Genomic DNA, 54253 nt, shown 5'->3' on the forward strand with positions numbered 1-54253 from the left:
GGATTGTAGATGGACGAACGATGATGGGAATGATGGCTGCGGCGCTGCACGATGCGCCGATCAGCGCCGCGGATATTCTGATCTGGGCGCGGGTCGAGCAGGCCTTGGCGGGCAAGAATGCCGCCCTCGCGGCGCTGGTCAATGCCCGTGCATGCGGTCGCAGCATGGCCTCCGCCGCCGATGTCGAGATTGCCTCCGAACTGGCGCGGATGGAAGATGCGCATCTGATAAGGCTGTGGCTGGGCGCCGACGATCCCGAACATCCGACCCGCCGGGAAATGCTGGCGCTCGATCGCCTGGCGCTGATCGACGCCGATTTCTGATCGTCGAGGAAAGCCGCCTGGTGCGGACGATGGGACTTGAACCCATATTCCCAGGGGGAGGCGGATTTTAAGTCCGCTGCGTCTACCGATTTCGCCACGTCCGCGCTGCGCCTTCCCCTGAAGGCTCAGGCGCGGCAGGTCAAGGGGCTGATCAGTCGGCGGCCTTGCCGTTCAGCCGTTCGCGCATTTCCTTGCCCGGCTTGAAATAGGGCACGCGCTTGGCCGAGACCGGCACCTGTTCGCCGGTGCGGGGATTGCGGCCGGTGCGCGCGTCGCGGGCGCGGGTGGTGAAGGCGCCGAAGCCGCGCAGTTCGACCCGGCCGCCGCCCGACAGGCGATCAACAATTTCCCGGAAGAAGAGGTCGACGATCTTCTCAACCTCTTGCAGGCTGAGGCCCGGATTTTCTTCGCCGAGTTTCTGGATCAGTTCAGAACGGATCATAGGTCCTCCAGCACCCCAAATTTCCCCTCACGACATTTATAAACAATTGGAAAGCTGTTGACAATCGGGGAGCAACGAAATCGTTTCGATCGGGCAAGGAAGTGACGAACGGGCATGAAAAAGCCCGCCGGAACCTGGGTTCCGGCGGGCTCTTCTTTGCCTGTTGGCAGGAAGGAAGGGATTAGCCTTCGTTCTTGGCCTTGAGCGCTTCGCCCAGGATGTCGCCCAGCGACGCGCCGCTGTCCGACGAGCCATACTGCGCAACAGCCTGCTTTTCTTCGGCGATCTGCATCGCCTTGACCGAGAAGGTCGGCTTCTTGGCGCGGTCGAAACCGGTCACCATGGCGTCGAACTTCTGACCGATCTGGAAGCGTTCCGAACGCTGTTCGTCGCGGTCGCGGCCCAGGTCGCTGCGCTTGATGAAGCCGGTGGCGCCATCTTCGCCAGCCTGGACTTCCAGGCCGCCGTCGCGAACTTCCAGAACGGTCACGGTGACGATCGCGTTCTTGTTCAGGCCAGCAGCAGCAGCGGTGGTGCCGCCAGCGGCCGGACCGCCACGCTCAAGCTGCTTCATGCCGAGGCTGATGCGCTCCTTCTCGACGTCGATGTCGAGAACGACGGCCTGAACCGTCTCGCCCTTGCGGTGCAGCGCCAGCGCGTCTTCGCCCGAAATGCCCCAGGCGATGTCCGACATGTGGACCATGCCGTCGACGTCGCCGTCCAGGCCGATGAACAGGCCGAATTCGGTCGCGTTCTTGACTTCGCCTTCGACGGTCGAGCCGATCGGGTGACGTTCTGCGAACGAATCCCACGGGTTCGACTGGGCCTGCTTGAGGCCGAGCGAGATGCGGCGCTTCTCGGGATCGACTTCGAGAACGATGACTTCCACTTCCTGGCTCGTCGAAACGATCTTGCCGGGGTGAACGTTCTTCTTGGTCCAGGACATTTCCGAAACGTGGACCAGGCCTTCGATGCCCGGCTCCAGCTCGACGAACGCACCATATTCGGTGATGTTCGTGACACGGCCCGACAGCTTCGCACCGACCGGGTACTTGGCGGCTGCGCCTTCCCACGGATCGCTTTCCAGCTGCTTCATGCCGAGGCTGATGCGCTGGGTTTCGCGGTTGATGCGGATGATCTGGACACGGACGGTGTCGCCGATGTTGATCATCTCGTTCGGGTGGTTGATGCGCTTGTACGACAGGTCGGTGACGTGCAGCAGGCCATCGATGCCGCCCAGGTCAACGAACGCACCATAGTCGGTGATGTTCTTGACGACGCCTTCGATGATCTGGCCTTCGGCCAGGGTCTGGATCAGGCCCGAGCGCTGTTCGGCGCGGGTTTCTTCCAGGATGGCGCGACGCGACACGACGATGTTGCCACGACGGCGATCCATCTTGAGGATCTGGAAGGGCTGCGGGATGTCCATGAGCGGGGTGACGTCGCGGACGGGGCGAATGTCGACCTGCGAGCCGGGCAGGAAGGCGACGGCGCCATCGAGGTCGACGGTGAAGCCACCCTTGACGCGGCCGAAGATGACGCCTTCGACGCGGGCGCTTTCGGTGAACTCGGCTTCGAGCTTGTCCCAGGCGGCTTCGCGGCGGGCGCGGTCGCGCGACAGCATGGCTTCGCCATGGGCGTTCTCGACGCGGTCGACATAGACTTCGACTTCGTCGCCGACCTTGAGGTCAGCCTTCTGGCCGGGAGCGGCGAATTCGCGCAGCGGCACGCGGCCTTCCGACTTCAGGCCGACGTCGATCAGCGCCATGTCGTTTTCGATGCCGGTAACGGTGCCCTTTACGACGCGGCCTTCAAAGCCGCCGTCTTCGCCACCGAGAGAATCATTGAGAAGCGCGGCGAAATCGTCGCGCGAGGGGAATGCCGTAGAGGCCATGGTTGGTCCTTCACTCATCATTGCTGGCCAATCGGTTGTGTCCGATGGTCTTTGGCCAAACCACGCAAACGGCCGAATACCGCCTGCGTATCCAAGGGGTTGGGCGTTGGAACGCCAAGCCTGGAAAAGCGAAAAGGGCGCCCGGAATTTCCGCGCGCCTTATCGGGTCACACGCCTACGGGCGACCTTCAAGCTGGGCGTCCACAAGCGCGATGGCCCGCTGGACGGCGGCGTCTATAGTCAAATTGCTGGTATCTAGCAAGTCGGCGCCGTCCGCCACCTTGAGCGGGGCATGATCGCGGCTCATGTCGCGGGTATCGCGCGCCTGGATGTCGGCGATCAGGCTGTCCATGTCGGGTTCGCCGCCATGGGCCTGGGCATCCTTGAAGCGGCGTTCGGCGCGGACATGGACGCTGGCGGTGACGAAGATCTTGGCATCGGCGTCCGGCGCGATGACCGTGCCGATGTCGCGTCCGTCAAGGATGGCGCCGCCCGGCTGGGTGGCGAAGTCGCGCTGGCGCTGGACCAGGGCGTCGCGCACGCTCTGATGCACCGACACGCGCGAGGCGAGGCTGCCAACCGCTTCGCTGCGCAGCGCCGGATCGGCCAGGATGGCGTCGTCAAAGCCGCAGGCGGCCAGCGCGTCGGCCTGATGATCCGGGTCGCCGCCCTTTTTCAGAACGGACAAGCCGACCGCGCGGTAGAGCAGGCCGGTGTCGAGCACCGGCAGGCCATAATGGTGCCCCAGCGCCTTGGCGATCGTGCCCTTGCCCGATGCGGCGGGGCCATCGACGGCGATGATCATGCGATCGCTCCCAGCGTCTGGAGCAGGGTGGTGAAGGTCGGGAAGCTGGTCGCGACCGGGCGCATGTCGTCGATGGTGACGCCATCGCGCGAGACCAGGCCGGCGACCGCGAAGCTCATGGCGATGCGGTGATCGAGCCTGGTGGCGATCGGGCCGCCGCCGGGCATGGGCTGGCCGCCGCTGCCCTCGATGATGATGCCGTCCTCCAGTTCCTCGACCGTGACGCCGATCGCACGCAAGCCGGTGGCCATGGTGGCGATGCGGTCCGATTCCTTGACGCGCAGTTCGTCGAGGCCGCGGAAGATGCTGCGGCCATGCGCAAAGGCTGCCGCGACGAAGGCGACGGGATATTCGTCGATCATGCTGGGCGCGCGGGCGGGATCGGGCTCGACACCGTTCAGGGCAGAGGCGGTGACGACCAGGTCGCCGACCGGCTCGCCGCCGACTTCGCGGGCATTGATGATCTCGATCGATCCGCCCATTTCGCGCAGCAGGTCGATCAGGCCGGCGCGGGTGGCATTGAGGCCGACATTGGCGATCGTCACCTGCGATCCCGGCACCAGCAGCGCCGCGACCATCGGGAAGGCGGCCGACGAGGGGTCGCCGGGCACGACGATATTCTGCGGCTTGAGTTCGGCCTCGCCCTTGAGCGTGATGATGCGGGTGCCGTCGGCCTGGACCTCGACCTCAAGGTCGGCGCCGAAGCCCTTGAGCATGCGTTCGCTATGGTCGCGGGTCGGGATCGGCTCGACCACGCGGGTGATGCCGGGGGTGTTGAGGCCGGCGAGCAGGATCGCCGACTTCACCTGGGCCGAGGCGACCGGCAGGGTGTAGTCGAGCGGCACGGCCGGGCAGGCGCCGGTCATGGTCAGCGGCAGGCGATCGCCGGGGCTGGTGGTGAAGCTGGCGCCGACGCGGGAGAGCGGTTCGGTGACGCGCGCCATCGGGCGCTTGCTGAGGGACGCGTCGCCCACGAAGGTGGCGGTGATGCCATGGCTGGCGACCAGGCCCATCAGCAGGCGGGTCGAGGTGCCGCTATTGCCCATGTCGAGCGCTTCCTGCGGCTGGAGCAGGCCGCCGACGCCGACGCCATGAATATGCCAGATGCCGTCATCGTTACGGCGGATGTCGGCGCCCATGGCGCGCATCGCGGCCGCGGTGGCCAGCACATCCTCGCCCTCCAGCAGGCCTTCGACCCGGCTTTCGCCCACGGCCAGGGCGGACAGCATCAGCGAACGGTGAGAAATGCTCTTGTCGCCCGGAACCGCGACGCTGCCGGACAGGGCAGGGGCGGCGGTGAAGGTCATCGGGCTGGGTTGGTCATTATGGCTGGTCACGGGGTATCCATCATCTTGGAACCGAAAAAATGCGCCCGGCTTTTGACAGCGCGGTTTCGCTATGGCAAGGCGCCCGACGTTTCGTGGCCGACTTCCGTCGTGCCGCGTGATTTCTGTTTGAGCATCGAAGAAGGAACAGGCCGGACATGGTGAAGGCTGAATGGGGCACGAAGCGGACCTGCCCGAAATGCGCGACTCGCTTCTACGACCTGGGCAAGGATGACCCGGTGACCTGCATCAACTGCGGCGCCGCCTGGGAGCCCGAACCGGTGCTGAAGTCGAAGCAGCCGCTGCCCTATGAAGAGGCCGCGCCCAAGAAGGTTGTCGAGACCGCTGATGGCGAGCTGGAGACGGCGGACGATGATCTGGACATCGATCTGGACGTCGATGACGACGGCGATTCGCCGGACAATGACGTCGATCTGGGCGGCGACGACGATCTGGGCGTCGATGCCGGCAATGATGACGGCGACGACGACAATTAAGTGAAAATTCTGCTTGCCAACAGGATCACCTGATCCTAGAGGCAGCGACCTCCGAGGCGCCGGACCCAACGGCGCCTCAAGATGGTACGGGGCCTTAGCTCAGCTGGGAGAGCGCCTGCATGGCATGCAGGAGGTCAGCGGTTCGATCCCGCTAGGCTCCACCAATTTTCGGAATACGAAAATGTCCGAGTGACATTTTCCCGAAAAATTCCCGAGCGCAAGCGCGGGAGGACATACGACCGACGGCTTGTGCCGGACATGGTCTGATCCATCGGGACGCGGTTTGCGCCGTATCAGGATGGGGCCTTAGCTCAGCTGGGAGAGCGCCTGCATGGCATGCAGGAGGTCAGCGGTTCGATCCCGCTAGGCTCCACCATTTTCTTCACATAGCATCGTGCAAGCGCATCCCATGGGATTGCGTTGATTGCCTTCGGGTTCGGGCTGGCTGCGGCGTCGGTTGGCGGTAAATTTCACTACGCTCGCAACGATGATGTCGAGCTTTGACGGGTTGCGACCATTTGCAGAAGGTCAGCCACGTGGTCATAAAGCCGTGATGCAGAAATACAGCCGTTATGTGACCTTGGTGTTGATCGCGCTGCTCCTTGCCGCTGGGTTGATAATAGCAAGGCTCTATCCACTGGCGAACGCTACTACCATCCAGCCGGGCGATGAGCCTCTCGTGAGCAACGCTATGCACGACGCGCAAAAGCTATTCCGCTCGGAAGCCATCAATAAGGCTTCCAGATTGGCCGTGGTCATCCGGATGTCTGATCGAACATGCGTTGAGTTACGTCCATATTCGAAGCTTCCCGCTGGCACCTACTTGGCTTGCTACGACAATCGCGATGGTCACTTGATCGAGGAAAAGGCAACGGGCGGTTATTGAACGTCCGAAAGCGACGAAAAATTGCGAAAACCGGACCGTCGCATAACCACCCCTCTTTGGTCATTCCTGCTTTTGCGAATGAGGACAGGGCGGGCGCCGTTCAGGCCAGCGTGACGAAGCTGTCCATCACCCGCTTGCGGCCGGCGGTTTCGAAGTCGATTTCCAGCTTGTTGCCCTCGATCGCGGCGATCGTGCCATAGCCGAATTTCTGGTGGAAGACGCGCTGGCCGACAGACACATCGTCGCGGCCCTTGTTGCCGAGCGATACGGCGGAGGTGCGGGCTTCGACGATTCGCACCGGCTCGCGGCTGAACTGACCGCTGGTCTGGGCGCGTTGCCAGCCCGGCCCCCGCGACGAGCCGCGCGCGACATTGGCGAAGGGATCGTCCCGTTCCGACCAATTGGCGCGCCAGAGCGAGGCGCCGCCGGACATGCTGCTTTCCTCATCCACATGTTCGGGCGGCAATTCGCCGACGAAGCGGGAGGGGATGCTACTGGTCCACTGGCCATAGATGCGGCGATTGGCGGCATGAAGGATGGTGCAGCGCTTGCGCGCGCGGGTGATCGCCACATAGGCGAGGCGCCGTTCCTCCTCCAGGCTGTTGAGCCCGCCTTCGTCGAGAGCCCGCTGCGAGGGGAAGATGCCTTCCTCCCAGCCGGCGAGGAAGACATTGTCGAACTCCAGGCCCTTGGCGGCGTGGATGGTCATGATGGTGAGCTTCTGCTCATCCTGCTGCGCTTCATTGTCCATGACCAGGCTGACATGTTCGAGGAAGGCGCCCAGCGTCTCATATTCCTCCATCGCGCGGGTGAGTTCGCTCAGGTTTTCGAGCCGGCCGGCGCTTTCGGTGGTGCGTTCGGCCTGGAGCGTGGCGGTATAGCCGCTCTCGTCCAGTATCTGGCGCGCCAGTTCGGCATGGGGCAGTTGCGCGGCGCGATCGCGCCAGCGGGCGAGGTCACCGATGAAGGCGCCGAGCGAACGGCGCGCCTGCGGCGTCAGTTCGTCGGTGTCGAGGATGCGTGCAGCAGCAAGGGCGAGGGGAATGCCCTCCGCGCGCGCCAGCCGGTGCAGCTTCTCGACCGCCTTGTCGCCCAAACCGCGCTTGGGGACGTTGACGATCCGCTCGAAGGCCAGGTCGTCGGCCGGCTGGTTGACGAGGCGGAGATAGGCGAGTGCGTCGCGGATTTCGGCGCGCTCATAGAAGCGGAAGCCGCCGACGATGCGATAGGGCAGGCCGATCTGGATGAAACGGTCTTCGAATTCGCGGGTCTGGTGCTGGGCGCGGACGAGGATCGCCACCTCGTCCAGCGAGCAGCCGGCGCGGGCGATCGCCTCGATCTCGTCGCCGACGCGGCGGGCTTCCTCCGGCCCGTCCCACACGCCGAGCACGCGCACCTTTTCGCCAACGTCGATGTCGGTCCACAGCGTCTTGCCCAGGCGATTGCCATTTTCGGCGATCACCCCGGATGCGGCGCCCAGGATATGCGGGGTGGAGCGGTAATTCTGTTCCAGGCGGACGATGATTGCGCCAGGAAAATCCTTTTCGAACCGAAGGATATTGGCGACTTCTGCCCCACGCCATGAATAGATGGACTGGTCGTCGTCGCCGACGCAGCAGATATTCTTTCGGGTCTGGGCGAGCAGGCGGAGCCAGAGATACTGGCTGCTATTGGTGTCCTGATATTCGTCCACCATGATATATTTGAAGCGCTGCTGATATTGCTCCAGAACGTCGCGGTGACGCTTCAAGATGGTGAGAGAGTGTAGCAGCAAGTCACCGAAATCACAGGCATTCACTTCACGCAGGCGAGCCTGATAGGCGGCATAGAGCTTCTGCCCCTTGCCATGGGCATAGCCCTCCGCCTCGCCGGCGCCGACCTCCTCCGGGGCGAGGCCCTTGTTCTTCCACTGGTCGATCAGGCCGGCAAGCTGGCGCGCGGGCCAGCGCTTCTCGTCAATCCCCTCCGCCTGGATCAGCTGCTTCATCAGGCGCAACTGGTCATCGGTGTCGAGGATGGTGAAATTGGACTGGAGGCCCACCAGTTCGGCATGGCGGCGCAGCATTTTGGCGGCGATCGCGTGGAAGGTGCCGAGCCAGGGCATGCCCTCGACCGCCGGGCCGATCATCCGGCCGACGCGCTCGCGCATTTCCCGTGCCGCCTTGTTGGTGAAGGTCACGGCCAGGATTTCCGAGGGCCAGGCGCGCTGGGTCGCGACCAGATGGGCGAGGCGGGCGGTGAGCGCCGCGGTCTTTCCCGTGCCCGCGCCGGCCAGCACCAGTACCGGCCCCTCTGTGGTCAGCACAGCCTGACGCTGCGGTTCGTTGAGGCCCTTCAGATAGGGCGGGTCGTTCGGAGAGGGGGCAGGCACGGTCATGGGCGATCAACTAGGGATGGGCGGTTGCGGGGGCAAGGGCGGATGGCCTTGCAGCGGGACGCAATCTATGAGAACAAAAAGAGAATCACGCAAGATGCGAATGGAGCAAGATGATGGTGACGGGGCGGTGCCAGTGCGGGGCGATCCATTATGCGGCGGAGGGAGAGCCGGTTTACAGCGCGCTCTGCCATTGCAGCGATTGCCGGATGAGCGCGGGCGCGCCGATGGTCGGCTGGGCGCTGTTCCCGCATGACAAGGTGACGATAGAGGGCGATCCGATCACCTATCAGTCGTCGGACAATGCGACCCGTCATTTCTGCGGCACCTGCGGCACCGGGCTGTTCTACACCAACCCGACGGTGTTTCCGGGCATGATCGACATTCAGAGTGCAACGCTGGACGATCAGACGGTCTTTCCGCCGGCGGTGCATGTCCAATATACCGAGGCGGCGCCCTGGATGGCGGCGGCGCATGACCTGCCCCGGTTCGATCGATACCCGTCGGACTGAGTGCGACCGACGTCAGCGGCGGCACGGTTCGTCGCTGACGCGGAACAGGGACGCGGGGCGACCGGTTTCTCCCTTGCTCGGGGCAAGGAGAAGAAGGATCAACCCGATGAAGATCATCATGATCGCCGGCTTTGCCGCCCTGTCGATGGCGGCGCTGCCCGGTCAGGCCGGGGCGCAGGCGATGTCACCGCCGGCCCAGAAGCAGGATCCCAATGCCGCCCAGCCTACTGGCGCGGTGCCGGCCGAGACGGGCATGGTGCCGGCGCCTGCGGACGTGCCGCGCGATCCGGCCGCGCCGGTGGGCACGGCGGCCAATCCTGTGACGGTGGGCGGCAACATGACGCCGCCGCCGACCGAGGCAAAGGTCTATCCGGTGTGCGGCAAGGGCGTGCAGGACGGTTGCGTCAATCCGGGCGAGGCGAAGAAGAGGATGCGCAGGCCGGGCTGAGATCCGGATTGGAATCGGCGGCGGCAGGGCTGGGCAGGGCGGCGATGAGCGCTGCGAGACCCGTTCGGTCGCGCGCCGCGTCGGCCAGGCTATAGCCGTCCAGCACCGTCAGGAAAGCACCGACCGCTTGGGCCAATATGCCCGACAGGCCGCAGGCCGGGCGGATCGCGCAGGACGCGCAATCGGCCATTGCCATGTCCGGCTCGCTATGGCGCACGACCGCGCCGATGCGGATATCGACAGGATCGGCGGCGAGGGTAAAGCCGCCGCCGCGACCGCGCTGGGTGCGGATGAAGCCACCCTGGCCCAGGCCATGCACCACCTTCATCAGATGATTGCGCGACAGGCCATAGGCGTCGGCAATTTCCGGGATCGTCGCCCGTCCGCCAGGCACGGCGGCGAGGTGGATCAGCACGCGCAGCGCATAATCGGTGTGGCGGGTCAATTGCATCGCGCCCTCCTATCCTGCGGGCAGAACGTCATAAACATATATTCAATTTACATCTTAAAAGATGCATATTAAATGAACCTTATCGAGTCCCCGATAAGGAGCCTGTCATGCGCGAAAATCTGTCCCCTGAAACCATCGCCATCGTGAAAGCGACCGGCCCGGCGCTGCGCCGTCATGGCGTCGAGATCACCACCCGCATGTATGCACGGCTGTTCGAGGACGCGTCGATCAAGGACATGTTCGATCAAGCGGCGCAGGCCAGCGGCGAGCAGCCGCGCCGGCTGGCGGCGGCGATCCTGGGCTTTGCGGAGAATGTCGACAAGTTGCAGGCGCTGGACGGCGCGATCGCGCGCATGGTGCAGCGCCATGTCGATACGGGCGTGCAGCCGGACCATTATCCCAAGGTGGCGGCCGCGCTGTTGCCGGCGATCCGCGAGGTGCTGGGCGAAGAAGTGGCGACCGATGAAGTGCTGGCCGCCTGGGCGGAAGCTTATACTTTCCTGGCCAATATCCTGATCGGCAAGGAACAGGCGGCCTACGCGGAGGCCGCCTGATATTCCGCCTGATCGTTACGCGGCGGGCGCGTTGTCCTCTGCGCGGAGCAGGGTGAGGCGCGCCTTGCCGACGTCGCGCACGGCGTCGACGGTGAAGCCCTTGACCGCGACGTCCTCGCGCCGGTCGGTTTCGATGCTGATCCAGGTGGCCGGGCTGGTCCAGCCCAGGCGCGCCAGCTTGTCGAGTGCGACCTGGCCCGCGCCGGTGTCATAGGGCGGGTCCATGAAGATGAGGTCGAGCGGCGTCTTCGTCGGGCCGAGCGAGAGCACGCTGGTCTGGCGGATGTCGGGGCGCAGGCCGAGCTTGTCGCCATTGGCGCGGATCGCGTCGATCGCCGCCTTGTCCTGCTCGACGAACAGGCAAGAGCCGGCGCCGCGCGACAGGGCTTCAAAGCCCAGCGCGCCCGAGCCGGCGAAGAAATCGCCCACGGCCAGCCCCTCGAACGATCCCAAGCGGCTCGCCAGCATCGAAAAGAGCGTTTCGCGGGTGCGGTCGCCGGTGGGACGGGTGGCGTCGCCCTTGGGCGCGACCAGCGGACGGCCGCGCCATTGACCCGAGATGATCCTCATTTCTGTGCTTTCTTCAGGCTGCTGCGGAAGGCGACCAGGTCATGCTGGCGCACTTCCTCGACCGCGCCGCCGGCCAGTTCACCCAGCTCGAACGGGCCGTAGCTGGTGCGGATCAGGCGATTGACCTTGAGCTCGAAATGTTCGAGCACGCGGCGCACTTCGCGGTTCTTGCCCTCGGTCAGGGTCATTTCGATCCACTGGTTGCGGCCGGTGCGTCGTTCCAGATTGGCCTCGATCGGACCATATTGGATGCCGTCAATCTCGATGCCGTCGAACAGATCCTCCAACTGCTGTTGGCTGACCTCGCCAAAGGCGCGGGCGCGATAGGTGCGCGGCACGCCGGTCGAGGGCAATTCCATCTCGCGCTTGAACTCGCCGTCGGTGGTGAGCAGCAACAGCCCCTCGGTATTCATGTCGAGCCGGCCGATCGGCATCAGCCGCGGCAGGTCGTCGGGCAGGATGTCGTAGATGGTCGGGCGACCGGCGGGATCGCGCTCGGTGGTGAGGAAGCCGGTCGGCTTGTGGAACAGGAACAGGCGTGCGGGGGCGGGCGCGGCGACCGGATCGCCGTCGACGGTCACGCCATGGAGCGAGGTCAGCAGCGTCGCGGGGGTGTCGATCGTGACGCCGTCCCTGGCGATACGGCCTTCCTCGATCATCCGCTCGATCTCGCGGCGCGAGGCGATGCCGGCGCGGGCGAGCAGCTTGGCGATGCGCTGGGGTTCGCCCTTGCCGCTGGTTTCCGCGGCGGCACGGGCCGGGTGCGGGTTGGCGACATGGGGGGCAGCCGGCTTCTTGCTGCCGGGGCGGCGCGGCGGATAGGATGTGCCGCCCATACGACCTTCAGTGCGGCCTTCGGGGCGCGGGCGAGCCGGGCGGTCACCGAAAGCGGGGCGGGCGGCGCGCTCGCCAAAGGGCGCGCGGGCGGGACGATCTCCAGTGGCGCGCTCGGGGCGCTTGCCTTCGGCCGGGCGACCGCTGCGGGCGGGGCGTTCGGCGCGATCCGGCTGGGCGGCGCGCTCGGGGCGGCCACGGGCCGGGCGTTCGCTGCGTTCACCGCGCGCTTCGCCGAAGCGGCCACGGCCTTCGCCGGCGGCGTTGCGATCGGGACGCGCGCCACGGGCCGGGCGGTCGCCACGGCCTTCTTCGCGATTTCCGGCAAAACGACCGCCCCGGCCTTCACCCGAAGCGCTGCGATCAGGGCGGGCGCCGCGACCTTCGCCACGTTCGCTGCGGCCTTCGCCAAAGCGATTGCCACGGGCCTCGCCGGGGCCATTGCGATCGAGACGCGGACCGCGCGCGGGGCGCTCGCCACGCCGGGCGGAGCGGTCCAACCGGCCTTCGCTCCGGCTGTCAAAACGACCTTCGTTGCGACCGTCGGATCGGCCCGTGCCGCGGTCGGCGCCGCCACGCGATCCGGGGCCGGAGGGACGCTTGGGACCGCCCGGACCTGACCGGCGCGGCGGACCAGATTTTTTTGGCGGTTCCACTTGATGCATTCCTTTTCGTGACGGGTGGCCATCCCCATATCAGGGCGGCATGTGCAATATGATGAACGGTGCCATAGCGCCGTCCATGTGAACGGCAAAGCCCCGGCCGGGCGCAACCCGGCGCCGGGGCGCGGCGTTGGTCGGTTGCATGGCGGAAACGGGGCAGGACAGCAAATGTTTTTCGGGCGAATCAGAGGGGACGACACCGCCAGGGACGGGGCGAGAGACGGGGCAGGTGCGCCGCGCAACGCCATCCGCAGCGTGCTGGTGGTGGAGGATGAACCGCTCGTTGCCTTCGACCATGAGCATATCCTGTCCCAGGCAGGCTATCGCATCGCTGCCACCGTCGACAGCCATACCCATGCTGCCCGCGTAATCGATGCCGGATCGGTCGATCTGGTCGTCACCGACATCAATCTGCGCGGTGGGCGTTGCGGCATAGAGGTCGCGCGCCATGCCCATGCGCGCCAATTGCCGGTGCTGTTCGTCACCGGTGCATGTCCCGCCGATGCGCGATCGCTGGCGGTCGGCTGTCTCGCCAAGCCCTTCGCCCCGCGCGACCTGCTGGCGGCGATCGCGGTGGTGGATGCGGTGCTGGCCGGTCGCGCGCCACCACGCAAGCCGCGTGGCATGAAGCTGTTCGCCGAGATCGCCTGACGCCGGGCTGATCCGGGGCAGGCAAGCGGCCGTGCCGCTTGCCTCTGCTGCATTTGCTCATATGGTGGCGCCCGTAATGAACGGGCGCGGGGAATATGTGTGACAGATATCGCCGAGGGTAAACGGAACTGGCGGGATGTCATGCGTCCCTATTTTGGGAAAATGCCGTTCGTGGCCTTGTTGATCGGCATATCGAGCGGGTTTCCGCTTATGCTGCTGCTTGGCACGATGGGCTATTGGCTATCCAAAGTGGGTATCCAGAAGTCTACGATCGGTTTCGCTATCGGCCTGACGACACCCTATACGCTCAAATGGCTCTGGGCGCCGTTGGTCGATAAGCTCCCGCTTCCGATCCTCACGCGGCTTTTCGGTCAGCGGCGGGCCTGGCTGTTTTTCATTCAGTTGCTGCTGTTCGGCGCAATCTGGATGCTGGGGGCCAGCGATCCTGCCAATCATCTTGGCTATTTCGCCTTTTGCGCGATCCTGGTTTCCTTCCTGGGCGCGACACAGGATATCGTGATCGATGCCTATCGTATCGAGATATTGAGCGATGAAGAGATGCCTTATGGCACGGCGACCAACCAGTTCGGCTATCGGCTTGGCGCCTTCTTCTCCGGGGTCGGGACGATCTTCCTCTATTCACCGCAAACAGGACTCGGCCTTGGCTGGCCGCTTGCATATGGCCTGACCGCCTTGCTGGTGCTGCCCGGCGCGCTGGGCGCGCTCTGGGCGGGGCCGGGCACTTATGTTGATCGCCATGGGGAAATGGCCGGGAAGCGATTTGGCGCATGGCTAAAGGAAACGGTGCTCAATCCCTTCATCGAGTTTTTAGGGCGCAAGGGATCGGTCCTGATCCTGCTGTTCGTGCTGCTCTATAAAATAGGCGATGCGATGGGGCAGGGCATGCTCAACCCGATGATCGTCGATCTTGGGTTCACCGATGCTGAGTTTATCGCGATCAACAAGGTCGTCGGTTTCTGGGGCCTGATCGTCGGCACGGCCTTGGCTGCGCCTTTCATCGCATGGCTCGGCATGGGGCGCGCCCTGTTCATATCGGGGTTGATGATGATGCTCAGCAATTTGACGTTCGTCATCGTTGCGATGCACGGTCATTCGAATTTGTGGCTGACCATAGCGGTGGCGACAGAGCAGGTGACGAGCGGTATCGGTTTGACGGTGTTCGTCACCTATCTGTCCGGCCTTTCCAGCCTTGCCTACACCGCAACCCAATTCGCATTATTGTCATCGTTCGCTGCTGTAGGTCGCACTTGGCTGGCTGCGCCGGCAGGGATCATCGCTGAGAATGTGGGATGGGTCGGATTCTGGCTGACGACGGTCGTCGCGGCATTGCCCGGCATGCTGTTGCTCTGGCTGATCTGGCATAAGGGCTTTGTCGTGGACAGCGTTCGTCAGCCCAGCACGACGGACGACTGAGGTGACGAATAGGTCGAACAATCAGGACTTTTGCATCGCATGATCTTCCTCGTCGCGTCCATCTGTATCCAGATCATCTGTGCGGTCGATGTCGTGCGCAGCGGCCGCAACCAGATTTGGATGCTGTTCATCTTCCTCTTCTCGCTGGCAGGCTGCTTTGCCTATCTGATGCTGGAGGTGCTGCCGGCCTATTGGGGCAATCGCCATCTGCGCACCGCGCGCAGCCAGGTGGTCGGCAAGGTCGATCCCGAACGCGGCCTGCGCAAGGCACGGGCTGATCTGGACCTGGCGGAGACCGCCGCCAACCGGATCGCGCTGGGCGATGCGCTGCGGGATCTGGGCCGCTTTGCCGAGGCGGAGGCGGCCTATCGCAAGGGGCTGGCGCTGGGACCGGGGCAGGATGCGACGACGCAGGTCAAGCTGGCGCAGACCCTGTTCGAACTGGGGCGCAGCCGCGAGGGGCTGGCGCAGCTGGACGATGTGCCCGATGTCGGCCGGGGCAGCGAATGGGATCGGCGCGCGCTGCTGCGGGCGCGGATGCTGTCCGATATCGGGGAGGATGCGCAGGCGCGCCTGCTGTTCGAGGATGTGATGAGCCGCTATGCCGGCGAGGAGGCGCGCTGCCATTATGCCGCCTTCCTGCTGGAGCAGGGTGACCGGCTGCGCGCGCGGCAGATATTGGAGGAGGTCGAGCAGCGGGCCAGGCGGCTCGACCGCACCCAGCGCGCCGCCCAGGCCGATATGTATCGCTGGGCCGGCGAGCAGTTGGCGGAGTTGCGCAAGGCGGCGGCTTAATTTGCCGCGTAAAGGTCCAGCGGCCGGCCAAGGTCGCTATGCGCCTGCGCCACCGCCTGCAGGCAGGTGAGCGCGCCCAGCGCATCGTCATTGCCCAGCAGCCCCGAGACATTGTCGAAGGCGGTATGCGGATCGCGCAGCGCATCGCCCACCGCCTGCATGATCGCCGCCTCGTCCGCCGTCATCCGCGCGCAGCAACAGGGCGCGACCAATATCTTGCGGCTGGCGGCGCGCGCCAGTTCCAGCATCATCGCGCGCATCAGTACCAGGGGCCGGCGATAGCTTTTGCCGAAGGCGCCCAGCATCGCATTGGCGGCATGGGCATCATTGACCCCGGCCGTCGCCATGCGGCGCATGACGAACAGGAACAGCCGATTGCCATAGCCGCCCGGAATGGGCCGGGGCAGTTCGACGGGGTAGCTTTCTCCATATGCCATGCGGGTGCGCCTTTGTGTGACTCGGGGACACACAAGCTACGCTATTGCGAGGCATTCGCAAGTCTAAATCAGTCGGGCAATTGTCCGTTCAACCGCAAAATCTCTCCGGCCATATAGAGCGAGCCGGCGATCAGGATGATCGGTGCCCCATCCTGGGCCTGCGCGGCATCCTGCGCGATGGCGGCGATCGCCGCCTGCGGGTCGTCATGGGCGGTGCAGCCTATGCCCCAGCGGGCGGCGACGGCGGCGAAGCGTTCGGGCGGGTGATGGTCATGTCCCGGCACCGGCAGCGCATGGATATGAGCGATGCGGCCGCCGAACGGCGCGAGATAGGCGTCCATATCCTTGTTCGCGAGCATGCCGATGACGAGCTGGATCTGGCGGCTGTGCAGCCGGTCCGCGGTGAAGAAGGCGCTGATCGCCTGGCCGGCGGCTTCATTATGGCCACCGTCAAGCCAAGCTTCCGCCGCTTCGGGCAGGGCGGCGAGCAGCGGGCCGTGCTCCAGCCGTTGCAGCCGGGCAGGCCAGTGCGCCCAGAGCGGCGCGGCCTTCAGGGCCGCCTCGCTGACCGGCACGGCCTGTTGATGGCGCAGCATGGCGATGGCGAGGGCGACATTCTGGACCTGATGCGCGCCGGGCAGGCGCGGCATCGGCACGTCGACATGGCCCTGTTCGTCACGATAATGGACCCGGTCGCGATAGACGGCGGCGTCCCAGGCGGTGCCCATGGTGAGCCATTGGGTTCCGGCGCGATCCGCGGCATCCTGCATCACCGGGGCGAGGGCGGCGTCATAACGCTGCGTCACCAGCGGCGCGCCGGACTTGGCGATGCCGGCCTTTTCCGCGGCGATGACCGGCAGCGTGTCACCCAGGAAGGCCTGATGATCGATGCCGAGCTGGGCGATGCCGCAGACGACCGGATCGACGATGACGTTGGTGGCGTCGAGCCGCCCGCCAAGGCCGACCTCGATGATGCAGGCATCGGCATCATGTTCGGCAAAGGCGAGGAAGGCGGCGGCGGTCGTCACCTCGAAGAAGCTGGCGCCGATCCCTTCGGCCACATCGAGCACGCGGGCGAGATAGGCAGCGAGCATGGCATCGTCGATCAGCTTGCCGGCGATGCGGATGCGCTCGTTGAAGCGCACCAGATGGGGCGAGGTGAAGACATGGACGGTCTTGCCGTCCGCCTCCAGCGCGGCGCGCAGGAAGGCGCAGGTCGACCCCTTGCCGTTGGTGCCGGCGACATGGAAGACCGGCGGCAGGCGAAGGTGGGGATCATCCAGCCGCGCCAGCAACTGGGTGATCCGTTCCAGTCCCAATATGTCGGCGCCGGGGGACAGCGACCAGAGCCGGTCAAGCTGGGCCTGGACCTGCGGGTCGTCCGAAACGGCATGGTCGGCCATGGCGCGCTGATCCCCCTATCGCGCTGTGCGGGCTCAGGCGGCGGCGCGCGGCGTCAGATAGCCGATCACGCGAGCCAGCGTGTCGCGCAGTTCGCTGCGATGGACCACCATGTCGAGCATGCCATGGTCGAGCAGATATTCGGCGCGCTGGAAGCCTTCGGGCAGCTTTTCACGGATCGTGCTTTCGATGACGCGCTGGCCGGCGAAGCCGATCAGGGCATTGGGCTCCGAAATCTGGATATCGCCCAGCATCGCATAGCTGGCGGTGACGCCGCCGGTGGTCGGATCGGTCAGCACGACGATATAGGGCAGGCCGGCCGCGTGCAGCTTCTGAATCGCCACGGTGGAGCGCGGCATCTGCATCAGCGACAGGATGCCTTCCTGCATGCGCGCGCCGCCGGCGGCGGTGAAGATGACATAGGGGCATTTATGCGCGATCGCATCATTGATTCCCTGGATGAAGGCCGCACCCACGCCCATGCCCATGGAACCGCCCATGAAGGCGAAATTCTGCACGCCCATGACCAGCGGCACATCGTCGATCGCGCCGCGCGCGTTGATGAGCGCATCCTGGTCGCCGGTCGAGGCGCGGGCGGCCTTGATCCGGTCCGGATAGCGCTTGCTATCCCGGAACTTGAGCGGATCTTCCGGCACGCCGGGCGTCGGCAGCAGGATGAAGCCGGCGTCGAGGATCTGCTCGAACCGTTCCGACGGGCCTATGCGGCCATGATGGTCGCAGCGCGGGCAGACCGAGAGATTTTCCTCCCATTCCTTGATGAAGACCATTTCCTTGCACGACGGGCACTGATGCCAGAGCGTTTCGGCGGTGGTTTCCTTCTTGGTGAAGGGCAGGGCGTTACGAACGCGGTTGATCCAGCTCATGCTGCGGTCTCCCGGATAGAAGTGGTGAGGGCGCCGCTGAGCGACGCGACGAATTCCTGGACGAAGGGGCCGGCGGCATCGCCGTGCGAGCCGACGATGTCGACGATCGCCGAGCCAACCACCACGCCATCGGCGACGCGGCCGATGGCGGCGGCCTGTTCGGGCGTGCGGACGCCGAAACCGACCGCGATCGGCAGGTCGGTGGCGGCCTTCAGCCGATCGACCGCCATTTCGATATTGGCCTGTGCCGCCTGCTGCTTGCCGGTAATGCCGGCGACGGCGACATGATAGAGGAAGCCGCTGGCACCTTTCAGCACGGCGGGCAGGCGGGCGGCGTCCGTGGTCGGGGTCGCGAGGCGGACGAGGTGGACGCCGACGGCGCGCAGGACGGGGCCGAGTTCGGCATCTTCCTCCGGCGGGATATCGACACAGATCACGCCGTCAACGCCGGCGGCCTGGCACTGCTCGGCAAACCAGTCGGACCCGCGCGCCAGCATCGGATTGGCATAGCCCATCAGGATCAGCGGCGTTTCGGGATGGCGCGCGCGGAAATCGGCGGCGAGGGCGAAGACGTCCCTCGTCTTCGTGCCCGAGCCGAGGCTGCGCAGGTTCGCCAGTTCGATCGCCGGGCCATCGGCCATCGGATCGGTGAAGGGCATGCCGAGTTCGATGATGTCCGCGCCGCCTGCGACCAGCGCATCGAGGATGGCGGGGGTCGCGGCGACGTCCGGGTCACCGGCGGTCACGAAGGTGATGAGGGCGGCGCGGCCCTGTGCCTTGCAGGCGGCGAAGCGGGTGGCGAGACGGTCGGTCATGCTCACATCTCCACTCCCAGCGCGTCGGCGACGGTGAAGATATCCTTGTCCCCCCGGCCCGACAGATTGACGACGATGATCTTGTCCCCGTCCAGCGTCGGCGCGACCTGTTCGGCGGCGGCCACGGCATGGGCGGATTCGAGCGCGGGGATGATCCCTTCGAGGCGGGAGAGGGTCTGGAAGCTTTCCAGCGCCTCATCATCCTTGATCGGCAGATATTTCACCCGGCCGATCTCGTGCAGCCAGCTATGTTCCGGGCCGATGCCGGGATAGTCGAGGCCAGCCGAAATGCTGTGCGCTTCGGTGATCTGGCCGTCCTCGTCCTGGAGCAGATAGGTGCGGTTGCCGTGCAATATGCCCGATGCGCCGCCAGCCAGCGAGGCGGCATGCTTCTTGTCGAGGCCTTCGCCGGCGGCTTCCACACCGATCATCGCGACTTCGGGATCGTCGAGGAAGGGGTGGAACATGCCGATGGCGTTGGAGCCCCCGCCGACCGGGGCGATCAGCATGTCGGGCAGGCGGCCTTCGGCTTCCATGATCTGCGAGCGGATTTCCTTGCCGATGATCGACTGGAAATCGCGCACCAACTCCGGATAGGGGTGCGGGCCGGCGGCGGTGCCGATGATGTAGAAAGTGTCATGGACGTTCGATACCCAGTAGCGCAGGGCGTCGTTCATCGAATCCTTGAGCGTCGAGGAGCCGGAATGGACCGGGATCACCTCGGCGCCGAGCAGCTTCATGCGGAAGACGTTGGGCTTCTGCCGCTCGACATCCTTGGCGCCCATGAAGATCTTGCATTCCATGCCGAACAGGGCGGCGACGGTCGCGGTGGCGACGCCATGCTGGCCCGCGCCGGTTTCGGCGATGACCTTCTTCTTGCCCATGCGGCGGGCGAGCAGCGCCTGGCCGATGCAATTGTTGATCTTGTGCGCGCCGGTGTGGTTGAGTTCCTCGCGCTTGAGGTAGATTTTGGCGCCCTTGCCGGGTTCGGCCTTGGCGCGCAGCGCTTCGGTCAGCCGTTCGGCATAGTAAAGCGGGTTGGGACGGCCGACGTAGGAGCGCAGCAGCTCGGCATATTCGGCGTGAAATTCGGGATCGGCCTTGGCTGCCTTATAGACCTTTTCCAGTTCCAGGATCAGCGGCATCAGCGTCTCGGCGACATAGCGGCCGCCAAAGGCGCCGAAATGGCCGTTATCGTCCGGCTGGCTACGAAGGCTGTTGGGCAGGGTAATGGTGTCGGTCATGAATATCTTTCCGGGGACAAATGATGGGCGTTCGCTTGTGGTCAGGAAGCGATCAGCGCCATCGTCCTTCGATGCGCATGGCAGGGGCGTTCAGCGTCAACATGCCGACACCGCTTTGCAGAAGGCCATGATCTTGTCCACACTCTTGATGCCCGGTGCATCCTCGACGCCCGAAGAAACGTCGATCAGCGGCGTGTCGGTCAGGCGGATCGCTTCGCACACATTGTCGATGCCAAGGCCACCCGAAAGCCCCCAGGGCGCGGGCATGGCGACGCCGCGCAGCAAGGTCCAGTCGAAGCGCAGGCCCATGCCCCCCGGCAGTGCTGCGCCATCGGGCGTCTTCGCGTCGAACAGCAGCCGGTCGACCATGCCGGCATAGGCCTGGGCAGCGTCGATATCGGCGCGGGTCTTGACCGAAATCGCCTTCCACACCGGCAGGCCGAAACGCTGGCGGATAGCGGCGACGCGCTCCGGGCTTTCCTTGCCATGGAGCTGCAGGGCGCTGAGCGCACCGGTGCCGGTCAGGCGGGCAAGCTGTTCGTCATCGGCATCGACGACAACGGCGACGCGATCGACATGGGACGGGACGGCCGCGGCGAGCGCGCGCAATTGGTCGGGCTCGACATGGCGCGGGCTTTTGGGGAAATGGACGAAGCCGACATGGCTCGCCCCCGCCTGCACGGCGGCGCCCACCGTCTCCGGCGTCGACAGGCCGCAGATCTTGATCGCGATTCGGGACATGGGCGGGCCTTTAGACCGTAAGGGAAGGGAAGTCACATCCGGGTGAGGGCAGGGGTGTGCCCCGGCTCGGTCAGGTCGATATCCTGCAATCCCAGCCACTGGTCGAGATGGGCAAGCGCGGCATCGCCCAGAAAATCGTCGAGCGCGGCGAAGATCGCGGCCTGGTCCATGTCGGCGGGATCGAAGGGTTGGTGCCATTTCAGGGTGAAATGGGTGCCGCCGGTGCGGACGAGATAGAGTGGCATGATCCGTGCGCCCGACGCCTTGGCCATGCGCAACGCGATCGAGACATTGCCCTGTGGCCCCAGTGGCCGGCCGAATGTGGGAAAACTCACCTGCCGGTCGCGCCGTTCGTCGAGCAGCATATAGGCGAGCGCGCGATCTTCCTTGGCCAGATGGCGCAGGATGCGGCGGGCAGCGCCTTCGCCAGGCGGCAGCGCGTCGGTGGCATAGGCGGCGCGCGCCTTTTCCAGCATTTTGGCATGGCGCGGATTTTCCGGCGGTTGCTGCACGCCGATCGACGGCCGGTCCATCTGGGTTTTGAGATGAGCGGCAATCACATCCCAATGGCCGATATGCAGCGACACGAAGATGATCGCGCCCGGACCATCGACGATGGCACGATAGGTGTCATGATCCTCGATCGAGAAATGACCATTCGCCAGCAGTCGCCCCATCGACGGCAGTTCGGCGGCGAAGCGGCCGACATTGCGCCAGCGCTCATGCAGCAGCGCGGCGACATCACCTTCCGACAGGTCAGGACGCAACAGGGCAAGGTTGCGCCGGGCGCGTTCGGACCGGACGGCCATGCGCCGCGGACCGACCATCCCGCCAAGCCATGCGCCGATCGCCGAACCGGTGTTTACCGGCAGGATGTGCATCAGCCGATACATGAAGGGGCTGTAGAGCATTCAGATCGCACACTTGGATGGGTTGGCACTGGGCATGGCGTCGGTCATACACGGGCGCGATAAAGGGTAAAGGGGCATCCCGATCTTGAGCATCTTCCTGGCGATCTGGTTCCTGTTGCAGGCGATCAGCCTGCTGGGCGTGATCAATTATTGGCGCCATCTGCCGACGGACCGGCAGGAGGAGGCGCCCGATGGCGCGGTCATGATCCTGTCGGTGCGTGACGACTGGGAAGGTGACAGCGAACTTGTCACCCGGCTGAGGGCGCAGAGTGCGCCGTTCCGGCTGCTGCTCGCGACCTCCGGGGCCTGCGCGGCAGCGGAAGCGCTGGCTGCCGCTGAGCCGGATTGGGTGCAGATCGTGCGCGCCGGCGTGGCCAGCGACGAGGGGCAGAAGGTCCACAAGCTGCGGGCGGCGCTCAAGGTGCTGCGCGAAGCGGATCGCTATCTGATCTTCATCGACGCGGATATCGAGCCGCCGATGCGGCTGGCCGGGCGGCTGCTCTTTCCGCTGGTGCGGGACAAGGCGGATATCGTGACAGGCTATCGGCTGCTGCTGCCGGCCGGGCAGGGCATCCCGGCGCTGGTCGGCGCGGTCGAACTGCAGCTGGCGACGCTGCCGCGCGCGGCCAGTTCCACCATGCCCTGGGGCGGCGCGATGGCGATGACGCGGGCGGCGGCCGAGCGGATCGACATCGACGCGGCGCTGGCCGGGCGCCTGTCCGACGACATGGCGATCGGCCTGGCCGGCTGGCGCGCGAAGCTGCGGATGCGGCCGGTGCGCGACCTGCTGGTGGCGAGTCCGCTGGATGGGGCGCTTGGTGCGCTCTGGGGCTTTGGCGTGCGGCAATATCGCCATGTCCTCACCAACAGCCCGCGCATGTGGGCAGTGGCGACGGGCGCGGTCGCGCTGCAATCGGGGCTCTGGCTGTGGGCGCTGGGCTGGGGCGGCTGGCCCGCGATCATGATCGGTTATGGCGCGGCCTGGGGCCGGGCGGCAGCGCGGCGGCAGATATTGGCGGCCGTGCTGGAGCCAGCGCAGGTGGCGCGGGCGCGGCGCTCGCTCTGGTGGGACATGGTGGCGCCCTTTGCCGTCTGCTGGGCGCATCTGGCGGTGCAGCTCCACGCGTCACTCTCCAACCGCATCCGCTGGGGCGGCTGGACCTATCGCGTCGTGCGTGGCCGGGTGGTGGAGATGGGGCGGGGGTAGTTTCCCCTCCTCCCCGAGACTGGCTCGGGAAGGAATGGGCATGGATCAGAACCCTGCCGGAAACAAATGATTGCCGGCCTCGTCGAGGCGCAGGATCACCTTGCCGGCGACGGCGCTGATCGGCAGGTCGCAATAGAGATGGGGGAAGAGTGCGCCGCCGCGCGACACTTCCCATTTGATCGCCTCGCCAAAGGGGGCGAGGTCGATCATCAGCATCACCAGCCGATCCTGTCCTGCGAAATGCTTGGCTGCCGTTTCGGCCGCCTGATCGCGGGTGGACATGTGGATATAGCCGTCCTGCAGGTCGATCGGTGCGCCCTTGAACACGCCGTCGGCCTTGAACTGGTCATATTGCTCGGCGGTCAGGATCTTGTAGGCGAACAACTCGCTCACGCCTCGCCACCCTCGCTGCCGGTTTCCGGGGCCGCTTCGGGCGCGCCCTCGACGGTGCCTTCGGCCGCAGCCTCTGCCCCGGCCTCCGCATTGTCATCTTCGCCGTCCTCGATCCGGGCGGTCGAAACGACATGCTCGTCCTTGGCGACGTTGAACAGGCGCACGCCGGCCGAGTTGCGGCCGATGACGCGCATCGACGACAGGCCCATGCGGATCAGCTTGGCCTGATCGGTGACGAGCATCAGATGATCCTCATGCGCGACCGGGAAGCTGCCGACGACCAGGCCGTTGCGGGCGATATTGTCGATATTGGTGATGCCCTGGCCACCGCGACCGGTGCGGCGATAATCATAGGCCGAGCTGATCTTGCCATAGCCATTGGCGCAGACGGTCAGGATGAACTGTTCCGCCTGGGCAAAGGCGGCCATGCGTTCGGCGCTGTTGATCGCCGGGGTCGCCTCGTTCTCCTTCCAGGGGGCAGCGCGCAGATAGTCGTCGCGTTCCTCGGTCGTCGCGTCGAAGCCCTTGAGGATCGAGAGCGAAATGACCTCGTCGCCGTCCTTCAGGGTCATACCGCGCACGCCGGTCGAGGTGCGGCTCTGGAATTCGCGCACGTCGGTGGCGGCGAAGCGGATCGCGCGGCCCTGGCGGGTGGCGAGCAGGACGTCATCCTCTTCGGTCAGGAGGGCGACGCCGATCAGGCGATCGTCGCTGCCTTCGTCGAAGCGCATGGCAAGCTTGCCGTTGCTGGGCACATTGGCGAAGGCATCCATGCTGTTGCGGCGCACGGTACCGTTCGCGGTGGCGAACATGACGTGCAGTTCCTTCCAGCTTTCCTCGTCCTCGGGCAGCGGCAGCACGGTCTGGATGGTTTCGCCCGGCGCCAGCGGCAGCAGGTTGATCATGGGCCGGCCGCGGGTGGCGGGGCCTCCCTCGGGCAGGCGCCAGACCTTGAGGCGATAGACCTTGCCGGCGGTCGAGAAGAACAGCACCGGCGTGTGCGTCGAGGTGACGAACAGTTCGGTGACGGCATCCTCATCCTTGGTCGCCATGCCCGAACGGCCCTTGCCGCCACGGCCCTGGGCGCGGAAGCTCTCCAGCGGGGTGCGCTTGATATAGCCCTGCACGGTGACGGTGACGACCATCTCCTCGCGCTCGATCAGATCCTCGTCATCGATGCCGTCGGCGGCAGGGGCGATGACCGACACGCGCGGCGTGGCGAATTCGCTCTCGATCGCCTCGAACTCTTCGCGCATGACGGCGTAGAGCTTCACCCGGTCGCCCAGGATGGCGAGATATTCGGCGATGGCTTCGGCCAGTTCGGCCAGTTCCTTGCCGATTTCGTCACGGCCGAGTGCGGTCAGTCGGTGGAGGCGCAGGTCGAGGATGGCGCGGACCTGGACGTCGCTGAGCTTGTAGCTCTCCCCGCTGACTTCGGTCTCGATCGCCTCGACCAGGGCGAGATAGGGCGCGATCTCGCCGATCGGCCATTCGCGCGCCAGCAACGATTCGCGGGCGGCAGCCGGGCTGGCCGAACCGCGGATGATCTTCACCACCTCGTCGAGGTTGGTGACCGCGACCACCAGGCCGAGCAAGATATGGGCGCGGTCGCGCGCCTTGTTCAGTTCGAACTTGGTGCGGCGGGTGATGACCTCTTCGCGGAACTTGACGAAGGCTTCGATGATCTCGCGCAGGCCCAGCAGTTCCGGGCGGCCGCCACGGATCGCCAGCATGTTGGCGGGGAAGCTCGACTGGGCCGGGGTGTTGCGCCACAGCTGGTTGAGGACGACGTCCGGGGTGGCGTCGCGCTTCAGGTCCATGACGATGCGCACGCCTTCGCGGCTCGATTCGTCGCGAATGTCGCTGATGCCCTCGATCCGCTTGTCCTTGGCGGCTTCGGCGATCTTTTCGACCAGGCCGCTCTTGCCGACCTGATAGGGGATGGAGGTGAGGACGATCGAGCGACGGTCGCCGCGGCCTTCCTCCACCTCGTGCCGGGCGCGCATCAGGATCGAGCCGCGACCGGTATGATAGGCGTTGCGGGCGCCCGACTGGCCCAGGATCAGCGGTGCGGTCGGGAAGTCCGGGCCGGGGACGATCTGGATCAACTCGTCCGTCGAGATTGCCGGGTTCTCGATATAGGCGAGGCAGGCGCGCAGCACTTCGCCCAGATTGTGCGGCGGGATGTTGGTCGCCATGCCGACGGCGATGCCGCCAGCGCCGTTGACCAGCAGGTTGGGGAAGCGAGCGGGCAGGACCTGCGGCTCGCTTTCCGAGGCGTCATAGTTGGGCGTGAAGTCGACGGTGTCCTTGTCGAGATCGTCCAGCAGCGCGGTGGCGACCTTGGCCAGGCGCGCTTCGGTGTAACGCATGGCGGCTGGCGGATCGGGGTCCATCGAGCCGAAATTGCCCTGGCCGTCGATCAGCGGCACGCGCATCGACCAGTCCTGGGTCATGCGGGCCAAGGCGTCGTAGATCGAACTGTCGCCATGGGGGTGATATTTACCCATGACTTCACCGACCAGACGGGCCGACTTGCGATAGGGGCGATTGTAGACGAAGCCCGATTCCTGGGCCGAGAAGAGAATGCGGCGATGCACCGGCTTCAGGCCGTCGCGCACGTCCGGCAGGGCGCGGGAGACGATCACGGACATGGCATAGTCGAGATAGCTCGACTTCATCTCATCAACGATGCTGATGGGGCTGATGTCCGAAGGGTCGGCGAGGACGGTCTCGTCGGTCAAGGCGATTCTCTTTTTGGATGGGTGTGATGCGTTGCCACTGCACTAGCCGAGCGAAACAAATCTGTCACCCCTCGCGCGCGCCCGCGCGCCCGCATGTGCAGCCAAGGCGGTGATTGGCGGGCGTGAAGAAAAGCGGAACGAAGCGGCAGCATGACAGTTGCAAAATGCGCGGATATAGGCTTGTTCAAAGCCCGTTCACGCGCCGACCCCTAATCGGCGTTCAACCCGGATGTCGCCTGTGGTCCCCCTGTCAGGCGCGAAAAGGAGATGAGGATCATGCGTTTTGTTACCCCGCTGTCGCTCGCGCTGGCTCTGGCGCTGACCGGCGGCGCCGTTTCGGCTCCCGCCTCCGCCGCGAAGAAGGAAGAAAAGCCGGCCGGCCGCAAGCTGAACGTGTCGCCCGAAGTGCTCAAGTCGCTCCAGGCGGCCCAGAAGGCGTCCGACGCCCAGGATTTCGCCGGTGCCAAGACGGCGCTGACCGAAGCCGATGGCAAGGCGGCGTCGAACGACGACAAGTATCAGATCGGCGCGATCAAGCTGAACACCGGCATCCAGAGCAAGGATGACGCGCTGAAGATGGAAGGTCTCAACCAGATGCTCGACAGCGGACTGACCCCGCCCGAGCAGACCGGCCAGTTCAACATGGTGGCGGCCGATGCGGCTCTCGCCCAGAAGAATTACGACGTCGCGATTTCGCGTGGCCAGGCGGCGCTGGCCGCCGGCTACAAGGCTGAGCAGGTCAACCCGACCATTGCGCAGGCGTATTTCGGCAAGGCCGGCACCGGCAACGCCTCGGCCGAACCGGCGCGTGGCTTCAACCAGCAGGGCCTCGCCGCGCTGAAGGCCGCGGCTGACGCGACCAAGGCGTCGGGCCAGCCCGTGCCGGCGCAATGGTATCAGATCGGCGTCAGCCGTGCGGCTGCCGCGCGCCTGCCGGAAGTCACCGACTGGGCCAAGTGGGCCTATGCCGCCAATCCGAGCGGTGAAAATCTGCGCACGCTGATCCGCCTGTTCCAGCAGGCGAACCCGAACATCACCAACCGCGAAAATCTGGACGTGCTGCGCCTGATGTCGGCGGCCAAGGGGCTGGTGGTCGCTGGAGACTTCACCGAACTGGCCGAAATGGCGTCGAAGACGGGCATTTATGGCGAGGTCAAGTCGACGATCGATGCCGGCCGCGCCAAGGGCGTGCTGAACGCCAGCCAGGCCAGCGACATCTATCAGGCGGCCGTGGGCCGTATTCCGGGCGACAAGTCGTCGCTGGGGGCTGCCGAAGCGGATGCCGGTAAGGCCGCCAATGGCAAGGTCGCGGCTGCGACCGGCGACGCCTATCTGGGCTATGGCGACTATGCCAAAGCGGCGGCCATGTTCGAACTGGCCAAGCAGAAGGGCGGTGTCGACGCCGACGAGATCAACACCCGTCTGGGCATTGCCAAGACCATGGGTGGCGACAATGCCGGCGCCAAGGCGGCGTTCGAGGCGGTCCAGGGCGGTGCGCGCAAGCAGATCGCCGATCTGTGGCTGACCTATCTGGGCACCAAGGGCTGAACTTAGTCCAAGGCGCGCATGCCATCGGTCAGCTGGTGGCTTGCGCGTCTTCATCTTTTTGCGTTGCCGGCCAGGCGCCGGATAATTGAAGTGGGGGGAGGCCTGACATGGCCAAGCGGAATCCTATTTTTCTGACTATCGGATTGCCGGCCATGCTGGCGGGCGCCATGCTGGCGACGCCGGCATCGGCCAAAAAGAAGGTCGTTGTGGCAGGGCCGCCGATCGAGATGTCTGACGCCTTCCGCACTGACGTGCTGGCGGCAGAGACGGCGATCAAGGCACGCGATGCGTCGACCGCCAATCTGCGCATCGCGTCGCTGAACCCAACCACCGACATGGAAGCCTATGCCGCAGCCGGTCTGCGTTTCGAGGTGGCGGTGTTGCGTCGGGACATCCAGGCCCAGCGGATCGCGCTGACCGACATGTTCAAGACCAGCTCGGTGCCCAAGGCGGACGCGCCGCGTCTGCGGTTCATTGCCGGCTACCTGTCCTACATGGTCGCGAACTATACTGACGCGGTGGCGCAGCTCGATTATGCCAAGACGCTGGGCTATGCTGGCATCGACGCCACCATGCTGCGCGCCGACATTGCGATGCGCAAGAACAAACCCAAGGATGCACGGGTCTATGTGCAGGAGGCGCTGGCATTGCAGAAGGCATCGGGCCAGCCGATCCCGGCCGCCTGGTATGACCGCGCCATTTCCATGGCCTATCAGGCCAATGACTGGGATGAGGTGAGCAGCCTCTATCGCGAGCGGCTGGAAGTCTATCCGTCGACCCCCGAATGGCGTTCGGCGCTGACCAACTATCTGGCCGGTCAGGAAAGCGACCCGCAGGTCCAGCTCGACCTCTATCGCCTGCAGGCCGCCAATGGCGCCATGGCGAGCGAGCGCGATTACCAGACCTATGCCCAGCTGGCCGAGAAGACCGGCAACTTTGCCGAAGCCAAGGCGATCATCGAGGCGGGCCGTTCGGCTGGCAAGCTGACCACGAGCCAGGCGACCACCGCGCAATTGCTGAAGGCGGTGACGCCCAAGGCGACCAAGGATATCGCCGGCATGCCCGCGCTGGCGAAGAAGGCGGCGGCGGCGAGCGATGGCAAGGCGGCGCTGAATGCGGCCGACGGCTATTTCTCGCTTGGTCAATATCCGCAGGCGGTGGAGCAGTATCGGCTGGCGCTGAGCAAGGGTGGGGTCGATCAGGGCCACGCCAATGCGCGCCTGGGCATCGCGCTGGCCCGTTCGGGCGATCTGGCCGGTGGCAAGACCACGCTGGCCCAGGTGACCAGTGGCAACTGGGGCAATGTTGCCGGCTTCTGGTCGGTCTGGGTCGATCTGCAGAACCGCAAGTCGGCGCAACAAGGCGCGGCCCAGACGGCCAGCTGATCCCGGCGCGACGTGACAGGAAAAAGGGCCGGTCCCCCATGGGGCCGGCCCTTTTTCGTTGCGCTTGTGTGCCGGCTGTCGCGGGCCTCCCGGATCAGACCGGCAGCGGGACGCCGGGCAGATTCTTCGACGTGCGGATCGTCAGCGACGTCTTGACGCTCACCACATTGGGGGCCGGCGTCAGCTTCGACGTCAGGAATTGCTGGAAGCTCTGCAGGTCGCGGGCGACCACCTTCAGGATGAAGTCGATCTCGCCGTTCAGCATATGGCATTCGCGCACTTCGGGCAGGGCGTCGACATGGTCCTGGAACGCCTTCAGATCGGCCTCCGCCTGGCTCTTGAGGCTGACCATCGCGAACACGGTGATGGTGTAACCCAGCATCGCCGGATCGACCACGGCATGATAGGCTGTGATGGCACCGGCTTCTTCCAGCGCGCGGACGCGGCGCAGGCACGGTGGTGCCGTCAGCCCGACCTTGCGCGCCAGATCCACATTGGTCATCCTGCCATTGTCCTGCAATTCGCCCAGGATCTGCAGGTCGATGTCGTCGATATTGGGCCCCGCCATCAGATTGATTATTTCCTTACCTGTTACTGCGGGCGCATCATAATAATATTTCAGCGCAATGCAATTGTCCCACTATGCGACGGTCATATTGTGCGTGGAAATCACGCTTTCGCTTTGGGTAAGGACTGCTTATCGGTTAGGATGTAACGAACAGCGATGGGGGCATGGCGCCCGCGATCGCTTGACTATGGGGACTTTGGTTGCGCTTCAACGACATCATGCAAACCGTGCTGGCTGCCGACAATCGCAGCGGTGTGGGCGCGGTGACGCTGTGGCGGCAATGTGTCGACCTGCTGGCGCAGCATGATCGTTATGATCGTCCGCCCATGGCCGCGGTCGATCGCGATGCCTTGCTCGACCGTATGACGGAATTGCGGCCGCAACTGTCTGAAATGCAGCGAATCGCGACCGTCGTCGAACTGGGCAGCCGGATGCGCTCGGCCAGCCTGATCCGCTTCTTTGCCGGCGATCGCCCGGCGATTGCCGGTGCAGCGATGGCGCGTGCGCGTCTGTCCGATCCGCTCTGGGCGGAATTGCTGCCGCATCTCAGTCCTACCGCACGCGGCGTTCTCCGCGGGCGTCGCGACATGGGGCCGGAGACGCGACAGGGGCTGGAAGCTTTCGGTTCGACCGACCTGGTCCTGACCAGCGACGAAGGCGTCGGCGAGGCAGACATGCTGTTGACGGCGGACATGGCGCTGTCGGCCGAGGCCGTTGTCGAGCCGGAGATCGCACCTCAACCTGTCGCCGAGCCCGGTCCCGACCAGATCCGCAATCTGGTCGATCGCATCACCCGCTTCACCAGCACGCGGCGCGCGCCCGAGGAAACGCCGCCACAGGAGGTCATGCTTGCACCTGTATCGCAGCCCGTGCTGCGGAGCGAGCAGCCGCATTTCTTTGCCTTCGAGACCGATTCCACGGGCGTGCTGGTCTGGGTGGACCAGGGGCCGCGCGCCGCGCTGGTCGGTTTGTCGCTGGGCGAGATCGCGTTGGAAGGGACGAGTGGTCCCGATGGTCATGTGGCAGGCGCGTTCCAGCGTCGCAGCGGCTTCCAGAATGGCCGCTTCACCATCATCGGCGGGATGATGGCGGGCGAATGGCGTGTGTCGGCCACGCCGTTCTTCGATCCGCGGTCCGGTCGTTTTCAGGGCTATCGCGGCCAGGCGCGGCGCCCCTATCTCCATGAAGTGGCGACGACGCCCTCGGGGGCGGTGACGATTGCCGGGCTGTCGGCGGATTCGCTGCGGCAATTGGTGCATGAACTGCGCACGCCACTGAACGCGATCCTGGGTTTTGCCGAGATTATCGAGCAGGAATTGTTCGGGCCGGCTGGCGTCGAATATCGCGAGATGGCGGGCAATATCGCGGTCGATGCGCGGCATCTGCTCGCGGCCTTCGATGATCTGGATTTGGCGGCTAAAGTATCGCGTGGTGATGGCATCGGCGCGCCGCAGACGATAGACCCGGCGCTGCTGGTGATGCAGGTCGCGGCCCGTTTCCGCGACCAGGATGGCCGGGCGGTGACGTTGATCGATATCGCCGTGTCGCAGGATCTGCCGCAGATCAGTATCGATCCGGTACAGGGCGAACGCATGGTGCAGCATCTGCTGCGCACGCTGATTTCGGTCGCGCCCGAGGGTGAGGCAGTGACCGGTGCCTGTTGGTTCCAGCCTGATGGCGCGTCGGGTAAGGTCGTGCTGGCAATCGATCGGCCTTCCACCTTGGCGGGCATGGATGAAGCGCATCTGCTCGATCCAGGCTATACGCCGGAAGGCGACTGGGCGGACGGGCCGCTGCTGGGGCTGGGCTTCTCGTTGCGCCTGATCCGCAGCCTGGCTGCGGGGTGCGGCGGGAGCCTGGACGTAGGCCCGGATCGCTTCCTGCTGCGACTTCCTGTTGATGGGCAGGAAGAAGATGTGGTCGGCAACGGCTGATCCAGGTCAGGTTGACCGGAGCGAAACCCTATCGCAACCATTGCGGCCTAGGGAATAGTGATGCAATCAACTCATCATCATGACGGCAATCTGCTTCGGGCACCGGCGCCCGAGGACATGATCGACCTTCCGGCCGCGTTCGGCACCCGTTTCATGCTGTTCGTCGACACCGAAGAGGAATTCGACTGGAATGCGCCTTTCCGTCGGGAAGGCCATGGCGTGACCGCGCTGGCCGGCATGGCGCGCGGGCAGGCTTATTTCGCTGCGGCCGGGGTGAAGCCCGTCTATGTGACCGACTATCCGGTGGTGGATAGCGATGCGGCGGCCGGGATGATGGGGGAGTGGATTGCGGCTGGCGAGGCCGATGTCGGCGCGCATCTCCACCCCTGGGTCAATCCGCCCCATGTCGAGGATGTGAACGCGGCCAATTCCTATGTCGGCTCGCTGCCCGAAGAGGTCGAGGCGGCCAAGCTTGAGGCGCTGTGCCGGCGGATCGAGGAACGTTTCGGTCGGCGGCCAATTGCCTATCGCGCGGGACGCTACGGGGTTGGCCCGAACAGTGCGCGGTTGCTGGAGGCGGCGGGTTTTCGCCTGGATACATCGGTGCGTAGCCGCTTCGACTATAGCAGCCAGCATGGCCCCGATTTCCATGGCTTGCCGCAAAATCCCTATTGGGCCGGTCCCGCGCGAACGCTGGTGGAACTGCCGCTGTCGACGGCGATTACCGGTCTGCTGCGGGGCGGTGGGGAAGCGCTGTATCGTGCAACGCAGGGGATGGGGCCGTTGGCCGGTGCGCTGGCGCGGGCGCGGATGCTCTCGCGCGTGCCGTTGACGCCCGAGGGCATTACGGCATCCGAAGCGATCGCGGCGATCGATGCCCTGATCGAGGAAGGCGTGCGTGTCCTGAACTTCAGTTTTCATTCGCCCACGCTGGAACCGGGGCACACGCCCTATGTTCGCGACGAAGCCGATCGCACCGCCTTTTACGGCTGGTGGGATAGGGTGCTGAGTCATCTGGCGCGGCGCGGCGTGGCGGCGGTCAGCCTGGATCAGCTGCTGGATGCCATTCCGACGCGCGCGGAGGCTTGCCAAGCCGCCTGATGCTGCCTATCCAGCCGCGCAAGGTGGGGCCTGTAGCTCAATGGTTAGAGCTGGCCGCTCATAACGGCTAGGTTGCGGGTTCGAGTCCTGCCGGGCCCACCAACCCTCGATTTCATGAGCATCATGTGGTGTCATAAATCCCTGTAAATCAGGGGGTTGTGAGCCGCTGTTCATCCATAATGTCTCAGGATGTCTCAGGGTATCTCACGAATCGTGGGGTATCGGTGGGGGTATCGAAACCAATTTTTGGGGTATCGATGACTCTTACATACGCTGAAGCGAAAAACGCCGCCGCCACCGGGCGGAATTACAAGATGACCGATTCTGCCGGTCTCTACCTCTACGTCACAAAAGCCGGCGCGAAGTCGTGGCGGTTCAGATATCATTTTGCCGAACGCGAGAAGCTCCTTACGTTCGGGCTGTTCCCCGAGGTCGGGCTCGCTGAGGCGCGCGAGCGACAAAAAGAGGCGCGAGAGTTGCTCCGGCAGGGCATCGACCCTGCGGTGGAGTTTGTCCGACGAAAGGCGCAGGCAGTGGTCGAAACAGACGCCAGTTTTCGTGCCAAGGCCGAAGAATGGCTCGCGGAGAATGAGCCGTGGTGGTCTGCCGCCAATGCCTTCAGGGTACGATCAAGGATCGAAAAGGACATCTATCCTGAGTTTGGGAAGCTGCCTATCGGTCAGGTCACGAGCGAAATGGTACTGGTTGCGCTCCGGAAAATCGAACGTCGGGGCGCGATAGAAACCGCGAAGCGGGTCCGCGGTTACATCCTCGGGATACTAAAGCGCGCTCGCGGAGAAGGGTTGGTGACCACTGAGACGATCGTCAGCGTCGAGATCGTCGCGGATGCGCTGAAACGCTCGCCTCCGGGGATCAAGCAACCGGCACTCACTCGCGTGTCTCAGCTTCTCGAATTTCAGAGACGCGTCGATCTTTCAACCGGTGGTCCGTTGAGCAAGCTGGCCTCCCGGCTGCTCGCTTTGACCGCAGTCCGCGTTGGCGTCCTTCGAACCGCTCTCTGGGACGAGTTTGAAGGCATCGACTGGGAAGATGCTGACAAGCCTGCGCCGGGGGCGATCTGGCGGATACCGGCCGAGCGGATGAAGTTGGCCGTCGAGGACAAGAGCAATGCCGCTTTCGGCCACGACGTTCCACTATCTTGGCAGGCTGTCGAAACGCTGCGCGCCATAAGGGTGCTCACCGGAAAGTTCAGCCTGGTGTTCCCGAGTAGCCGATCCTGGCGTTTGCCGATGAGCGACGCAGCTGTCAGCACCCTGTACAAGCGGATCGGTGATGGCGCCTACAAGGGCAAGATGGTGCCCCATGGCTGGCGCTCGTCCTTCTCGACAGTGATGAACGAGCGGGCCGCGGAACTGGAGCGAGATGGCGATCGAATGATCATCGATCTTGTTCTGTCACATGTGCCGAAAGGCATGTCGGCGTCGGAATGGGCGTATAATCGCGCGCGCTACTTCAAGCCGCGGCGGGAGATGCTGCAGGCCTGGGCTGATCTGATCGGAGACGGGCTGGAAAACCCGTTCGCCTTGGTTAATGTTAGGATGGTCAAGGGCAGGCTGCTCTCACGCTGGGAAAGCGCACCGACGGGTCCGAACGTCATCCAGTTCAGGCCGGCGAGGCGTTAGGCCAGCCACTTTGATCTTGCGAGATCGAACTCAGAGCTCGCGTGTCGCGCTAGCGGCACGCAGCCTTGAAATCGTTTCGGTTAGATATTTGCGGCTCATAGCCTGCGCCGTATCGACGAGATGCGCCGTCGCCGGCCTGAACATCAATTGGCCAATGATCGACCGAACGAAATCCGGCTTGGCGTTCTCAATGATTTCCAGCGCCTTTTCGCAGCGGCCCAGGCCACATTGTCGCAGTGCCGATACGACGTAATCGATACCGTGCCGATCGCCAACGGCTGCGAGATCAAACATGTCACGCGGCTGGAAATTCCATCCACGGTAATACACCTTTTTCGCGACGATCTCGGCAGGTGTTTCAAGATTAACGCCGCGATCCCTGATGACAGCTCTTTGAGTAGGGGCATCGGTGATGCTCTCGCAGCAAATAAAATCGATCTCGCCTATATCCTTATAGGCAAGCTTCAAAACCCCATTTCCGTCCGCAACGTAGCTATCAGGCCGTCTGTTGAGAGAAATGCCCTGTGTTTCAGGATTGAGATAGGGTATGATTTGCGGATCATCTAAAAACAGATCGATGTCATGGCTTTCGCGATGATCGATTTGCAGCATGAGTGCCGTGCCGCCGCCGAATGTCCAATCTGGAATGAAGCCGTTGGTCGACTGAAAATGATCGAAGATACTGCCCGCCAGATCGAAAAGGACTGGCCACTGGCTCGCTTGGTTGTTCGGCACCAGTTTAAGCCGCCAGAGGCAACGCGTAGCCGGAAAGCTCCGAAAACTGGCATGCTACCTTGCTGGCCGCTGCGGCACTCACGCCCATCTCCTTGAGAAAATCCTGTTGGATGTCAGCAGGAACCTCGGAGAAGAAAGAAAAGGCCATAGCGTTGAAGGTGACCGCACTTTCCAGATCGGTGAGAAGCTTGGCCAGTTGATGCGCAGAAAGGTCCGCCCCGTAGGGAGCGTTCACTGTCGTCAGAACCTGTACCGTTACGCTACTCATCGAACTACCTCGAACGATCTCCTTCGGATCGATCATTACCATATATCGATCTTACGTTATCAAAACAAGAATGGCAGAAATTGCTATTAACTTTCAAGCATCTATGTGAAAAATTGGCCTGATCGACCATTCCGTCATTTAGGAGTGACATGGCGGCTTCGATAGGTAGCAGCTTGATGAGTTCGTCCAATTCGGCATCGGTCTGCAGTCGACCGGACCTCAGCATTCCCATGCCGGTTTGCGCCGAAATAGCTCCTGCAACGGCTCTGAAGGTGCGGGCGGAGAATCGAGCATTGCCAGGAACCGCTCATGCTGCTCAGCGTCGAGCAAGAAGGTGCGCTGGTCGAGAATGGCGTCCACGGCGTCACGGCGCGCGCAATCGAGAACGAACTCGGAGAGTTTCTGGCCGCGCAATGCGGCTGCACGGGTCAGGACGGCCTTCATGCTCGCCGATGCCTTAATCTGGATGACATCGTCCTTGGGCGCTGATGAGCGCCGGTTCGAATGGGGCTGTACCGTCCGCGCCATTTTTGCGAGCCTTCCCTTAGATTCCCGGCATGCCTTTCTTCTAACGACGATGCCAACATATTTTTGGTGGCGGTCGATGCGCGGTGCTCGGAAGCGGCCACTGGAAATCGGCGAAAAACCGTTAGGGTGCCGAACTGGCTAGGGTCAGGACCCATTGATCTGAGAGGCGCGATCTGATTCAGGTTCCGTGAGGAGACTGGATTTGAGCGACCTGTACTGGCTAACGGACGAGCAACTGGCGCGTCTCGCGCCCTATTTTCCGAAGAGCCACGGCAAGCCCCGAGTTGACGATCGGCGGGTGCTGAGCGGGATCATCTTCGTGAACCGCAATGGGTTGCGCTGGCGGGATGCGCCGAAGGACTATGGGCCGCACAAGACGCTGTACAACCGCTGGAAGCGGTGGGGTGAGATGGGCGTTTTCACGCGGATGATGGAGGGGCTTTCCTCTGCGGGTGCCGAGCGCCGGACGGTGATGATCGACGCAACGTATCTGAAGGCGCACCGCACGGCATCGAGCTTGGCGGTAAAAAGGGGGATCTCGGGCGCCTGATCGGCCGCACCAAAGGGGGCATGAACACCAAGCTTCATGCGATTACCGATGCCAACGGCCGTCCCTTGAGCTTCTTCATGACCGCTGGCCAGGTCAGCGATTACATTGGCGCAGCCGCTCTGCTTGACGAGTTGCCGAAGGCGCAATGGCTGCTCGGCGACCGGGGCTATGACGCCGACTGGTTCAGGGACGCGCTGCAGGAGAAAGGCATAAAGCCCTGCATCCCGGGCCGAAAATCGCGCAATGAACCCATCAAATACGACAAGCGCCGCTACCGTCGCCGCAACCGCATCGAGATCATGTTCGGACGTCTGAAGGACTGGCGCCGCGTCGCCACACGCTACGACCGATGCCCAACCGCCTTCTTCGCCGCCATCGCCCTCGCTGCCACCGTCATCTTCTGGCTATGACCTATGAGTCCTGACCCTAGCCCATCGCCTGCCAGCTTCGGGGAACTCCCCATTGCGTGCCGTTCTATCCCGAGCTTGAGGCGCAACCGCTTCAGTCGGGTAAATTTATTCGCTGCCATCAATGCTTGCTCCGGGGGACGCAGCGATCCTAACAGTGTATTGCTTGTATAGGTGCGAGTGCCTCACAAACGCAGAAACTTTGTCTGTCGGCGGATATTTTGACCGTCGACGCGACGCTATTTTCAGATGGACGGGCCATCTGTGGATATTGGTGGGGTCGGCAATCAGACGTGCGCTGGCTTATGAGAGGTTCAGCCTCCGACTTTACGTTCCCAGGTGCGGCTCCGCCGCTCTCCCATTCTTGATGCCCAAGACTGGGCGGAACGAGAATGGCGGCTTTGAAATCGACAGCGGGACGAAGCTGCCATCGCTTTTCGCCCGACTGCGGCGGTTGAACAATCGGCTATGAAGACAATTGCCCTTAGCCACCGATCACGATAGTCGGCGCAGTTAGGACATCATGTCTCATCGACCTGAGGCAAAACAGAGCTAGGGTCAGGACTCATAGGTCATAGCCAGAAGATGACGGTGGCAGCGAGGGCGATGGCGGCGAAGAAGGCGGTTGGGCATCGGTCGTAGCGTGTGGCGACGCGGCGCCAGTCCTTCAGACGTCCGAACATGATCTCGATGCGGTTGCGGCGACGGTAGCGGCGCTTGTCGTATTTGATGGGTTCATTGCGCGATTTTCGGCCCGGGATGCAGGGCTTTATGCCTTTCTCCTGCAGCGCGTCCCTGAACCAGTCGGCGTCATAGCCCCGGTCGCCGAGCAGCCATTGCGCCTTCGGCAACTCGTCAAGCAGAGCGGCTGCGCCAATGTAATCGCTGACCTGGCCAGCGGTCATGAAGAAGCTCAAGGGACGGCCGTTGGCATCGGTAATCGCATGAAGCTTGGTGTTCATGCCCCCTTTGGTGCGGCCGATCAGGCGCCCGAGATCCCCCTTTTTACCGCCAAGCTCGATGCCGTGCGGTGCGCCTTCAGATACGTTGCGTCGATCATCACCGTCCGGCGCTCGGCACCCGCAGAGGAAAGCCCCTCCATCATCCGCGTGAAAACGCCCATCTCACCCCACCGCTTCCAGCGGTTGTACAGCGTCTTGTGCGGCCCATAGTCCTTCGGCGCATCCCGCCAGCGCAACCCATTGCGGTTCACGAAGATGATCCCGCTCAGCACCCGCCGATCGTCAACTCGGGGCTTGCCGTGGCTCTTCGGAAAATAGGGCGCGAGACGCGCCAGTTGCTCGTCCGTTAGCCAGTACAGGTCGCTCAAATCCAGTCTCCTCACGGAACCTGAATCAGATCGCGCCTCTCAGATCAATGGGTCCTGACCCTAAGGGCCGCAAGATCCTTGTGGCCTATCTGACCCGTTCGGGAAATACTCGTGTCATCGCGGAAACCCTGCACCTCACCCTCAATGCCGATCTGTTCGAAATACGGCCTATCCGGCGGACTATGAAAAGCATGTCGCACAGGCCTCGCAGGAGCGGGCCAAGGGCTATGCACCGCCATTGGCTGCACTTGTCACCGACATCGCATCCTATGATAAGATATTCCTCGGATTCCCGATCTGAGGGCAGGCTGCGCCGCCACCCATCCTGTCCTTTCTGAAAGGGCATGACCTACGCGAAAAGACATTGCGTCCCTTCATCACCCACGGTGGCTACGGCGTCGGCTCCGCCCAAGGCACCTTGGCAAGCCTGGCGCCGGCGGCGCGCATCCAGTCCGCTTTCGTGATGGAGGCGGATCAGGAACGGGCGCACACTGTCAATGCATCGAATGCTGACGATGTTCTTGATGCGATTGCCGCGGCGAAGCATCCCCTGCTCGCCGAGATTGCAGGCCTCAAAGCTTCAATCGACGGTGTTCTGGACGGGCGCAGTTCGGAAACTACCAGCGGTGGGGATGGCTGGTTCGACGTGAGTGGACGCGTCCGTCGTCGCATCGGAGCGATGTTGGTCGTTAGCTGCTATCCCCACATCCCGGCTTACCCCTTCTGGATCAACGATAGCCGATGATCCTCGCTGGCGCGGGCGACCAGGGTATAGGCGGCCTGGGCGATGACCTGGGCCTGGCTAAGCGCGGCGGCGTTCTCCTGCTGGGCGGGGGCGACCGGGTCGGCGACGGCCGATGCCGCCGGTGACGCATAATAGCCCGTGTCGGACAATTGCGTGTCCAGCGTGTTTTCCGGCGCCGCGACGGCCTGCGATCGCGGTGCTGGCGTGGGCGCGCTATAGGTCAGGGGCGACAGCGAAGGTGACAGGGTTACGGTCTCGCTGACCGCGGCCGGTTCGCTCACGACGGCCGGCGTCGGCGCGGCCACTGCGGCCGGTTCGGCAACCGGCTGAGCGTTGGCGACCGGCTCGCTTGCCGCAACCGGCGTGCTCGCCTCTGTCACCTTCGCTGTCGTGCTGCCGCTATTCTGGCTTGCCTGCCGCGCCTTTTCGGCAAATTCTTCCATCGCCTTCTTGAACTGGCCCCAGCCATTGCCTGAGCCGCCGATCGCACCAACCATCTCTGTTTCGCTCCCGGTCCCCGATCCGGCCATGGCGCGGCGGGGGCTGCGAATTTGACAAGGAACGGGCTTATCCGGCGATTAAGCATTCAATGCAGATGGCGCAGCTTGTCCGGGTTGCGCATGATGTAGATGGCAGTGACCTGCCCATCCTCTATGTCCAGCGCGGTGGTCTGCAACTCGCCATCGGCCTCGCGCGTGACGAAGCCGGGCAGGCCGTTAACCATGCAGGTGCGCAGCAGGGTCGACCCATATTTGCCGAACAGCACCGCCAGCGCCTTGTGGACCTGCATCACCTGGCCATGGCCGATCGCCGGGCGGATCGCCGCCGGGCGCTTGCCGCCGCCATCGCTGTGGAAGCTGACATCCTGCGCCAGCATCGCGCTCAGAGCGCGCATGTCGCCGCTGCGCGAGGCGGCGAAGAAGGCGCCGGCAATCTCCAGCCCGCGCTGTTTCTCGACTTGGAACCGGGGGCGGGCGTCGCGCACATGGTCGCGCGCGCGGGCGGCAAGCTGGCGGCAGGCGGCGGCATCGCGCTGGATCGTCCTCGCCACCTCGTCAAAGGCGAGGCCGAACACATCGTGCAGCAGGAAGGCGGCCCGCTCCAGCGGCGACAGCCGCTCCAATGCCAGCATCAGCGGCAGGGTGACATCCTCTTCCTCGTCCGCTTCCTCGACAACCGGCTCGGGCAGCCAGGGGCCGACATAGGTTTCGCGCTGCGCCCGCGCCGACTTCATCTGGTCGAGGCAGAGCCGGGTGACGATACGGCGGAGAAAGGCTTCGGGCTCGCGCACCGCGTTGCGGTCGGTGCCCATCCAGCGGATGAAGGCATCCTGCACCACATCCTCGGCATCGGCGACCGATCCGAGCATGCGATAGGCGACCCGGATCAGGCGGGGACGCAGCGGGTCGAAGCGCGCCGCCGCGTCCGTCTGCGTCCCCCGCGCCATCAGGCCGCTGCCTTCATCGGCATGTCGTACCAGAGGTTGAAGCCGACGGCGATGCGGTTCCAGCCATTGATGATGTTGATCATCAGGGTCAGCTTGACCTGCTCCTCCTCGGTGAATTCCCAGTTCAGCGCCTCCTTGGCGGCCTCGTGGGTGTGGCCCTTGGCAATCTCGGTCAGCGCCTCGGTCCAGGCCAGCGCGGCGCGCTCGCGGTCGGTATAGCAGGGCGCCTCGCGCCAGGCCGACAGCAGGTAGATGCGCTGCTCGGTCTCGCCCTTCTCGCGCGCTTCATAGGTATGCATGTTGATGCAATTGGCGCAGCCGTTGATCTGCGACGAACGGATCTTCACCAGTTCGATCAGGCTCGGCTCCAGGCTGTCGGCGACGGCCGTGGACAAAGCGGTCCAGCTCTTCATCAGCTGCGGCGCGGCGGCATAGGGATTGATCTTGTCGGTCATGATACAGCTCCTTTGCTTGCTATTGCTGACATGACGAGACGGTCGCACCCGATGTGACATAGGCAGCAACTTTTTTCGCAAGGGCCGAAAATATTTTGCCGATTCCGGCTCTGGACAGGGGGCGGGGGCAGGCGCTAGCCGGCGCCGCCTATGTCTATCATTGCCACCATCATGAACACGGCCACCGGCCAGCCCATCCAGAAGATGAAGTTCGAGCGCATGCCCAAGCCCTGGGTGTCGCTGAACCTTGAAAATGGCGAACTGGTCACCGCCGACCGCGTTGTCGTCGGCAAGCCCGCACCGGGCAAGTTCATCACCCCGGTCGAAGTCTGGGTTACGCCCAAGACGCTGGGATAATAAAACGAAAAAGGAGCTGGCGCGCAGTCCCGGCGTGCCAGCTCCCTACAACCTGATGGCGCACCCATGCGACCGAAGAACGCAGCCAGGCTGCGTTCCCCAGACGGCGCGGGCTGCGATTAACCGTGCAGCTTGATCGCGGTTTCGGCGATCCGGCGGCCCTGATAGCGGGCGCCGTCCAGCTCTTCCTCGCTCGGCTGGCGGCTGCCGTCGCCATCGGCCAGGGTGGTCGCGCCATAGGGCGAACCGCCGCGCACCTTGTCGACGCCCATCTGGCCGGCAAAGCCATAGTCCAGGCCGACGATCGTCATGCCGAAATGCAGCAGGTTGGTGATGATCGAGAAGAGGGTGACTTCCTGGCCGCCATGCTGCGACGCGGTCGAGGTGAAGGCGCCACCGACCTTGCCATTGAGCGCGCCACGCGCCCAGAGGCCGCCGGCCTGATCCAGGAAGGCCGCCATCTGGCTCGACATGCGGCCAAAGCGGGTGCCGGTGCCGATGATGATCGCGTCATAATCCGCCAGTTCGGCGACGGTCGCGACCGGGGCGTCCTGGTCAAGCTTGAAATGGGCGGCCTTGGCGACTTCCAGCGGTGCGGTTTCGGGCACGCGCTTGATGTCGACCTGCGCGCCGGCGGCGGCAGCGCCTTCGGCCATCGCCTTGGCCATCGTTTCGATATGCCCGTAGGACGAATAATAGAGAACCAGAACCTTAGCCATTGTCACGTCTCCTCATCTGAAACTGAAAAGTTGAAAGGGTGGTCGCCCGCACAAGGGAGGGAGCATGCGGGCGACCCGGACCGATCCGTCTAGGGGAGGGGAATGACGGACCGGTGCGTAAGCGTCATGTCTATTCGCTGTCGACCAGGACGATCTCGCTGTCCTCGACCGCGGTGATGGTGATGGGCGCGCCGCCGATGATGGCCGCGCCGTCCCGCGCCTCGAAGGTCTGGCCGTCGATCTCGATCCGGCCCGTCGCCGGGACCAGATAGAGATGGCGGCCTTCGCCGGCCTCATAGGTCACGCTGTCGCCCGCCTTGATCGTGCCGCCCAGCAGCCGGGCGTCGGCCCGGATGCGCAGCGCTTCCTTGTCCTCGTCATGGCCGCTGGCCAGCACGACCAGCTTGCCGGATCGATCGCCCTTCGGGAAGGGCTTGGCGCCCCAACTGGGCGACCCGCCGACCGACCGGGGAATGACCCAGATCTGGAACAGGGTGGTGGTCTCGTCCTCCAGATTATATTCGGCGTGGCGAATACCGGTGCCGGCCGACATCACCTGGACGTCGCCTGCCTCGGTGCGGCCCTTGTTGCCCAGGCTGTCCTGGTGGGTGATCGCGCCGGTGCGGACATAGGTGATGATCTCCATGTCGCTGTGCGGGTGGGGCGGAAAGCCCGAACGCGGACCGATCTCGTCGTCATTCCATACCCGGATCGCGCCCCAGCCCATGCGGGCGGGATCATAATAGTTGGCGAAGGAAAAATGATGCCGTGCGTTCAGCCAGCCATGGTCGGCATGGCCGAGCGACGCGAACGGGCGGCGCTCGATGCGGCTCGCGGTTGTCGTGCTCATGGGGTCAGCCTTTCGATTGCGATGCCGGATGCTTCCGGCTTGCTTTCCGACAATCTAGCGATCAGGTTCGTTTCTTGAATAAGCAGTGTTGAAACGGATTGTTTCCCTATGCGCCTACCTGATTTCGAGGCCTGGGCGATGTTCGCCGCCGTGGTCGAACATCGCAGCTTTACCGACGCGGCCAAGGCGCTCAGCGTCTCCAAGGCCACCGTGTCCAAGGCGGTGACCCGCCTGGAACAGCATCTCGACACCAGCCTGTTCAGCCGCACCAGCCGCCGCCTGGCGCTGACCGAGAGCGGCCGGCGCCTTGCCGATCATGCCCAGCGCATCCTGGCCGAAGGGCAGGCGGCGGAGGAAGCCGCCCGCGACGAGACCGCCGAACTCTCCGGCACGGTGCGGCTGGGCGCGCCGATGAATTTCGGCCTGCTGCGGATCGCGCCGCTGATCGCGCAGTTCACCAAGGAAAATCCGCTGGTCGATGTCGACCTGCATCTGTCCGATGCCAAGATCGACATCGTCGAACTCGGCCTCGACGCCACCATCCGCATCGCCGACATGCCCGACAGTTCGCTGCGCGCGCGCCGGCTGGCTGACGTCCATATGCATGTCGTCGCCTCGCCCGCCTATCTGGCCGAGCGCGGCCGTCCTACCCATCCGTCCGACCTCGGCAGCCATGACTGCCTCTGCTATTCCAACGTCACCGCGCCCGACGTCTGGCGCTTCACCGGGCCGGGGCAGCAGAATGTGACGGTGCAGGTCCGCCCGCGCATCACCGTCAACAGTGGCGAGGCGATGATGCCGGCGCTGCGGCTTGGCGTCGGCATCGCCCGCCTGCCCGATTTCATCGTCGGCGACGCGATCCGCTCGGGCGAGTTGGAGGAGATTTTGCTCGACTGGCGGCCGCCGCCCTTCGGCCTGCATCTGGTGACGCCGCCCTCGCGCCTGCGCCCGGCACGGGTGGAAGCGCTGCTCGACTTCCTGACCCGCCACCATGGTTGCTGAGGCTGGTTTACAAAGTGCAAATTTCCGCCTTGTGACAGCCACGGATCGCCCCTGCGAAAGGCGGAACCAGGGCAGGACTTTGCTCGTTTCGTCCCGGAATCCAGCTTGACTCCATAAGGATCGTTACGGGGGCAACGCTTTGTAAATAGATTCGTTTTTATACGACTCGCGGATTCCTGCGGGTTAGCGAAAAATTAACCTTTGTCCTTCAGAAGTTTTTTGGTTAATGATTGCGAGCAGAAACCGTTCTGGTGGGGTGAACGGACCTGCGACACGAAGGGGCTTCCAATGCGCGTGCTGCTGATTGAGGACGAACCGACCACCGCCAAGGCGATTGAGCTTATGCTCACGACCGAGGGCTTCAATGTCTACACCACCGATCTCGGGGAAGAGGGCCTCGATCTCGGCAAGCTGTATGACTATGACATCATCTGTCTCGACCTGAACCTGCCCGACATGCACGGCTATGACGTTCTCAAGAAGCTGCGGGCGGCACGGGTGCAGACTCCGGTGCTGATCCTGTCGGGCGTCGCCGAAATGGACAGCAAGGTCCGCTCCTTCGGCTTCGGCGCCGACGATTATGTCACCAAGCCGTTCCATCGCGAGGAACTGATTGCGCGCATCCATGCCGTGGTTCGCCGCTCGAAGGGCCATTCGCAGTCGGTGATCCGCACCGGCAAGCTGGCGGTGAACCTCGACGCGAAGACCGTGGAAGTGGACGGCAATCGCGTCCATCTGACCGGCAAGGAATATGCGATGCTGGAGCTGCTTTCGCTCCGCAAGGGCACGACCCTCACCAAGGAGATGTTCCTCAATCATCTCTATGGTGGCATGGACGAGCCCGAACTCAAGATCATCGACGTTTTCATCTGCAAGCTGCGCAAGAAGCTGGCACTGGCCTGCAGCGGCGACAATTATATCGAGACCGTTTGGGGCCGCGGCTATGTGCTGCGCGATCCCGATGAGGTCGAAGCGCTCGAAGCGCGGGTCGCCTGATCGACCACTGATCCTATGTCAGGGGGTGGAAAGGCCGGCGATCCGATGAGATCGCCGGCCTTTTCCGTTTCCGCCACATTGTTACAAATCATGTAATTTCTGTAGAATTAAGGCCCCATTTACCATCGATGCGTAGGCCGGAGGTGAAGGAGTTTTATGTTCATGGGTCAGGCGATTCACCCCCACAGCCGCGATGCCGTTTGGGACGCCATCTGCCGTTCGCAGGCGGTGATCGAATTTGCGCCGGACGGCACGATCCTTTGGGCCAATGATCTGTTCCTGACGACCATGGGCTATGCGCTCGGGGAGGTGGTCGGGTGCCATCACCGCATCTTCTGCGACGAAGGGCAGGCGCACTCGGCTGCCTATGCGGCCCTGTGGGACAAGCTGGCGCAGGGCGATTTCGATGCCGGCGAATATCGCCGTCTGAACAAGCATGGCGGCGAGGTCTGGCTGCAGGCCACCTATAACCCGGTCTTCGATGCCGAAGGTCGGGTCGAGCGTATCCTCAAGATTGCGACCGACACCACCCCGTCCAAGATATTGCGCGCGGAACTCAAGAGCACGGTCGACGGGCTGGTCGATATTGTCGAGACGATCAGCGGCATCGCCAATCAGACCAACCTCCTGGCCCTCAACGCCACGATCGAGGCTGCACGCGCCGGCGAGGCGGGACGCGGCTTTGCGGTGGTCGCGGCCGAGGTCAAGAAACTGGCGGGTGACACGCGCGCCGCCACCGATCGCGCCCGCGCCATGGTCCTTGCGTCCAGCTGACGTCGCCACCCGATTGCGGACATGATGCGGCCGGCGATCCGATGGGGATCGCCGGCCGCTTTCGTCAGGCGACGGCTACGGGGTTATGGGGTCAATCGGTCGCCTGATCGGAAGAGGAAGGCGTGGCGGCCTCGCTCTGCGGCTGGCTTGTGCTGCCATAGGTCTCGCCACTGCCCGAAACCTGCCCGCTGGCGTCGATCGAGGCGGCGCTGCCGACGGCATGGGTCGCGTTGCCCGCGACATTGCCCGCCACCGACCGTGCGCCGCTGGCTGTCGAACCCGCCCGATCCCGTGCGGAGGCAACCGTGCTGCCTGCCCGGTCACGGGCCGATGCAACGGTGCTGCTCGCCCGATCACGCGCGGTCGCGACGCCGCTTTGCGCCCGGTCCCGTGTGGCGCCGACCGTGTCGCTCGCCCGGCTGCGCGCCGTATCGGTTGCGCTGGTTACATCGTTGGTGCCCAGCGTATCGACCGCCAGGTTGCCGCTGGCCGATCCCGATCCGCTGGCCGAGCGGCTCTTGCCACGACGGGTTGCCGATCCTTCGGCGCGGCCATTGCCGTTGCCGCTGGCGCCAATCCGGCCATTGTCAAGGTCGAGGCTGCGATCCAGGCTGCCCGATCCGCCGAACGAACCACCCAGCGTGCCGCCCAGGCCGCCGGTCATGCCGCCCAGGCCGCCACCGCCAAGCCCACCACCCAGGCCGCCGCCGCCCAGCAACTGGGCCGATGCGGGGGCCGTGGTGAGCGCCGCGAGGCAGGCGGTTGCGATGATAATCTGCGTCTTCATGGACCGTCTCCTTGGTCATCTTGATCCGATGACAGGACAACGGCGGGGCGTTTCGCTTTAATCCCGAACGTCTGAATTTTTCTCACAAGGCACGGAAATTCAATCCATATTTCTGCAGGTGCCGCACAATATGCCGGCGCCATAGCCTTTGCCGCGACCCGGTTTCGCCTCCCGCCGCAGTGCCTCGACCGATCCGCCCGCCATCAGCCGCCCGGCCACCAGAGGCGCTGCAAAGGATGTGCCGCGCACCTTGTCCCGACCGCCGTTCATGTCGGCGGCCATCATGTCCGCGCCGGGCGCGGCGAAATCGACATGGGTCGCGCGCCCGGCTTCGGGCAACAACCGGCCCCGCCCGTCCACGCCGGTCACCGCGATCACCTGCGGGTAGGAGGCAGGGTAGGCGGGCGGGGCGGCCGGGCCGTCATTGCCGACCGCCGCGACCAGCATCACCCCCTTGTCGCGCACCAGCCGGATCGCCCCGGCCAGCAAGGGATTGTCGGGTCCGACCAGGCTGATCGTCACCACCTTCGCGCCGCGCGCCGCCATCCAGCCCAGCGCGCGGACAATGGCAAAGCTGCTGCCACCGGCCGGATCGTCGCCATAGACATCGGCGACCAGTAGCGGCGTGCCCGGCGCGGCGCCGTTCACGCTGCCATATCCGCCGATCAAGGATGCAACCGCCGTGCCATGGGCGCTGGCCCGTGGCGCGCCGGCGACGAAGCCACGCTGCTCGATCGCGCCGGCCATCGCCGGATGTGCGGCCACGCCGCCATCGATCAGGCCCGCTGCGCCGCGCCCGACACTGCCATGGCTCGCCAATGTAGCGGATCGCCCCCCTGTGGCCGCGCCGCTAGGGAAATAGAGATTGTCGGCGCTCGCCTGCGCCTGCGGGGCGATCTTGCGCACGCTGCGTAGCGCCCGCGCCAGGCTCTGTCCTTCCGGCACGGTCAGGCGGGTGATCGCCATGTCGATCCCCTCCGCCTCGACCTGTTCCACGCCATAGCCGGCCGCACGCAGTGTCTCGATCGCGGCCGCGTCCGCCCCGGTCAGCAGGATGATGCCGCGCCGCGCCGGCTCTCGCCGGTCGTCCAGTTCGACCGCGTCGCCATGCTGGCGCAGCAGGGCGTCGATCCGCGCCGTACGCGCTGCCGCCAGCCGATCGGCCAGACGTGCCGGTGACAGCCGGTCCAGTCCACTCTGGTCGACGATCCCGCCCAGCCGGTCGAGCGTGTCGGGCACTATCTGGCCGACCCCGCCCAGCGCACCGCCCCCCAACGTCCCGGCGGCCGGGGCGGGCAGCAATTGCGCCTGTGCACCCGGTGCCGCCAGCCACAGCCCCGCGATCAGCAACGGGCGCGTCCATCTCATCTCTGTCTCTTCCCGCCGGTCATCACCGGCCTTTTCAGCGTCAAAATCGTCCATCGTCAAAAAAATTCCGGTTGCTGGACTTTCTGAAGGATGAAACGGCCGGGCAGGGACGTTTCATCCCTGATGAGTTCGTTTGTAAATCCGATTGAAACCGGATTTGCCGCTCCGGCCCACTCCCCCACCCGGCCACCCAACGGCTATATTCTATGGGTGGCCGGGTGGGGGAGTGGGCTGGTGCGGTACCGAAAATGCGCTTCTGCGCATTTTCCAAACGAAAAATATGTTGGAGACATAATGTCGTTCGAGCGCGACCTGCTGGCGATCCTGCCCCGGCTGCGGCGTTTTGCCGCCAGCCTGTCGCATGATCGCGCCGATGGCGACGATCTGTGCCAGGCGGCACTGGAAAAGGGGCTGCGCGCCCGCGACCAGTGGCAACCGGGCACGCGGCTCGACAGCTGGATGTATCGGATCATGCGCAATCTTTGGATCGATGAGGGCCGCGCCCGGCAGCGGGCCGCCAGAACCTTCGCGCCGGAAGAGGCGGGGGCCGATGTCGGCTATGCGGGGGATAAGGCGGTGGAGCAGGCCATGACCTTGTCCGACGTCGATCGGGCGATGCAGGCATTGCCGCCCGAACAGCGCGAGGCGATCGCGCTCGTGCTGGTGGAGGGGCTGTCCTACAAGGAGGCGGCTGCGATATTGAACATACCGATGGGCACGCTGACCTCGCGACTGGTGCGCGGTCGCGGCGCGCTCATCGAACTCTTGGGGGAAGCGGCATGACCGACATTGACGAAGCCATGCTGATCGCCTGGGTGGATGACGAACTGGACGAGGTGACGCGGCGGCGGGTCGACCGCGCGGTGGCGGAAGACCCGGCGCTGGCCGCCCGGCTGGAGCAGCATCGCCGGCTGCGCGCGCGGCTGGCCGGCCATTTCGCGCCGATCGCGCAGGAGGATGTGCCCGCGTCGATGCAGGCGATGCTCGCGCCGCCGACGCTGGTGCCGATCGCGCGACCTTCGCGGCGCTGGAGTTGGGTTACGGGCGGCGCGATCGCCGCCAGCCTGCTGCTGGGCCTTGGCATCGGCCATATGTCGGGCGGGCCGGTAGGGCCGATTGCGGTAAAGGACGGCGCGATGCTGGCACAGGGATCGCTTGCCACCGCGCTCGACAGCCAATTGGCCTCGGCCGGGGAGGATGGCATGGTCCGTATCGGCCTCAGCTTCCGGCGCAAGGGCGGCGGCTGGTGCCGCAGCTTCGACGGCGCGGCCATGGCCGGCGTCGCCTGCCGCACCGATGCCGGCTGGCAATTGATGCAGGCGGTGCCCGGCAAGGGCCAGACGAGCGAATATCGCCAGGCCGCCTCGGCCGATCCGCGCCTTCTCGCCACCATTGACGGCCTGATCGACGGCGCTCCTGCCGATGCGCAGGGCGAGCGGGCAGCGCAGGCTGCTGGCTGGCGCTAACTGCCGCTTCGTTGTCGCTTCGGTGGCGCGTCAGGGACGCGTGGCGGGCGCGCCAGGCCGCCAAAACGGCTGATTTGGCGTCGCACGACACTGTGAATTTTCAACTGTCGCGTCAGAATTCCAGGTTCAGTCGGCCATAATAGAAACCGCCGCTGATCCCATAGGGGGCATAGGCATTGTAGAGGCTCCCGGCCGTCCGGTTCACGGGCTTCAATTTGTTGGGATAGGTGTTGAGCAGATTATTGGCGCCGACCGACAGCTTGACGTCCTTGGTCAGCCGGTAGCCCAGTTCGAGGTCGAGGATCGTCTTGGGGCTCAGCTTCTCGTCGACATAGCCCAGGGTGCAGCCGGCACTGCCGGCGGTGCAGGCGGCAAAATCCTCGGTATGATAGACGGCGGCGCTCGCCCGCTGATAGATTTTGCCATAGCGGGTGGCGCGCAGGTTCACGTTGAAATCGCCCTTTTCCCAAAGGATGTTGCCGATCAGCTTGTCGCGTGGCGTGCCTTCGGAAAGGTCGCCCTGCTTGGCCCGGCCGATCAGCACCAGCCCGGATGCGGCGATCTCGTCCGGGACCGGGTCGATATGGGTGAAGATCGTCTTGTTGAAATTGGCCGACAGGCTGATCGTCGCGGTGCCAAGGTCGCCCAGCCCCGCCCGATAGGTGCTGACGATGTCGAGGCCGCGGGTGCGGGTGTCGGCCGCGTTGGAGAAGATGAGGCCGCCGGCAATGCCCTGGATGCCCGCTGCCGCCAGAGCGTTCATGACCACCGGGCCGCTCAGCGTTTCGGACAGCAGGATGCGGTCCCTGACCTTGATCTGATAGGCGTCGACCGTGACGTTGAAATTGGGCGCCGGGGTCAGGACGATGCCGGCGGAAAAGTTGGTCGACTTTTCCGGCTTCAGCGGCTGCGCGCCCAGCGCCCGCGCGGCGATGCCATCGACCGGCAGCGCCTGCACCGGCAGCAACTGGTTCACGCCGTTGACGGTGACGTTGATCGTGGAGGAGGAGGCATAATGTTGCTGCTGCAGCGTCGGCGCGCGGAAGCCGGTGCTGGCGGTGCCGCGAATGGCAAAGCCGCGAAATGGCTCGATGCGCAGCGACGCCTTGCCGGTATCAGTGGTGCCGAAGTCGGAATAATCCTCGTGCCGTCCGGCAAGGCCGAACTCCAGCCCCTCGACGATCTGGCCTTCCAGGTTGATATAGGCGCTCCAGTTGTCGCGGCTCCAGCTACCCGATCCTTCGGGCAGGAAGCCGGTGACACCCTGCGACCCGACCCCGGTTCGCGTCGCGCCCGCGAGCCAGCTGCCGGCCGGCGAGACATAGCCGCCATCGATATAGGATTCCGGATCGCCCGGACCGATCAGGAACTTGTTCTTCTTATATTCGGCGCCAACCGCGACCGACAGCGGCCCGGCGAGGCCGATGTCCAGTTCCTTGCTGAAGTCGAGATTGCTGGTCCATTCGTCGAAGCGGATCTTGCCGAGATAGAAATGGGTCGGGCTGGCCGGCCCCATGGACGGGTTGAGCGAGGTCGTCTGCGCATATTTGACCTCGTCCTGCGCATAGCTGGTCGACAGGTCGACATGGATGCCGCCGCCAATCTCGCCGCGCAGGCCGCCGGCGACCTGAAAATCCTCGTCATAGACGTGGATGCGCGGGATATAGCCTTCGGGGTAAATCTCCAGGATGTTGTTGAGCGCCGCCGGGTTGCGATAGGTCAGCCAGCCGGCGGCATGTCGCTTGGAATAGGTGCCGAAGCTGTACAGCTCCATGTCGCCCCCGACCGGCATCATCGCGTCATAGCTGGCATTGCCGCCGATCACCTGCGGCTGGCCATATCTGGCGCGAATGCGATTCGGATCGGCATTGCGCGCGTCGCCGGTGGGGTAGAAGGGATTGCTGGTGATCGGGCTGCTGTTGACCACCGTATTGTCCTGCAGCACGCCTTCGCCCGACAGGTGGATATAGCCGCCGTCCGGCCCGATCGCGAAGCCCTTGTCGATCTGCCAGCGGCCCTGCCAGCCGCCATTGTCGGCGGTGCTGCCCATGGTCAGCGCCGCGCCGCCCTGGGTGTCGTTCTTCAGGATGATGTTGACCACGCCGGCGATCGCATCCGACCCATATTGGGCCGACGCGCCGTCGCGCAGCACCTCGATCCGCTGGATCGCATTGCCGGGGATCAGGTCCAGGTCCGGCGGCGACTGGCCATTCTGGACCGACCCGTTGATGAACAGGGTGGCGGTATTGTGGCGCCGCTTGCCATTGACCAGCACCAGCAACTGGTCGCCGCCCAGGCCGCGCAGCGACAGGGTGCGCACCGCCCAGCTGGCGCCGGCGCCATTATTAGACACGTTGATCGACGGGACCAGCGTGCCCAGCAGGTCGCGCACCGACTGCTTGCCGCTCGCTTCCAGATCCTTTTCCCCCAGCACGTCGATCGGCGCCAGGCTTTCGGCGACGGTGCGGGTCGTCTGGCGGGTGCCGGTGACGATGATGGGCGCGGATTCCGCTGCCGGCTCCGGCGCAGGCGCCATGGCGAGGCTGTCCAGCGTAGCCGTACCGCTCGCCTGCGCGAACTGGATCGCCAGCGGGCGGCGGCGCACCGCGCTGCGGTTGAGCGGGGTGATAAGGGCGATGACGCCGGCGCCGGCCGGGGATCGGCGCAATTCGGTGCCGGCCAGCAACTGGCTGAGCGCATCGTCGGTGCTCAGCCATCCTTCGACCCGGCGGCTGCGGATATTAGCGACTTCATCATAGGGGAACAGGATGCGAATGCCGGCCTGCGCCGACAGCGCCCGCAGCGCTCCGCTCAGGGGCTGCGATGGGATGTAGAATTTGTGCCGCTGCGACAGGCTGGTGTCCGGCGCAGGGGCGGCAAGCAGTTGGGTCGGCACAACAAGGCATGTGGCGAGCGAAAGCCCCGCCAGAACATGGTGTTTCTGCATGATATGTCCCCTGCTGATCGGCATTTTTGCCGTTGGTCATGGGAACGAAATATGGCGGGCGATCCGCCATGGACCGGCAACAAAAGCGCCATGCCATGGCTGTCGCGGCGGAACGCTCAGGTTTCGCCCGTCTGCAGGAACCAGCGATCCGCGCCCTCCAGGCCGATCGCGGTCAGCCGGCCGGAATAATAGGCCCCGGTATCGATGCCGATGCGATTGGCCAGATTTTCGACCTCGGGCGTGATGCTGTGGCCATGGACCACCATCTTGTCATGCCGCCCGCCATGGTTGAGGAAATCGCCGCGTATCCAGCGCAGATCGGAAGGCCGCTGCTCGGCGATCGGCACTCTGGGGCGGATGCCGGCGTGGACGAACAGATAGTCGCCGACCGTCAGATGATCGACGAAGCTGTCGAGGAAGTCGACGTCTGCGCGCGGGATGTGGTTCAGCATCCAGTGGGCAATAGCCCCATCATCCATGTCGGCACTCAGCGAAAGCGGCAGGCCGTAGCTGGCGAGCGTTTCCATGCCGCCGATCCGCCGGAAGAAGCCGACCGCGCCCTGATCGCCACGCGCGGCCATGATGAAAATCTCTTCATGATTGCCCTTGATCAGGCCGATATTGCTGCCCGATCCGTGCAGCGCCCGGACCCGGTCGATCACCTGGGCCGAATGTGGCCCGCGATCGATCAGGTCGCCGAGCAGGATCAGCCGCCGCTGTCGGTCCGGGCGCAGCGCATTGTCGGCCACCAGCATGCCGAGCAACTGGTCGAGCAGGTCGAGCCGGCCATGAATGTCGCCGATCGCATAGATGCGCCAGTCCTGCCCCACGCTGGGAGGCGTGCCGTCCCGGTCATCGGATCGGCGCAGGAATTTCAGCATCGGGAGGGCCATGTGCGCTTCATGGCCCGCGATGCTGCCACAGCGTCACAGGCGCGGCAATGTCACGCCCTGCTGTCCCATATATTTTCCGGCACGGTCGGCATAGCTGACCTCACAGGGCTCGTTGCCCTGCAGGAACAGGAACTGGCATGCGCCTTCATTGGCGTAGATCTTGGCGGGCAGCGGCGTGGTATTGGAAAATTCCAGCGTCACATGGCCTTCCCAGCCCGGTTCCAGCGGCGTGACGTTCACGATGATGCCGCAACGGGCATAGGTCGATTTGCCGAGGCAGATCACCAGCACGTCGCGCGGCACGCGGAAATATTCGACCGTGCGGGCAAGGGCGAAGCTGTTGGGCGGGATGATGCAGACGTCGGTCTTGCGGTCGACGAAGCTGTTGGCGGCGAAATCCTTGGGATCGACCACGGCGCTGTCGACATTGGTGAAGATCTTGAACTCGTCGGCGACGCGCGCGTCATAGCCGTAGGAGGACAGGCCATAGCTGATGCAGCCGTCGCGGCGCTGATTCTCGACGAACGGCTCGATCATGCGGTTCGACTGGGCCTGCTTGCGGATCCAGCGGTCGGAAAGGATGGACATGGGTCTGTCAGCTCTTCTGTGCAGGGGTGATGCCAAGGTCGGCCGGGCCGAAGGCGTGGGGCAGCAGGTCAACGACGCGGTGTTCGACCAGGCCGTCGCCTTCGGGTGCGACGCAATAGATGGCCAGGGTGCGGCCGGCCATCTGTTCGGCCTCGTTGATGACCTGGCGGCATCGGCCACAGGGACTGACGATCGCTTCGCCGCCGACGCTGCCGTCCGCCGCCATGCCGCCGCCGACGACCGCGATTTCCGTGACATCGCGCAGGCGGCCCTGCGCGTTGACGGTCGCCAACGCGACCGTTTCGGCGCACAGCGACAGGCCATAGCTCGCATTTTCGAAATTGCTGCCGGTAACGATGCTGCCATCGGTCAGGCGCACCGCTGCGCCCACGGCAAAGCGGCTATAGGGCGCATGGGCATGGGCCAGCGCGCCGCGTGCTGCCGCGACCAGCGCGGCGATATTCTTGTCTTCTGCACTCATGGTGCCACCACATCCCATCTGATCGGTCCGTCGACGCCGTCGATATGCCGCATGTCGCTGGCTGTCCACATCACCCAGGGACGTTTGGCATAATCGGGCGCGAAGAAATTGCCATCGACCCACAAGGTCCGGTTGATGCCGCTGGCA

The 54253-nt window shown here is 64.6% G+C and carries 57 protein-coding genes and 4 tRNA genes (1 of these 61 running past the window's edge); 26 read left to right on the plus strand and 35 right to left on the minus strand.

Annotation, left to right across the window (positions count from 1 at the left end; translation table 11 throughout):
- Positions 1-20: 20 nt before the first annotated feature.
- Positions 21-323, plus strand: coding sequence for a hypothetical protein (locus tag N6H05_RS13025; protein ID WP_284109908.1), 303 nt, complete (start codon positions 21-23; stop codon positions 321-323).
- Between the two features lie 18 nt (positions 324-341).
- Here the strand turns inward: N6H05_RS13025 and N6H05_RS13030 are convergent.
- From N6H05_RS13030 to aroA, 5 genes are all read right to left on the minus strand, one after another.
- A tRNA-Leu gene (locus tag N6H05_RS13030) sits at positions 342-427 on the minus strand.
- Between the two features lie 47 nt (positions 428-474).
- Positions 475-765, minus strand: coding sequence for an integration host factor subunit beta (locus N6H05_RS13035; RefSeq protein ID WP_284109909.1), 291 nt, complete (start codon positions 763-765; stop codon positions 475-477).
- 181 nt (positions 766-946) lie between these two features.
- On the minus strand, positions 947-2659 hold the full coding sequence (gene rpsA / locus N6H05_RS13040) for a 30S ribosomal protein S1 (protein ID WP_284109910.1): 1713 nt from the start codon (positions 2657-2659) through the stop codon (positions 947-949).
- A 175-nt stretch (positions 2660-2834) separates the two neighbouring features.
- Positions 2835-3464, minus strand: a complete 630-nt coding sequence (locus N6H05_RS13045; RefSeq protein WP_284109911.1) for a (d)CMP kinase — start codon at positions 3462-3464, stop codon at positions 2835-2837.
- Positions 3461-4771: a 3-phosphoshikimate 1-carboxyvinyltransferase gene (gene aroA / locus N6H05_RS13050; protein ID WP_502958974.1), complete on the minus strand. Its 1311-nt coding sequence runs from the start codon at positions 4769-4771 to the stop codon at positions 3461-3463. Before aroA ends, N6H05_RS13045 begins: the two co-directional genes overlap by 4 nt.
- A gap of 176 nt (positions 4772-4947) precedes the next feature.
- Here aroA and N6H05_RS13055 point away from each other — a divergent pair, with 176 nt between their 5' ends.
- From N6H05_RS13055 to N6H05_RS13070, 4 genes are all read left to right on the plus strand, one after another.
- Positions 4948-5286: a TIGR02300 family protein gene (locus tag N6H05_RS13055; RefSeq protein WP_004207671.1), complete on the plus strand. Its 339-nt coding sequence runs from the start codon at positions 4948-4950 to the stop codon at positions 5284-5286.
- Positions 5287-5374: 88 nt separating this feature from the next.
- A tRNA-Ala gene (locus N6H05_RS13060) sits at positions 5375-5450 on the plus strand.
- A 136-nt stretch (positions 5451-5586) separates the two neighbouring features.
- Positions 5587-5662 (plus strand) — tRNA-Ala (locus tag N6H05_RS13065).
- 111 nt (positions 5663-5773) lie between these two features.
- The gene (locus N6H05_RS13070) at positions 5774-6172 is read left to right on the plus strand and encodes a hypothetical protein (RefSeq protein ID WP_284109913.1); all 399 of its coding nucleotides are present in this window, start codon (positions 5774-5776) and stop codon (positions 6170-6172) included.
- A 100-nt stretch (positions 6173-6272) separates the two neighbouring features.
- On the opposite strand, the gene N6H05_RS13075 is transcribed toward N6H05_RS13070, so the two are convergent.
- Positions 6273-8549 carry an ATP-dependent helicase gene (locus N6H05_RS13075; protein WP_284109914.1) on the minus strand — a complete coding sequence of 759 codons (2277 nt, stop codon included), beginning with the start codon at positions 8547-8549 and terminating at the stop codon, positions 6273-6275.
- Between the two features lie 113 nt (positions 8550-8662).
- Between N6H05_RS13075 and N6H05_RS13080 the strand changes: the two genes are divergently transcribed.
- Positions 8663-9058 carry a GFA family protein gene (locus tag N6H05_RS13080; protein ID WP_284114229.1) on the plus strand — a complete coding sequence of 132 codons (396 nt, stop codon included), beginning with the start codon at positions 8663-8665 and terminating at the stop codon, positions 9056-9058.
- 106 nt (positions 9059-9164) lie between these two features.
- Complete coding sequence (locus N6H05_RS13085) at positions 9165-9506, plus strand: hypothetical protein (RefSeq protein WP_284109915.1); 342 nt, start codon at positions 9165-9167, stop codon at positions 9504-9506.
- Here N6H05_RS13085 and N6H05_RS13090 read toward each other — a convergent pair.
- Positions 9463-9957 (minus strand): Rrf2 family transcriptional regulator, encoded by a 495-nt coding sequence (locus N6H05_RS13090; RefSeq protein WP_284109916.1) that lies wholly within the window; start codon positions 9955-9957, stop codon positions 9463-9465. The genes N6H05_RS13085 and N6H05_RS13090 overlap by 44 nt on opposite strands.
- A gap of 107 nt (positions 9958-10064) precedes the next feature.
- On the opposite strand from N6H05_RS13090, the gene N6H05_RS13095 reads away from it, so the two are divergent.
- Complete coding sequence (locus N6H05_RS13095) at positions 10065-10511, plus strand: globin domain-containing protein (RefSeq protein WP_125989278.1); 447 nt, start codon at positions 10065-10067, stop codon at positions 10509-10511.
- A gap of 15 nt (positions 10512-10526) precedes the next feature.
- On the opposite strand, the gene rsmD is transcribed toward N6H05_RS13095, so the two are convergent.
- Together rsmD and N6H05_RS13105 are read right to left on the minus strand one after the other, a co-directional pair.
- Positions 10527-11081, minus strand: coding sequence for a 16S rRNA (guanine(966)-N(2))-methyltransferase RsmD (rsmD, locus tag N6H05_RS13100; RefSeq protein ID WP_284109917.1), 555 nt, complete (start codon positions 11079-11081; stop codon positions 10527-10529).
- Positions 11078-12571: a pseudouridine synthase gene (locus N6H05_RS13105; RefSeq protein ID WP_284109918.1), complete on the minus strand. Its 1494-nt coding sequence runs from the start codon at positions 12569-12571 to the stop codon at positions 11078-11080. Before N6H05_RS13105 ends, rsmD begins: the two co-directional genes overlap by 4 nt.
- A 174-nt stretch (positions 12572-12745) precedes the next feature.
- On the opposite strand from N6H05_RS13105, the gene N6H05_RS13110 reads away from it, so the two are divergent.
- From N6H05_RS13110 to N6H05_RS13120, 3 genes are all read left to right on the plus strand, one after another.
- Complete coding sequence (locus N6H05_RS13110) at positions 12746-13228, plus strand: response regulator (RefSeq protein WP_026109123.1); 483 nt, start codon at positions 12746-12748, stop codon at positions 13226-13228.
- Between the two features lie 141 nt (positions 13229-13369).
- Positions 13370-14662: an AmpG family muropeptide MFS transporter gene (locus N6H05_RS13115; RefSeq protein ID WP_284109919.1), complete on the plus strand. Its 1293-nt coding sequence runs from the start codon at positions 13370-13372 to the stop codon at positions 14660-14662.
- Between the two features lie 39 nt (positions 14663-14701).
- Positions 14702-15457 carry a tetratricopeptide repeat protein gene (locus N6H05_RS13120; RefSeq protein WP_284109920.1) on the plus strand — a complete coding sequence of 252 codons (756 nt, stop codon included), beginning with the start codon at positions 14702-14704 and terminating at the stop codon, positions 15455-15457.
- On the opposite strand, the gene N6H05_RS13125 is transcribed toward N6H05_RS13120, so the two are convergent.
- From N6H05_RS13125 to N6H05_RS13155, 7 genes are all read right to left on the minus strand, one after another.
- Positions 15454-15894 (minus strand): DUF6628 family protein, encoded by a 441-nt coding sequence (locus N6H05_RS13125; protein WP_004207660.1) that lies wholly within the window; start codon positions 15892-15894, stop codon positions 15454-15456. The two genes, N6H05_RS13120 and N6H05_RS13125, sit on opposite strands and share 4 nt — an antisense overlap.
- 68 nt (positions 15895-15962) lie before the next feature.
- Positions 15963-17297, minus strand: a complete 1335-nt coding sequence (locus N6H05_RS13130; RefSeq protein ID WP_284109921.1) for a bifunctional folylpolyglutamate synthase/dihydrofolate synthase — start codon at positions 17295-17297, stop codon at positions 15963-15965.
- 33 nt (positions 17298-17330) lie between these two features.
- Complete coding sequence (gene accD / locus N6H05_RS13135; protein ID WP_004207658.1) at positions 17331-18179, minus strand: acetyl-CoA carboxylase, carboxyltransferase subunit beta; 849 nt, start codon at positions 18177-18179, stop codon at positions 17331-17333.
- Positions 18176-18994: a tryptophan synthase subunit alpha gene (gene trpA / locus N6H05_RS13140; RefSeq protein ID WP_284109922.1), complete on the minus strand. Its 819-nt coding sequence runs from the start codon at positions 18992-18994 to the stop codon at positions 18176-18178. Before trpA ends, accD begins: the two co-directional genes overlap by 4 nt.
- Positions 18995-18996: 2 nt before the next feature.
- A complete protein-coding gene (gene trpB, locus N6H05_RS13145) occupies positions 18997-20238 on the minus strand; it encodes a tryptophan synthase subunit beta (protein ID WP_284109923.1) in 1242 nt (413 codons plus the stop codon).
- A gap of 96 nt (positions 20239-20334) precedes the next feature.
- The gene (locus N6H05_RS13150) at positions 20335-20979 is read right to left on the minus strand and encodes a phosphoribosylanthranilate isomerase (RefSeq protein ID WP_284109924.1); all 645 of its coding nucleotides are present in this window, start codon (positions 20977-20979) and stop codon (positions 20335-20337) included.
- Positions 20980-21011: 32 nt separating this feature from the next.
- On the minus strand, positions 21012-21890 hold the full coding sequence (locus N6H05_RS13155) for a lysophospholipid acyltransferase family protein (protein WP_284109925.1): 879 nt from the start codon (positions 21888-21890) through the stop codon (positions 21012-21014).
- Between the two features lie 91 nt (positions 21891-21981).
- Between N6H05_RS13155 and N6H05_RS13160 the strand changes: the two genes are divergently transcribed.
- Positions 21982-23097: a glycosyltransferase family protein gene (locus N6H05_RS13160; protein ID WP_284114230.1), complete on the plus strand. Its 1116-nt coding sequence runs from the start codon at positions 21982-21984 to the stop codon at positions 23095-23097.
- Positions 23098-23142: 45 nt separating this feature from the next.
- Here N6H05_RS13160 and N6H05_RS13165 read toward each other — a convergent pair whose 3' ends face one another.
- Together N6H05_RS13165 and gyrA are read right to left on the minus strand one after the other, a co-directional pair.
- The gene (locus N6H05_RS13165) at positions 23143-23490 is read right to left on the minus strand and encodes a DUF952 domain-containing protein (protein WP_284109926.1); all 348 of its coding nucleotides are present in this window, start codon (positions 23488-23490) and stop codon (positions 23143-23145) included.
- A complete protein-coding gene (gyrA, locus tag N6H05_RS13170) occupies positions 23487-26234 on the minus strand; it encodes a DNA gyrase subunit A (RefSeq protein WP_284109927.1) in 2748 nt (915 codons plus the stop codon). Before gyrA ends, N6H05_RS13165 begins: the two co-directional genes overlap by 4 nt.
- 276 nt (positions 26235-26510) lie before the next feature.
- Between gyrA and N6H05_RS13175 the strand changes: the two genes are divergently transcribed.
- Complete coding sequence (locus N6H05_RS13175; RefSeq protein ID WP_284109928.1) at positions 26511-27782, plus strand: YfgM family protein; 1272 nt, start codon at positions 26511-26513, stop codon at positions 27780-27782.
- Positions 27783-27889: 107 nt separating this feature from the next.
- Complete coding sequence (locus N6H05_RS13180; RefSeq protein WP_284109929.1) at positions 27890-29167, plus strand: tetratricopeptide repeat protein; 1278 nt, start codon at positions 27890-27892, stop codon at positions 29165-29167.
- A 94-nt stretch (positions 29168-29261) separates the two neighbouring features.
- Here N6H05_RS13180 and N6H05_RS13185 read toward each other — a convergent pair whose 3' ends face one another.
- Positions 29262-29735, minus strand: a complete 474-nt coding sequence (locus N6H05_RS13185) for an Lrp/AsnC family transcriptional regulator (protein ID WP_004207648.1) — start codon at positions 29733-29735, stop codon at positions 29262-29264.
- Positions 29736-29935: 200 nt separating this feature from the next.
- Between N6H05_RS13185 and N6H05_RS13190 the strand changes: the two genes are divergently transcribed.
- The 4 genes from N6H05_RS13190 to N6H05_RS13205 all read left to right on the plus strand — a co-directional run bounded on the left by N6H05_RS13190 (position 29936) and on the right by N6H05_RS13205 (position 34413).
- Positions 29936-31669 (plus strand): sensor histidine kinase, encoded by a 1734-nt coding sequence (locus N6H05_RS13190; RefSeq protein ID WP_284109930.1) that lies wholly within the window; start codon positions 29936-29938, stop codon positions 31667-31669.
- 60 nt (positions 31670-31729) lie between these two features.
- Entirely contained in the window at positions 31730-32770 is a 1041-nt protein-coding gene (locus N6H05_RS13195; protein ID WP_284109931.1) for a polysaccharide deacetylase family protein, read from the plus strand.
- Positions 32771-32796: 26 nt separating this feature from the next.
- Positions 32797-32872, plus strand: a tRNA-Ile gene (locus tag N6H05_RS13200).
- A 212-nt stretch (positions 32873-33084) separates the two neighbouring features.
- Positions 33085-34413: a tyrosine-type recombinase/integrase gene (locus tag N6H05_RS13205; RefSeq protein WP_284109932.1), complete on the plus strand. Its 1329-nt coding sequence runs from the start codon at positions 33085-33087 to the stop codon at positions 34411-34413.
- A gap of 30 nt (positions 34414-34443) precedes the next feature.
- Here N6H05_RS13205 and N6H05_RS13210 read toward each other — a convergent pair whose 3' ends face one another.
- The 3 genes from N6H05_RS13210 to N6H05_RS13220 all read right to left on the minus strand — a co-directional run bounded on the left by N6H05_RS13210 (position 34444) and on the right by N6H05_RS13220 (position 35860).
- Entirely contained in the window at positions 34444-35148 is a 705-nt protein-coding gene (locus tag N6H05_RS13210) for a nucleotidyl transferase AbiEii/AbiGii toxin family protein (RefSeq protein WP_284109933.1), read from the minus strand.
- Positions 35149-35152: 4 nt separating this feature from the next.
- Positions 35153-35458, minus strand: coding sequence for a hypothetical protein (locus N6H05_RS13215; protein WP_284109934.1), 306 nt, complete (start codon positions 35456-35458; stop codon positions 35153-35155).
- A 177-nt stretch (positions 35459-35635) separates the two neighbouring features.
- Positions 35636-35860 carry a type II toxin-antitoxin system TacA family antitoxin gene (locus N6H05_RS13220; protein ID WP_284109935.1) on the minus strand — a complete coding sequence of 75 codons (225 nt, stop codon included), beginning with the start codon at positions 35858-35860 and terminating at the stop codon, positions 35636-35638.
- 286 nt (positions 35861-36146) lie between these two features.
- Here N6H05_RS13220 and N6H05_RS13225 point away from each other — a divergent pair.
- Positions 36147-36904, plus strand: a protein-coding gene (locus N6H05_RS13225) for an IS5 family transposase (protein WP_136186518.1) whose coding sequence is annotated in 2 segments (ribosomal slippage) — positions 36147-36480 and positions 36480-36904 — 759 coding nt in all. Because the reading frame shifts where the segments join, the coding sequence is not laid out codon by codon here.
- A gap of 569 nt (positions 36905-37473) precedes the next feature.
- Here the strand turns inward: N6H05_RS13225 and N6H05_RS13230 are convergent.
- A protein-coding gene (locus tag N6H05_RS13230) for an IS5 family transposase (protein WP_136186518.1) occupies positions 37474-38231 on the minus strand; the annotation gives its coding sequence in 2 pieces (ribosomal slippage) (positions 37474-37898 and positions 37898-38231; 759 coding nt in all).
- Between the two features lie 364 nt (positions 38232-38595).
- Between N6H05_RS13230 and N6H05_RS13235 the strand changes: the two genes are divergently transcribed.
- Positions 38596-38976: a hypothetical protein gene (locus N6H05_RS13235; protein ID WP_284109936.1), complete on the plus strand. Its 381-nt coding sequence runs from the start codon at positions 38596-38598 to the stop codon at positions 38974-38976.
- On the opposite strand, the gene N6H05_RS13240 is transcribed toward N6H05_RS13235, so the two are convergent.
- The 3 genes from N6H05_RS13240 to N6H05_RS13250 all read right to left on the minus strand — a co-directional run bounded on the left by N6H05_RS13240 (position 38946) and on the right by N6H05_RS13250 (position 40878).
- A complete protein-coding gene (locus N6H05_RS13240) occupies positions 38946-39473 on the minus strand; it encodes a hypothetical protein (protein WP_284109937.1) in 528 nt (175 codons plus the stop codon). The two genes, N6H05_RS13235 and N6H05_RS13240, sit on opposite strands and share 31 nt — an antisense overlap.
- Before the next feature lie 89 nt (positions 39474-39562).
- On the minus strand, positions 39563-40423 hold the full coding sequence (locus tag N6H05_RS13245) for a sigma-70 family RNA polymerase sigma factor (RefSeq protein ID WP_284109938.1): 861 nt from the start codon (positions 40421-40423) through the stop codon (positions 39563-39565).
- Positions 40423-40878 carry a carboxymuconolactone decarboxylase family protein gene (locus tag N6H05_RS13250; protein ID WP_284109939.1) on the minus strand — a complete coding sequence of 152 codons (456 nt, stop codon included), beginning with the start codon at positions 40876-40878 and terminating at the stop codon, positions 40423-40425. The genes N6H05_RS13245 and N6H05_RS13250 overlap by 1 nt, the downstream gene beginning before the upstream one ends.
- A gap of 150 nt (positions 40879-41028) precedes the next feature.
- Here N6H05_RS13250 and N6H05_RS13255 point away from each other — a divergent pair, with 150 nt between their 5' ends.
- Positions 41029-41235 (plus strand): hypothetical protein, encoded by a 207-nt coding sequence (locus N6H05_RS13255; protein ID WP_010339971.1) that lies wholly within the window; start codon positions 41029-41031, stop codon positions 41233-41235.
- Between the two features lie 119 nt (positions 41236-41354).
- Here the strand turns inward: N6H05_RS13255 and wrbA are convergent, their stop codons facing one another.
- Both wrbA and N6H05_RS13265 read right to left on the minus strand, forming a co-directional pair.
- Positions 41355-41954, minus strand: a complete 600-nt coding sequence (wrbA, locus tag N6H05_RS13260) for an NAD(P)H:quinone oxidoreductase (RefSeq protein WP_004212197.1) — start codon at positions 41952-41954, stop codon at positions 41355-41357.
- A 130-nt stretch (positions 41955-42084) separates the two neighbouring features.
- Positions 42085-42804 carry a pirin family protein gene (locus N6H05_RS13265; protein WP_069337233.1) on the minus strand — a complete coding sequence of 240 codons (720 nt, stop codon included), beginning with the start codon at positions 42802-42804 and terminating at the stop codon, positions 42085-42087.
- 108 nt (positions 42805-42912) lie between these two features.
- On the opposite strand from N6H05_RS13265, the gene N6H05_RS13270 reads away from it, so the two are divergent.
- The 3 genes from N6H05_RS13270 (at position 42913) to N6H05_RS13280 (ending at position 45576) form a co-directional block, all read left to right on the plus strand.
- On the plus strand, positions 42913-43806 hold the full coding sequence (locus tag N6H05_RS13270; RefSeq protein ID WP_029548055.1) for a LysR family transcriptional regulator: 894 nt from the start codon (positions 42913-42915) through the stop codon (positions 43804-43806).
- Between the two features lie 288 nt (positions 43807-44094).
- Positions 44095-44802: a response regulator transcription factor CtrA gene (gene ctrA / locus N6H05_RS13275; protein ID WP_284109940.1), complete on the plus strand. Its 708-nt coding sequence runs from the start codon at positions 44095-44097 to the stop codon at positions 44800-44802.
- A gap of 156 nt (positions 44803-44958) precedes the next feature.
- Positions 44959-45576 carry a methyl-accepting chemotaxis protein gene (locus tag N6H05_RS13280; RefSeq protein ID WP_284109941.1) on the plus strand — a complete coding sequence of 206 codons (618 nt, stop codon included), beginning with the start codon at positions 44959-44961 and terminating at the stop codon, positions 45574-45576.
- A 91-nt stretch (positions 45577-45667) separates the two neighbouring features.
- On the opposite strand, the gene N6H05_RS13285 is transcribed toward N6H05_RS13280, so the two are convergent.
- On the minus strand, positions 45668-46363 hold the full coding sequence (locus N6H05_RS13285) for a hypothetical protein (protein WP_284109942.1): 696 nt from the start codon (positions 46361-46363) through the stop codon (positions 45668-45670).
- A 99-nt stretch (positions 46364-46462) separates the two neighbouring features.
- Positions 46463-47785, minus strand: coding sequence for a S8 family serine peptidase (locus N6H05_RS13290; protein ID WP_284109943.1), 1323 nt, complete (start codon positions 47783-47785; stop codon positions 46463-46465).
- Between the two features lie 240 nt (positions 47786-48025).
- Between N6H05_RS13290 and N6H05_RS13295 the strand changes: the two genes are divergently transcribed.
- Together N6H05_RS13295 and N6H05_RS13300 are read left to right on the plus strand one after the other, a co-directional pair.
- Positions 48026-48514 carry an RNA polymerase sigma factor gene (locus N6H05_RS13295; protein WP_004212209.1) on the plus strand — a complete coding sequence of 163 codons (489 nt, stop codon included), beginning with the start codon at positions 48026-48028 and terminating at the stop codon, positions 48512-48514.
- Positions 48511-49197 (plus strand): anti-sigma factor family protein, encoded by a 687-nt coding sequence (locus tag N6H05_RS13300; protein ID WP_284109944.1) that lies wholly within the window; start codon positions 48511-48513, stop codon positions 49195-49197. The genes N6H05_RS13295 and N6H05_RS13300 overlap by 4 nt, the downstream gene beginning before the upstream one ends.
- Before the next feature lie 112 nt (positions 49198-49309).
- On the opposite strand, the gene N6H05_RS13305 is transcribed toward N6H05_RS13300, so the two are convergent.
- From N6H05_RS13305 to N6H05_RS13325, 5 genes are all read right to left on the minus strand, one after another.
- Positions 49310-52144 (minus strand): TonB-dependent receptor plug domain-containing protein, encoded by a 2835-nt coding sequence (locus tag N6H05_RS13305; protein ID WP_284109945.1) that lies wholly within the window; start codon positions 52142-52144, stop codon positions 49310-49312.
- 116 nt (positions 52145-52260) lie between these two features.
- Positions 52261-53037, minus strand: coding sequence for a metallophosphoesterase family protein (locus N6H05_RS13310; RefSeq protein ID WP_284109946.1), 777 nt, complete (start codon positions 53035-53037; stop codon positions 52261-52263).
- A gap of 33 nt (positions 53038-53070) precedes the next feature.
- The gene (dcd, locus tag N6H05_RS13315; protein WP_004212213.1) at positions 53071-53625 is read right to left on the minus strand and encodes a dCTP deaminase; all 555 of its coding nucleotides are present in this window, start codon (positions 53623-53625) and stop codon (positions 53071-53073) included.
- A gap of 7 nt (positions 53626-53632) precedes the next feature.
- Complete coding sequence (locus tag N6H05_RS13320) at positions 53633-54106, minus strand: cytidine deaminase (RefSeq protein ID WP_284109947.1); 474 nt, start codon at positions 54104-54106, stop codon at positions 53633-53635.
- Positions 54103-54253: the 3' end of a GH25 family lysozyme gene (locus N6H05_RS13325; RefSeq protein ID WP_284114231.1), read on the minus strand. Its footprint extends 482 nt past the window's final position; 151 of the gene's 633 nt are visible here — the last part of the coding sequence; its start codon lies beyond the right edge, outside the window; it ends in the stop codon at positions 54103-54105. The genes N6H05_RS13320 and N6H05_RS13325 overlap by 4 nt, the downstream gene beginning before the upstream one ends.

It is taken from the genome of Sphingobium sp. WTD-1 (assembly GCF_030128825.1).
Lineage (GTDB): Bacteria > Pseudomonadota > Alphaproteobacteria > Sphingomonadales > Sphingomonadaceae > Sphingobium.

Excerpts from the sequence above, each read along its gene's own strand:
- N6H05_RS13025 (WP_284109908.1), top strand. The coding sequence starts at position 21 with ATGATGGGAATGATGGCTGCGGCGCTGCACGATGCGCCGATCAGCGCC.
- N6H05_RS13035 (WP_284109909.1), bottom strand. The coding sequence starts at position 765 with ATGATCCGTTCTGAACTGATCCAGAAACTCGGCGAAGAAAATCCGGGC.
- rpsA (WP_284109910.1), bottom strand. The coding sequence starts at position 2,659 with ATGGCCTCTACGGCATTCCCCTCGCGCGACGATTTCGCCGCGCTTCTC.
- N6H05_RS13045 (WP_284109911.1), bottom strand. The coding sequence starts at position 3,464 with ATGATCATCGCCGTCGATGGCCCCGCCGCATCGGGCAAGGGCACGATC.
- aroA (WP_502958974.1), bottom strand. The coding sequence starts at position 4,771 with ATGACCTTCACCGCCGCCCCTGCCCTGTCCGGCAGCGTCGCGGTTCCG.
- N6H05_RS13055 (WP_004207671.1), top strand. The coding sequence starts at position 4,948 with ATGGTGAAGGCTGAATGGGGCACGAAGCGGACCTGCCCGAAATGCGCG.
- N6H05_RS13070 (WP_284109913.1), top strand. The coding sequence starts at position 5,774 with ATGATGTCGAGCTTTGACGGGTTGCGACCATTTGCAGAAGGTCAGCCA.
- N6H05_RS13075 (WP_284109914.1), bottom strand. The coding sequence starts at position 8,549 with ATGACCGTGCCTGCCCCCTCTCCGAACGACCCGCCCTATCTGAAGGGC.
- N6H05_RS13080 (WP_284114229.1), top strand. The coding sequence starts at position 8,663 with ATGGTGACGGGGCGGTGCCAGTGCGGGGCGATCCATTATGCGGCGGAG.
- N6H05_RS13085 (WP_284109915.1), top strand. The coding sequence starts at position 9,165 with ATGAAGATCATCATGATCGCCGGCTTTGCCGCCCTGTCGATGGCGGCG.
- N6H05_RS13090 (WP_284109916.1), bottom strand. The coding sequence starts at position 9,957 with ATGCAATTGACCCGCCACACCGATTATGCGCTGCGCGTGCTGATCCAC.
- N6H05_RS13095 (WP_125989278.1), top strand. The coding sequence starts at position 10,065 with ATGCGCGAAAATCTGTCCCCTGAAACCATCGCCATCGTGAAAGCGACC.
- rsmD (WP_284109917.1), bottom strand. The coding sequence starts at position 11,081 with ATGAGGATCATCTCGGGTCAATGGCGCGGCCGTCCGCTGGTCGCGCCC.
- N6H05_RS13110 (WP_026109123.1), top strand. The coding sequence starts at position 12,746 with ATGTTTTTCGGGCGAATCAGAGGGGACGACACCGCCAGGGACGGGGCG.
- N6H05_RS13115 (WP_284109919.1), top strand. The coding sequence starts at position 13,370 with ATGCGTCCCTATTTTGGGAAAATGCCGTTCGTGGCCTTGTTGATCGGC.
- N6H05_RS13120 (WP_284109920.1), top strand. The coding sequence starts at position 14,702 with ATGATCTTCCTCGTCGCGTCCATCTGTATCCAGATCATCTGTGCGGTC.
- N6H05_RS13125 (WP_004207660.1), bottom strand. The coding sequence starts at position 15,894 with ATGGCATATGGAGAAAGCTACCCCGTCGAACTGCCCCGGCCCATTCCG.
- N6H05_RS13130 (WP_284109921.1), bottom strand. The coding sequence starts at position 17,297 with ATGGCCGACCATGCCGTTTCGGACGACCCGCAGGTCCAGGCCCAGCTT.
- accD (WP_004207658.1), bottom strand. The coding sequence starts at position 18,179 with ATGAGCTGGATCAACCGCGTTCGTAACGCCCTGCCCTTCACCAAGAAG.
- trpA (WP_284109922.1), bottom strand. The coding sequence starts at position 18,994 with ATGACCGACCGTCTCGCCACCCGCTTCGCCGCCTGCAAGGCACAGGGC.
- trpB (WP_284109923.1), bottom strand. The coding sequence starts at position 20,238 with ATGACCGACACCATTACCCTGCCCAACAGCCTTCGTAGCCAGCCGGAC.
- N6H05_RS13150 (WP_284109924.1), bottom strand. The coding sequence starts at position 20,979 with ATGTCCCGAATCGCGATCAAGATCTGCGGCCTGTCGACGCCGGAGACG.
- N6H05_RS13155 (WP_284109925.1), bottom strand. The coding sequence starts at position 21,890 with ATGCTCTACAGCCCCTTCATGTATCGGCTGATGCACATCCTGCCGGTA.
- N6H05_RS13175 (WP_284109928.1), top strand. The coding sequence starts at position 26,511 with ATGCGTTTTGTTACCCCGCTGTCGCTCGCGCTGGCTCTGGCGCTGACC.
- N6H05_RS13180 (WP_284109929.1), top strand. The coding sequence starts at position 27,890 with ATGGCCAAGCGGAATCCTATTTTTCTGACTATCGGATTGCCGGCCATG.
- N6H05_RS13185 (WP_004207648.1), bottom strand. The coding sequence starts at position 29,735 with ATGGCGGGGCCCAATATCGACGACATCGACCTGCAGATCCTGGGCGAA.
- N6H05_RS13195 (WP_284109931.1), top strand. The coding sequence starts at position 31,730 with ATGCAATCAACTCATCATCATGACGGCAATCTGCTTCGGGCACCGGCG.
- N6H05_RS13205 (WP_284109932.1), top strand. The coding sequence starts at position 33,085 with ATGACCGATTCTGCCGGTCTCTACCTCTACGTCACAAAAGCCGGCGCG.
- N6H05_RS13215 (WP_284109934.1), bottom strand. The coding sequence starts at position 35,458 with ATGGTAATGATCGATCCGAAGGAGATCGTTCGAGGTAGTTCGATGAGT.
- N6H05_RS13220 (WP_284109935.1), bottom strand. The coding sequence starts at position 35,860 with ATGAAGGCCGTCCTGACCCGTGCAGCCGCATTGCGCGGCCAGAAACTC.
- N6H05_RS13240 (WP_284109937.1), bottom strand. The coding sequence starts at position 39,473 with ATGGTTGGTGCGATCGGCGGCTCAGGCAATGGCTGGGGCCAGTTCAAG.
- N6H05_RS13245 (WP_284109938.1), bottom strand. The coding sequence starts at position 40,423 with ATGGCGCGGGGGACGCAGACGGACGCGGCGGCGCGCTTCGACCCGCTG.
- N6H05_RS13250 (WP_284109939.1), bottom strand. The coding sequence starts at position 40,878 with ATGACCGACAAGATCAATCCCTATGCCGCCGCGCCGCAGCTGATGAAG.
- N6H05_RS13255 (WP_010339971.1), top strand. The coding sequence starts at position 41,029 with ATGTCTATCATTGCCACCATCATGAACACGGCCACCGGCCAGCCCATC.
- wrbA (WP_004212197.1), bottom strand. The coding sequence starts at position 41,954 with ATGGCTAAGGTTCTGGTTCTCTATTATTCGTCCTACGGGCATATCGAA.
- N6H05_RS13265 (WP_069337233.1), bottom strand. The coding sequence starts at position 42,804 with ATGAGCACGACAACCGCGAGCCGCATCGAGCGCCGCCCGTTCGCGTCG.
- N6H05_RS13270 (WP_029548055.1), top strand. The coding sequence starts at position 42,913 with ATGCGCCTACCTGATTTCGAGGCCTGGGCGATGTTCGCCGCCGTGGTC.
- ctrA (WP_284109940.1), top strand. The coding sequence starts at position 44,095 with ATGCGCGTGCTGCTGATTGAGGACGAACCGACCACCGCCAAGGCGATT.
- N6H05_RS13280 (WP_284109941.1), top strand. The coding sequence starts at position 44,959 with ATGTTCATGGGTCAGGCGATTCACCCCCACAGCCGCGATGCCGTTTGG.
- N6H05_RS13285 (WP_284109942.1), bottom strand. The coding sequence starts at position 46,363 with ATGAAGACGCAGATTATCATCGCAACCGCCTGCCTCGCGGCGCTCACC.
- N6H05_RS13290 (WP_284109943.1), bottom strand. The coding sequence starts at position 47,785 with ATGGACGATTTTGACGCTGAAAAGGCCGGTGATGACCGGCGGGAAGAG.
- N6H05_RS13295 (WP_004212209.1), top strand. The coding sequence starts at position 48,026 with ATGTCGTTCGAGCGCGACCTGCTGGCGATCCTGCCCCGGCTGCGGCGT.
- N6H05_RS13300 (WP_284109944.1), top strand. The coding sequence starts at position 48,511 with ATGACCGACATTGACGAAGCCATGCTGATCGCCTGGGTGGATGACGAA.
- N6H05_RS13305 (WP_284109945.1), bottom strand. The coding sequence starts at position 52,144 with ATGCAGAAACACCATGTTCTGGCGGGGCTTTCGCTCGCCACATGCCTT.
- N6H05_RS13310 (WP_284109946.1), bottom strand. The coding sequence starts at position 53,037 with ATGGCCCTCCCGATGCTGAAATTCCTGCGCCGATCCGATGACCGGGAC.
- dcd (WP_004212213.1), bottom strand. The coding sequence starts at position 53,625 with ATGTCCATCCTTTCCGACCGCTGGATCCGCAAGCAGGCCCAGTCGAAC.
- N6H05_RS13320 (WP_284109947.1), bottom strand. The coding sequence starts at position 54,106 with ATGAGTGCAGAAGACAAGAATATCGCCGCGCTGGTCGCGGCAGCACGC.